We start from the raw sequence: 57,671 nt of genomic DNA, 5'->3' as shown, positions 1-57,671 counted from the left end.
TCATTCCAGAGATTGCGACCCAGTCTTCAAATCGTGAGCGCAGAGCTATTGAGGCAGAGCGTGAAGTTGAAGCCATGAAAAAAGCTGAATACATGGAAGAGTTTGTGGGTGAAGAGTATGATGCAGTCGTTTCAAGTATCGTCAAGTTTGGTCTTTTTGTTGAATTACCAAATACAGTCGAAGGCTTGATTCACATTACTAATTTACCTGAGTTCTATCATTTTAACGAACGTGATTTGACTCTTCGTGGGGAGAAATCAGGGATAACCTTCCGTGTGGGACAACAGATACGTATTCGTGTTGAAAGAGCCGATAAGATGACTGGTGAGATTGATTTCTCCTTTATTCCAAGTGAATTTGATGTCATTGAGAAAGGCTTGAAACATTCTGGCCGTAAGGATAGAGGTCGTCGTTCGGATAAGAAAGAAGACAAGAGAAAAGCTAGTCGCTCAAATGATAAGCGTAAGCATTCTTCAAAAGACAAGAAGAAAAAAAGTAAGAAACCTTTTTATAAGGAAGTAGCAAAGAAAGGAGCTAAGCATGGCAAAGGGCGAGGGAAAGGTCGTCGCGCAAAATAAAAAAGCGCACCACGACTATACTATCGTAGATACGCTAGAAGCAGGAATGGTCCTGACAGGAACTGAAATCAAGAGTGTTCGAGCAGCCCGCATCAATCTGAAAGATGGGTTTGCTCAGGTTAAGAATGGGGAAGTTTGGCTGAGCAATGTCCATATCGCTCCTTATGAGGAGGGCAACATCTGGAATCAGGAACCAGAACGTCGTCGTAAACTTCTCCTTCATAAAAAGCAAATCCAGAAATTGGAGCAAGAAACCAAAGGGACAGGGATGACTCTGGTTCCACTTAAAGTCTACATCAAAGACGGCTATGCCAAGCTTCTTTTAGGACTTGCTAAAGGAAAACATGACTACGATAAACGTGAGTCGATTAAACGTCGTGAGCAAGACCGAGACATTGCGCGTGTTATGAAAGCAGTTAACCATCGATAGAAAGAGTGAAGGAAATGGAAAAACTAGTTGCCTATAAACGAATGCCAGTATGGAATAAAGACACCATGCCTGAAGCTGTTCAAAGAAAACACAATACCAAGGTCGGAACCTGGGGCAAGATTACCGTATTAAAAGGGGCTCTTAAGTTTATTGAATTGACTGAGGAGGGAGAAGTTATAGCTGAGTACCTCTTTGAAGCGGGTGCTGATAATCCGATGGCGCAACCTCAAGCTTGGCACCGTGTAGAAGCTGCCACAGATGATGTGGAGTGGTATTTAGAATTTTATTGTAAGCCGGAAGATTATTTCCCTAAGAAATACAATACCAATCCAGTTCATTCGGAGGTTTTAGAAGCTATGCAGACGGTCAAGCCATGTAAGGCACTAGACCTAGGATGTGGTCAAGGAAGAAACGCCCTCTTTCTCGCTCAACATGGATTTGATGTCACAGCTGTAGATCAAAATGAGTTATCCCTTGAAATCTTGCAAAGTATCGTAGAGCAAGAAGATTTAGAGATGCCTGTCGGTCTCTACGATATCAATTCAGCTAGCATAGGACAAACTTACGATTTTATCGTATCGACAGTTGTACTCATGTTTTTACAAGCAGATCGTATTCCTGCTATAATTCAAAATATGCAAGAACAAACATCTATCGGTGGCTATAATTTGATCGTTTGTGCTATGGATACAGAGGATTATCCATGTTCTGTTAATTTCCCATTTACCTTCAAAGAGGGTGAGTTGGCAAATTACTACAAGGACTGGGAATTGATCAAGTATAATGAAAATCCTGGTCATTTGCACCGTCGTGACGAAAATGGCAATCGTATCCAACTACGCTTTGCGACCATGTTGGCAAGAAAAGTAAAATAAAAATCTTAAAACGAATAGCTATCCATTTCTATTCGTTTTTTCATATAAAGACTTGAGGGCCAATCAACTGAATTATGCTATACTAGATGTGTAGAAAATGCTTAAGACAATCTCTTAACCCATATTTCTATGAAGTTTATTCTAAGTAATTTTAAATTTTCCATACAACTAGTAAATTTTTAATAGGGAGGTAGCGATATGCCTAGTCTTTTAGTCGAACTTTTTGATCATCACACTATCGAGAAAAATGTTTATCAGACTTTTATTTGTGGTTGTGATGAGGTTTTATTTCTCTCCCTGAAAAAAATTGCAGAAGATGAAAGATTGGCCTTGAAACATTTTTTGCTGAATCAAGTTTCCCATGTAAAGCAAGTGCATTTTCGGCAAATAAGTCTAGATAAGATTACGGATGATTTGAATCTTTTCTTGACTAACTATGATTCAGTGACCTTAGATGTTTTTGGAGGAGATTCGATATTAGCTATTTTTCTGTATCAGTATGGTTTGGAAAAGCAATTACCGATTATTGCAATAGATATTGAGAAAGGAAAACAATTTAAATGGAAAATGGGTAAAGTGGAGAAGGAAGAGTTAGTGATTCCTAACCTAACCATTGAACAGTTGATGGCCTTAAGGGGTGGTAAACTCATCAAAGCGAAACAACCTAAATACAGTCCGAAACAAATTACTACCATCAAAAAACTAGCAAACTATGCAATTTTAAACCCAGAAGAATGGTATCTGATCACTCAATTCTTTGCATTAGCAAAAACAACTGATTTCCACGCTGAAACAGCAAGAGTTTTGGAAAGTAACGGTAAAAAGTACCCTTATCCAGAATCTATGATTCCTCTACTAACAGAAGCTAACTTGATTCATATTGATGAGGAAAGTTCCGATCATATTAGTTACACTTTTTCTAGCCCCGAGGCACAATTGCTCTGTCGCACTAAAGGTCATATTTTAGAATTATATCTCTATCTTTTAGCGATAGAGTCAGAGTATTTTGATGAATGTATGATAGGGGCAGAAATTGACTGGAATGGTATTTTCCCTGAAGTTGATAATGTACAAAATGAAATTGATGTTGTCCTCCGTAAAGGTCAATCTATTATTTTTATATCTTGTAAAATGACAGACTTGTCTGTGGAAGCTATTAATGAACTAGAGGTATATGCTAATCATTTTGCTGGTGAAACTTGTTTGAAATTAATTGTTTGCTCTGGCAAAATCAATCCCGTATATAACCATCGCTGTCAAGAGTACGGTGTGTTGGTGATTAAACAAGATCAAATTTCAAATTTGATTCCCATGTTACAAAAACAGATCAAAAAGCATAAAATATGAGCTGGGTTAAAGAATTATCCTCAAAATATAATGGAAAGGCTGGTTTTCTCAGCCTTTTTCTTATACTTTTCGAATAAAGTAGAAGAGGAGGTTTTATGTTCTTAGCTAGAGATGAAAATGGGAGGTTAGTCAATGCCTTGGAGGATGAACTAGTCAAACAAGCTTATTATTGTCCAGCTTGTGGAACAAGTGTTCGCATGAGAAAAGGGAAAAATGTGAGAAGGCATTTTGCGCATGAAAGTCTCAAAAAATGTGATTTTTTCCATGAAAATGAAGGACCAGAGCATCTGGAAAACAAGAAAAGACTGTTTTATTGGGCTAAGGAGAATGATGAGGTTGAAATGGAATATCCCATACCTGAACTGAAGCAGATTGCTGATATCTTTATCAACAAGCAACTAGCTCTAGAAATTCAGTGTAGTCCCATTTCTTGTGAACTTTTACGGGAGAGAAGCAATGGTTATCGAAGTTTGGGAATTCAAGTTCTTTGGCTACTAGGAGAAAAGCTCTGGCTAAAAGAACGACTAACTCAACTTCAGAGAGATTTTCTTTACTTTAGTAATAACATGGGCTTTCATATTTGGGAGTTAGACCATAAAAAACAAGTTTTGAGACTCAAGTACCTCCTCCATCAAGATTTGAAAGGGAAACTCCATTATCAGGTCAAGGAATTTCCTTATGGCAAAGGAAATCTTCTAGAAATATTACGGACTCCTTATCAGCAACAAAATATTATCACTTTTTCAGTGAAACAGGACAGGAACATTTGTCATTACATTCAAAAACAACTCTACTATCAAAATCCCTATTGGATGAAGCAACAAGCCAAGGCCTACTTGAGAGGGGAGAACCTTTTGAATCTGAAGAATCAAGACTGGTATCCTCAAGTAAGGCCGATAGAACATGATTCTTTTTGTCAAATTAAACAGGATATTAGTGATTATTATCGCAACTTTCGAATTTATTATCAAAAAAATCCTCAAACTGAGTTACAAAAGCTCTATCCACCTGCCTTTTATCAGCAATATTTCTTAAAAAATATGGTAAAATAGAAAGGATGGAGGAAACTTATGGTATTACAACGAAATGAAATCAATGAAAAAGATACATGGGATCTATCAACGATCTTTGAATCTGACCAGAAATGGGAAGAAGAACTCGCCCTTTTAACGGAAGATACAAAACAAGCAGCTAGTCTTGAAGGACATCTCTTGGATAGTGCAGAAAGCCTTCTTGACATTACAGAGCGTTATCTGGACTTGAGTCGTCGTCTTGAAAAACTTTATGTCTATGCACATATGAAAAACGACCAAGATACACGAGTAGCTAAATATCAAGAATACTATGCAAAAGCAATGACTCTTTATAGTCAACTTGATCAAGTCTTCTCTTTCTATGAACCAGAATTTATGGCTATTACAGAAGACCAGTATCAAAACTTTTTAGCAGAAGAACCAAAACTCCAGCCTTATAAACACTTCTTTGATAAACTATTGCAAAATAAGGACCATGTCCTTTCACAACGTGAAGAAGAGTTGCTTGCAGGTGCTGGGGAAATCTTCGGTGCTGCTAGTGAAACCTTTGCTATTTTAGATAATGCAGATATCGTCTTTCCATTTGTTAAAGATGAAGATGGAAATGAAGTTCAATTATCACACGGCGTTTATATGCGCTTGGTAGAATCTAAGAATCGTGAGGTTCGTCGTGGAGCTTATGAAGCCCTTTACTCTACCTATGAACAATACCAGCACACTTACGCTAAAACCTTGCAGACCAATGTTAAAGTGCAAAACTACCGTGCCAAAGTCCGTAACTACAAGAGTGCGCGTGAAGCAGCTCTTGCGGCAAACTTTGTGCCAGAAAGTGTTTATGACAATCTAGTATCTGCTGTTCGTAAGCATTTGCCACTCTTGCATCGTTATTTGGCTCTTCGTTCAAAAATCTTGGGTATTCCAGATCTCAAGATGTACGATGTTTATACCCCATTGTCTTCAGTGGAATACAGCTTTACTTATGAGGAGGCCTTGAAGAAGGCAGAAGAAGCTTTGGCAGTTCTTGGTGAGGATTACATGAGCCGAGTTAAACGTGCCTTCAGCGAACGTTGGATTGATGTGTATGAAAATCAAGGCAAGCGTTCAGGTGCATATTCAGGTGGATCATACGATACAAATGCCTTCATGCTTCTTAACTGGCAGAATAACCTAGATAATCTCTTTACTCTTGTACATGAGACAGGACATAGTATGCATTCTAGCTATACACGTGAAACCCAGCCTTATGTATACGGAGACTACTCAATCTTCTTGGCAGAAATTGCTTCGACTACTAATGAAAACATCCTAACAGAAAAATTATTGCAAGAAGTTCAAGATGATGCAACACGCTTTGCCATTCTCAACAACTTCTTGGATGGTTTCCGTGGAACAGTATTCCGCCAAACTCAATTTGCTGAATTTGAACATGCTATCCACCAAGCCGATCAAAATGGTGAAGTCTTGACAAGTGAGTTCCTCAACAACCTCTATGCTGACTTGAACCAAGAATATTATGGCTTGAGTAAGGAAGATAATCCTCAAATCCAGTATGAGTGGGCTCGAATTCCTCATTTCTACTATAACTATTATGTATATCAGTATTCAACAGGCTTTGCAGCTGCTTCAGCCTTGGCTGAAAAGATTGTTCACGGTAGCCAAGATGATCGTGACCACTATATCGACTACCTCAAGGCAGGGAAGTCAGACTATCCACTCAATATCATGCGTAAAGCGGGTGTTGATATGGAAAAAGAAGATTACCTCAACGATGCCTTTGCAGTCTTTGAACGCCGTTTGGATGAGTTTGAAGCCCTTGTTGAAAAATTAGGATTGGCATAAGGCAGATGGTAAAGTCTTATAGTAAAAATGCCAATCATAACATGCGACGTCCTGTTGTCAAGCATGAGATTGTCGAGTTCATGCGCCACAGACAAAAGCAGGTGACGGGTTCCCTAAAAGAACTAGAAAACTTTGCTCGCAAGGAGAATATTCCTATCATTCCTCATGAAACCGTCGCTTATTTTCGTTTCCTTATGGAAACCATTCAACCAAAAAACATTTTGGAAATCGGGACGGCTATTGGATTTTCAGCACTTTTAATGGCAGAGCATTCACCTAAGTCAAAAATTACAACTATTGACCGAAATCCTGAGATGATTGGTTTTGCCAAAGAAAATTTTGCAAAATTTGATAGCCGCAAACAAATCACTCTCTTAGAAGGTGATGCGGTAGATGTCCTGTCAACGTTGACAGAGACTTATGATTTTGTATTTATGGATTCTGCCAAGTCCAAATACATCGTCTTTCTACCAGAAATCCTCAAACACCTCGAAGTAGGTGGAGTCGTTGTCTTGGATGATATTTTCCAAGGAGGAGATATTGCGAGGGATATCATGGAAGTCCGACGTGGACAACGGACGATTTATCGTGGCTTGCAAAGACTATTTGATGCAACCTTAGAGAATCCTGGTTTAACCGCTAGCTTGATTCCACTTGGAGATGGGATTCTCATGCTAAGAAAGAATCAATCAGAAGTAGAACTGCCTGATATTGATTGATTTCAGATATTTTTAAGACAATTTGGTAAAATAGATAAGGTAAACCTTTATTTAGTGAACAAAAGGAGTAAACATGAAGAAAAAACTAATGGCGGGAGCCATCACATTGTTGTCAGTAGCTACTTTGGCTGCTTGTTCAAACAGTTCTGAAGGAACTGACTTGATTAGCATGAAAGGCGATGTTATCACTGAGCATCAATTCTTTGAAGAAGTCAAAAATAATGCGACTGCTCAACAAGTCTTGCTGAATATGACCATTCAAAAAGTTTTTGAAAAACAATATGGTTCAGAAGTAAGTGATAAAGAAGTAGATGATGCAGTTGCAGAAGAACAAAAGAAATACGGTGATAGCTATCAAACGATTCTCGCCCGTTCAGGTATGACTGCAGAAAGCCGTAAAGCTCAAATTCGTACAAGTAAATTAGTTGAGTATGCTGTTAAGAAAGCCGCTGAAGCTGAATTAACAGACGAAAACTATAAAAAAGCATTTGAAGAGTATACTCCAGAAGTAACGGCTCAAATTATTAAACTTGACAGTGAAGATAAGGCTAAGGAAGTTCTTGCCAAAGCAAAAGAGTCTGGAGCTGACTTTGCACAACTTGCAAAAGACAATTCTACAGACGAAAAGACAAAAGAAAATGGTGGAGAAATTACTTTTGACTCTGCATCAACAGAATTACCAGACGTAGTTAAGAAAGCAGCTTTTGCGCTTGATGTCAACGGAATTTCTGATGTAATCACTGCTCCAGGAACTCAAGCTTATACAAGTAGTTTCTACATTGTTAAGTTGACGAAGAAATCAGAAAAATCTTCTAACTTGGATGATTATAAAGAAAAACTTAAAACAATCATTTTGACTCAAAAACAAAATGATGCAACCTTTGTTCAAGGTGTTATTAGTAAAGAATTACAAGATGCCAACATTAAAGTTAAAGATCAGGCCTTCCAAAATATCTTTACACAATACATCAAAGGCGAAACAACTTCTGACAGCAGCAGTAGCGCCTCAAACTAAGATAGTAATGAACTACCTTCCTCTGTTTGGAAGGTAGTTTTTAAGTTTATAAAATATCAACATTATAGTTTTAAAAGTCCTAGTAACTTAAAACGCTCGATAGATCGGATAAGGGGAACACTCAAGACATTCTAGTCCAGAGTCTGTTTTGAGTAAAATTCGAATGTTTATACTGTAAGAGTTTTTTTCTAGCCTAAAAAATGGTATAATAGCATGTAAAACTAGAAATAATAAGGGAAAATAAAAATATTTTTCCGAAAGATAGGTGACATATGAAAATAAGTAAAAGGCACCTGCTGAATTATTCCATTTTGATTCCTTATCTACTGTTATCCGTTTTAGGATTGATAGTAGTTTATTCGACAACGAGTGCAACTCTTATCCAAGAGGGAAAAAGCACCTTACAACTGGTTCGAAACCAAGGAATTTTCTGGATAGCCAGTTTGTTTTTAATTGCCTTGATTTATAAATTGAAATTAGGATTTCTGCGAAATGAGCGATTACTCTTTATCGTCATGTTTGTTGAGCTGATACTGCTGGCACTAGCGCGTTTAATTGGGATTCCTGTCAACGGTGCCTATGGCTGGATTAAGGTTGGTCCCATCACGATTCAACCAGCAGAGTATTTGAAAATTATTATTGTCTGGTATCTAGCACAGCGTTTTTCGAAACAACAGGATGAGATAGCTGTTTACGACTTCCAAGTTTTAACCCTTAATCAGTGGCTTCCTCGAGCATTCAATGATTGGCGTTTTGTTCTACTGGTTATGATTGGTAGTTTGGCGATTTTCCCAGACCTTGGGAATGCTACCATCTTGATTTTGGTATCCTTGCTCATGTATACCATCAGTGGAATAGCTTATCGGTGGTTCACAACTATTCTGGGCTTACTAGCTGGTGTCTCTATGATTTCCTTAACAGCCATTCGGATAATCGGTGTTGAGAAATTCTCTAAAATTCCCGTATTTGGTTATGTTGCCAAGCGGTTCAGTGCTTTTTTCAACCCATTTAATGACTTGGCTGGAGCTGGACACCAGTTGGCCAATTCCTACTATGCCATGGTTAATGGAGGATGGTTCGGTCTGGGATTAGGAAATTCTATTGAAAAACGAGGGTATCTGCCAGAAGCCCATACAGACTTTGTCTTTTCGATTGTCATCGAAGAGTTTGGATTTGTAGGAGCAAGTCTTATTCTCGCTCTCCTATTCTTCTTAATTCTACGAATCATTTTGGTAGGTATTCGAGCAAGGGATCCTTTCAACTCAATGGTAGCAATCGGTATTGGTGGTATGATTCTGATACAGGTATTCGTTAACATTGGCGGTATATCAGGCTTGATCCCTTCAACAGGGGTAACCTTCCCCTTCCTATCGCAAGGGGGAAACAGTCTCTTGGTCCTATCAGTAGCCATAGCATTTGTATTAAATATTGATGCCAGTGAGAAGCGTGCGCGACTTTTTAGTGAATACGAAGCACAGCTTTAAGACATAGATAACAAGGAGAAAAAAATGTCTCTTCAAAAGTTAGAAAATTATAGTAACAAAACGGTCGTACAAGAAGAAGTTCAAATCTTGACAGATATGCTGGAAGATATCACAAAAAATATGCTTCCTGCTGAAACCTTTGATAAGATTATGCACTTGAAGGAACTTTCGTCAAAACTTGACTATCAAGGGCTAGATAAAGTAGTAACAAGTCTTTCAAATGATGAGATGGTCTACATTTCTAGATACTTCTCTATTTTGCCTCTTTTAATTAACATCTCAGAAGATGTTGACTTGGCTTATGAGATTAACCATCTAAATAATGTCGATCAAGACTATCTGGGTAAATTGTCAACAACGATCAAAATGGTGGCTGAAAAAGAAAACGCTGCTGAGATTCTTGAGCACTTGAACGTGGTACCAGTTTTGACGGCCCACCCAACTCAGGTTCAACGTAAGAGTATGTTAGATTTGACCACTCATATCCATACCCTTTTACGTAAATACCGTGACGTGAGAATGGGGCTCATTAACAAGGAAAAATGGCATAATGATCTTCGTCGCTATATTGAAATCATCATGCAGACAGATATGATTCGTGAGAAGAAACTAAAAGTAACCAACGAAATCACCAATGTGATGGAATACTATAATAGTTCCTTCCTACAGGCTGTTCCTAACTTGATGTTAGAGTACAAACGTCTAGCAAAAGAGCAAGGAATTGATCTTAAACAAGCCAAACCAATTACTATGGGAATGTGGATCGGCGGAGACCGTGATGGAAATCCATTTGTAACAGCTGAAACACTTATGCGTTCTGCTACTATCCAAAGTGAAGTGATCTTGAACTACTATATTAGCAAGATTTCTAGTCTCTATCGTACCTTCTCTCTCTCGACTAATTTATCAAAAACTAGTAAAGCTGTTGAAGAAATGGCTGCTCAGTCTGGAGATACATCAGTCTTTCGTGAGAAAGAACCCTATCGTCGTGCCTTTCATTTGATTCAGTCCAAATTGATTCAAACTCTCTTGAATTTAAAAGAATGGTCTGTTGTTGGCTCGTCAGCTGATGAACGTCATCCTGTTGAACGTCTTCTTGGTACTCAAGGGCATCAACAAGGAGTGATTACAGACTATATTAGTAATCGACTTTCAGGAGCTATTCAAGAACTGGCTGAAGATCGTCCACCATTTTACGAAACAGTTGAAGAGTTCAAAAAAGATCTATATACCATTAAGGATTCATTACTTGAAAACAAGGCAGAGTCCTTACTCACAGGTGAATTTGCAGAACTTTTAGAAGCTGTAGAAGTATTTGGTTTCTTCTTGGCTTCCATCGACATGCGTCAAGATTCAAGCGTCCACGAAGCCTGTGTAGCTGAATTGTTAGCATCTGCTGGAATCAATGACCACTATAGCGATTTGTCAGAAGATGAAAAGTGCGACTTGCTTTTGCATGAATTGTTAGAAGATCCTCGAATCTTGTCAGCGACTCATGCTGAGAAGTCTGAACTTCTCGAAAAGGAATTAGCCATTTTCCGAACTGCACGTGAATTAAAAGACCGTTTAGGAGAAGATGTCATTCGTCAAACGATTATCTCTCATGCAACCAGCGTGTCAGATATGCTTGAGTTGGCTATTATGCTAAAAGAAGTTGGCCTGGTAGATGCTGAAAAAGCGCGTGTTCAGATTGTTCCACTCTTTGAAACAATTGAGGACTTGGACCATTCTGAAGAAACAATGAGAAAGTATTTCTCTCTACCACTTGCTAAGAAATGGATTGCTTCTAAAAACAATTACCAAGAAATCATGCTTGGCTACTCTGATAGTAATAAGGATGGCGGTTATCTATCATCTTGTTGGACACTCTATAAGGCCCAACAACAATTGACTGCTATTGGTGATGAATTTGGAGTCAAAGTAACCTTCTTCCATGGTCGTGGTGGTACCGTTGGCCGTGGTGGTGGCCCTACTTATGATGCCATTGCTTCTCAACCACTCAAGTCTATCAAGGATCGTATCCGTTTGACAGAGCAAGGGGAAGTTATCGGAAACAAATACGGAAACAAGGATGCAGCCTACTATAACCTCGAAATGTTGGTTTCAGCAGCTATCAACCGTATGATTACCAAGAAGAAGAGTGATACCAATACGTCAAATCGCTATGAAGCCATCATGGATCAAGTGGTGGAACGCAGTTACGATATCTACCGTGAGCTAGTATTTGGAAATGACCATTTCTATGATTATTTCTTTGAATCTAGTCCAATCAAGGCTATTTCAAGTTTCAATATTGGTTCTCGTCCAGCAGCTCGTAAAACAATCACTGAAATTGGTGGTCTACGTGCTATTCCTTGGGTATTCTCATGGTCACAAAGTCGTGTTATGTTCCCGGGTTGGTATGGTGTTGGTTCAAGCTTCAAGGAATTTATTGACCAAGATCCAAAAAATATTGAATTCCTTCGTGAAATGTATCAAAACTGGCCATTCTTCCAGTCACTCCTATCTAACGTAGACATGGTATTATCTAAATCAAATATGAATATCGCCTTTGAGTACGCTAAACTTTGTGAAAGTGAAGAAGTACAAGCAATCTACTATACTATCTTGGATGAATGGCAGTTGACTAAGGACGTTATCTTGGCTATTGAAGGCCATGAGGAGCTCTTGGCAGAAAATACTTATTTGAAAGACAGTCTTAACTACCGCATGCCTTATTTCAATATCCTTAACTATATTCAGTTGGAATTGATTAAGCGTCAACGTCGTGGCGAGCTATCTTCAGATGAAGAAAGATTAATCCATACAACTATCAACGGAATTGCTACAGGATTACGTAATTCAGGTTGATACAAGTTAGATTTTATAAAAAACGTGGGGATTTTTGTTAATATTTAAAATATTTCATGAAAACCCTTGACAAGTTTTAGTAAAATGATATAATTTAAGCATTCAGAAAGTAATCATTGAAATTTTTTAGAGAGTCTGTGGTTGGTGGAAACAGATAGGTGGAAGTGATGAAAATTGGGCTGAATGTTATTAAGAATTTGAAATCATAAGAATTCGGTGAGCACACCTTACAGTGCAACTCGTTTTAGCGAGTAAGAGCGATAGGACTAGTTCCTATAATTGAGGTGGCACCGCGCATCGACGTCCTCACACAAGTTTTTTGTGTGAGGACTTTTTCTATGGGGAGGAAAAAATTATGGAAATCAAACGATGGCGTCGCTTGAATAAGTGATTGAATAAAAAAATAATAAGATAAGAAGAAATAAGGAGAAAATTATGAAAAACAAACGTCTACTCGGTATTATCGTAGCATTAGCACTCGTAGTTGGAGGAAGCTTGGTATATTCTAGCTTAACGAAACAAGAAACTAAAACTGAGACAGCTAATAAAACAGCTAAGGTTGGTGTTCTTCAGTTTGTAAGCCACCCATCGCTTGACTTAATCTACCAAGGTATCCAAGATGGACTTGCTGAAGAAGGCTATAAAGGTGACCAAGTCAAAATCGACTTTATGAACTCAGAAGGTGACCAAAGTAAGGTTGCGACAATGAGTAAACAATTGGTGGCAAATGGAAATGATGTCGTTGTCGGTATTGCAACACCAGCAGCTCAAGGTCTTGCAAGTGCAACAAAAGACCTTCCTGTTATCATGGCAGCTATTACAGACCCAATTGGTGCTAACCTTGTACAAAACTTGGAAAAACCAGGTGGGAACATCACAGGGGTATCTGACCACAACCCTGCTGAACAACAGGTTGAATTGATCAAAACATTGACTCCTGATGTGAAAACAGTTGGAGCTCTTTACTCAAGTAGTGAAGATAACTCAAAATCACAAGTTGAAGAATTCAAAGCATACGCTGAAAAAGCTGGTTTGAAAGTCGAAACATTTGCAGTTCCTTCAACGAACGAAATTGCTTCAACAGTGAACGTTATGACTGGTAAAGTAGATGCAATCTGGGTTCCAATCGATAACACAATCGCATCTGCATTCTCAACTGTCGTTTCAAGCAATCAAACAGCTAAAAAACCAATCTACCCAAGTGCGACTGCCATGGTAGAAGCTGGAGGTTTGGCATCAGTCGTTGTTGACCAACACGATCTTGGTGTTGCTACTGGTAAAATGATTGCCAAAGTCTTGAAGGGTGAAAAACCTGCAGATACACCAGTCAATGTCTTCTCAACTGGTAAATCAGTGATCAACAAAAAAGTTGCTCAAGAACTTGGAATCACAATTCCTGAATCAGTTCTCAAAGAAGCTGGTCAAGTAATCGAATAAGAATAAAGGAGGAGTTGGAGACATCTCCTCCAATTTTTAGAATAAAGGAAACGAATCAAACATGCTAATATCAATTATTTCACAGGGATTGGTCTGGGCTATCCTAGGTTTGGGAATCTTTATGACCTTTCGAATCTTGAACTTCCCAGATATGACAACTGAGGGTTCCTTCCCACTTGGAGGAGCAGTAGCAGTGACTTTAATTACCCAGGGAGTCAATCCTTTTCTTGCGACTTTAGCGGCTGTAGGAGCAGGTTGTCTTGCTGGTTTAGCAGCTGGACTATTGTATACCAAAGGAAAGATTCCAACACTCTTGTCTGGAATTCTGGTGATGACTTCTTGTCATTCTATCATGCTCATGATTATGGGACGAGCTAACCTTGGACTCTTAAATACCAAGCAAATCCAAGATGTTCTTCCATTTTCATCAGAGGTTAATCAATTACTGACAGGTTTAATCTTTGTGACTTTGGTTATCCTTCTCATGCTTTTCTTCCTAGATACCAAACTTGGACAGGCCTATATCGCTACAGGGGATAATCCAGACATGGCTCGTAGTTTTGGTATCAATACAGGACGTATGGAGCTTATGGGCTTGGTCTTGTCAAATGGTGTAATCGCACTTGCTGGCGCACTTATCGCTCAACAAGAAGGTTATGCGGATGTCTCTCGTGGTATCGGAGTTATCGTAGTTGGTCTTGCTAGCTTGATTATCGGTGAGGTTCTCTTTAAGAGTCTTACCATAGCAGAACGCTTGGTTACTATTGTAGTTGGTTCCATCAGCTATCAATTCTTGGTATGGGGAGTCATTGCTCTCGGCTTTAATACTAGCTACCTCCGTCTATATAGTGCCCTTATCCTAGCAACTTGCTTGGTAATTCCAACCCTTAAGGATAAATACTTGAAAGGAGTCAAGTTAAGCAAATGACAGCAATTGTAGAATTAAAAAATGCCACAAAAATTGTGAAAAATGGTTTCGACGAGGAAAAAATTATTCTAAACGATGTTTCACTTGAAATTTATGAACATGACTTCATCACAATCTTGGGTGGAAATGGTGCAGGGAAATCAACCCTCTTTAATAGCATTGCAGGAACGCTACCCTTGACTAGTGGTAGCATTCGTATAATGGGCGAGGATGTGACTCATTTCAGCCCTGAAAAACGTGCCAAGTACCTTTCTCGTGTCTTCCAAGATCCTAAGATGGGAACTGCACCTCGTATGACAGTTGCAGAAAATCTCTTGATTGCTAAGTTCCGTGGGGAAAAACGTGGTTTATTTCCAAGAAAACTCTCAGCCTATAAAGAAGAATTTCAAGCAACCATTGAGAAGGTTGGCAATGGTCTAGAAAAACACTTGGATACACCGATTGAATTCTTGTCAGGTGGACAAAGACAGGCCTTGAGCCTCTTGATGGCAACCTTGAAACGTCCAGAGCTCCTTTTACTGGATGAACACACAGCTGCTCTTGACCCTAAAACAAGTGTTGCCTTGATGGAATTGACAAATGACTTTATCAACAAGGACCATCTAACAGCTTTGATGATTACTCACCATATGGAAGATGCTCTCAAGTATGGAAATCGCTTGATTGTTATGAAAGATGGACAAATCATCCAAGATTTGAATAAGGATGAAAAAGCCAAGATGAAAATTTCCGATTACTATCAACTATTTGAGTAGATATTTTTTAAATCAAGTATCCTTAAAAACTTAGAAGTAGGCTTTTGCTTCTAAGTTTTTTTGGTGAATTTTAAATATTACTTTTTTTTCCTTTTCGTCAGTTTTACTTTAGAGTATAATCAGTATAAGAATATTTAACTTTGATAGAAGTAGGAGATAAAAAGATGGCTTACACACAAGAAGATTTTCAAGAATGGATTTTTCAAATTGGATTTAAGATGGACTATTTTACTAGGGAGTTTGCTGAGGAACAAGGCCTTCATTTAGACTATAGCTTGCATTCTTTGGATGATTTGGAGGCTTGGATCTTGGCTCACTACGATGACCACCATGCTTTGATAGCAGACCAAAAGATGTTGGATTATTTGACTGTTTATATCGGTGAAACCTTCCGTAAGCATCTAGGTGGTAAATGGTTTATTGATCTTAAAAATAAAAAGAATGCCTATTATTCTATGCCTGTATTGACCGACCCATCATATAGAGGAGAAGTTTATATAGCACCTATGACTTTTGCAACGGCTTGTATTAGTAGAAAAGATGGTCAGTATATTAGCAGAATATTGAAAAATAATCTCGAAGATCAAGTGAAATAGGATTTTATTTCTTTTGTTTTTCTTTCAAATATTAGAATGATTTGCTCAGAAAATTCAGTTTTTCATGATAGCTGGAAACTTATGAAATAGTCTCATGTAAAGTGTATGAAATGGTTTACTTTTTTTCAGAAATAAGCTATACTAGTTAGAGTAAACTGTGATAAAATGGAGGTATTGTCTATGGTTGACAAGAGACTCATCGAAGAGATCAAAAACAATACCAATATTGTCGAAATCATAGGAGAAGTGATTTCTTTACAAAAATCTGGACGGAACTTTTTAGGGCTCTGTCCTTTTCATGGTGAAAAGACCCCTTCCTTTAACGTGGTCGAAGATAAGCAGTTTTACCACTGTTTTGGTTGTGGTCGTTCTGGAGATGTTTTTAAGTTTATCGAGGAGTATCAGCAAGTAACTTTTGCGGATGCGGTGAGGATATTAGCTGAGAGACTTGGGATTCAGATGGCAGCGCCTGTTCAAGGTTCTGTACAGCCTAGGTCGCCCCATCAAAATCTCTACGATATGCATGAGAAAGCCGCTCGTTTTTATCATGCCATTCTCATGACGACTAAGATGGGTGAAGAGGCGAGAAACTATCTCTATAAACGTGGCTTAACAGATGATGTTCTCAAGCATTTTATGATTGGTTTGGCTCCAGCAGAACGCTCTTATCTATATCAGCGTTTAGCAGATGATTATAGTGAGAAGGACTTGCTGGATTCAGGTTTGTTTTATCTATCTGAGAGTAACCAATTCTTTGATACCTTTCATAATCGCATTATGTTTCCTCTTTCAAATGATCAAGGAAAGGTGATTGCCTTTTCTGGTCGTGTATGGCAAGAGACTGATTCTCAAACTGGAAAGTATAAAAATAGTCGAGCGACGGCAATTTTTAACAAAAGTTACGAATTATATCATTTGGAGAGGGTAAAAAAAGGATCGGGCAAGGCTCCTGAAATCTACCTGATGGAAGGGTTTATGGATGTCATTGCGGCTTATCGTGCTGGTATTGAAAATGCAGTTGCTTCTATGGGTACCGCACTGACGAGTGAACATGTGGAGCATCTGAAACGCTTTACCAAAAAAGTGATCGTCACCTATGACGGAGATAAGGCTGGGCAAGCTGCCACAGCTAAAGCCTTGGACGAGCTTAAAGATATACCTATCCAAGTAGTCCAGATTCCTGACGCAATGGATCCGGATGAATATTTGCAGAAAAACTCTCCTCAAGACTTGGCTTATCTCTTAACCAATACACGCATCAGTCCTGTTGAGTTTTACATCCATCATTTCAGACCGGAAAACAGTGAAAATCTACAAGCTCAAATTGAATTTATAGAGAAAATTGCTCCCTTAATCGCCAAGGAACCCTCTATCACAGCTCAGAATTCCTACATTCACATTTTGACGGATCACTTGCCATCTTTTGACTATCAGCAAGTCGAACATATTGTCAATGAAAGTCGAGTCAGACAGAGAAAGGAGAAGGTTAAGGAATCCTATAGTCCGAGTCCTATCACCATGTCTGTTACCAAGCAACTGACAGCAGTGATGAGAGCAGAGGCCCATATCCTCTACCGAATGATGGAACATCCCTTGGTGCTCAATGACTACCGCTTAAGAGATGACTTTATTTTTGAAACTCCAGAGTTTCAGACCTTGTATGGAATCTTGATTGATAATGGAAGTATCTCATCTGAGGATTTGGCTCATCAGACCAGAGAAGTGGAGAGTGCTTGGTATCAAGTCCTAGCCTTAGATTTGCCACCTGAGATGTCCCCTCACGAGTTAGCTGAAGTGGAAGAGTCTCGAAAAAGAGCTCTTTTGAATCAGGAAAATCTGCAAATTAAAAAGAAAGTTCAGGAAGCTAGCCATGTCGGTGATACAGACACTGCATTAGAAGAGCTAGAACGCTTAATTGCCCAAAAAAGAAGAATGGAGTAAGAATGGCAACAAAACAAAAAGAAGTAACAACCTTTGACGTCCAAGTAGCGGAATTTATTCGCAATCATAAAAAGACTGGTACGGCTACAGATGACGAAATCAATAACGCCCTCGTAATCCCCTTCACTTTAGATGTGGAAGGTATTGAGAATCTTTTGCAACGTATTCAAGATGCTGGTATCTCAATTACGGACAACGAAGGAAATCCAAGTGCGCGTGTTTTGAGCACTGAGGAAGAACCAGAGTTGACTGATGAAGATTTGATTGGTTCAACCTCTGCTAAGGTCAATGACCCTGTCCGTATGTATTTGAAAGAAATCGGGGTTGTTCCTCTGCTTACAAATGAAGAGGAAAAAGAATTAGCTCTTGCTGTTGAAGCGGGTGATATCGAAGCTAAACAACGCCTTGCAGAAGCGAACCTTCGTTTGGTAGTATCTATTGCTAAACGTTATGTTGGACGTGGAATGCAGTTCCTTGACTTGATCCAAGAAGGAAACATGGGCTTGATGAAGGCTGTTGATAAATTTGACTACTCTAAAGGGTTCAAATTCTCAACTTATGCGACTTGGTGGATTCGTCAAGCTATTACTCGTGCCATTGCTGACCAAGCTCGTACCATCCGTATCCCTGTACACATGGTGGAAACCATTAACAAGCTTGTTCGTGAACAACGTAATCTTCTTCAAGAGTTGGGACAAGATCCAACTCCTGAACAAATCGCTGAACGCATGGATATGACACCTGACAAAGTTCGTGAAATCCTCAAGATTGCCCAAGAACCTGTTTCTCTAGAAACACCTATCGGGGAAGAGGACGATAGCCATCTTGGTGACTTTATCGAGGACGAAGTGATTGAGAATCCAGTGGACTACACAACTCGCATCGTCTTGCGTGAGCAGTTGGATGAGGTCTTGGATACTCTTACAGATCGTGAAGAAAATGTTCTTCGACTTCGTTTTGGTCTTGATGATGGGAAAATGCGTACCTTGGAGGATGTTGGTAAAGTCTTTAACGTGACTCGTGAACGTATCCGTCAGATTGAGGCCAAAGCTTTGAGAAAACTTCGCCAGCCAAGTCGAAGCAAACCACTTCGTGATTTCATTGAAGATTAAGTTGAGGGAGAGTGAAGATGGCTTATACAGAAGAGCAAATTGAAAATATCAAAACACGTATTTTGACAGCCTTAGAAGAAGTGATTGACCCTGAATTGGGGATTGATATTGTCAATCTAGGCTTGATCTACGAGATTCGTTTTGATGGCGATACAGGTGAGACTGAAATTGATATGACCTTGACAACCATGGGTTGTCCCTTGGCAGATCTTTTAACTGACCAAATCTATGATGCTATGACAGATGTTCCAGAAGTTACTAACGTTGAAGTCAAATTAGTATGGTATCCAGCTTGGACAGTTGAGAAAATGAGCCGTTACGCTCGTATCGCTTTAGGTATCAAGTAAGTATATTATGAAAAGAGAAATAGTGTAGACGCCAGGAATTCCCAGCTTTTATGCTATCTCTCTTTTTATTTGCTGATTTTATTTGAAGAAAATGGTATAATGGTTACTATGGAAAAAGAGAAATTACGCATCAACATGCTAAGTTCAAGTGAAAAAGTGGCAGGCCAAGGTGTGTCTGGCGCTTATCGTGAACTGGTGCAGCTTTTAAAACGAGATGCGAAAGACCAACTGATCGTAACAGAAAATCTTCCAATCGAAGCGGATGTTACTCATTTTCATACGATTGATTTCCCTTATTATCTCTCGACCTTTCAGAAAAAACGTTCTGGTCGTAAGATTGGCTATGTTCACTTCTTACCGGATACCTTGGAAGGTAGTTTGAAGATTCCATTCTTCTTAAAGGGGATTGTCAAACGCTATGTGTTTTCTTTTTATGACCGTATGGAGCATCTGGTAGTGGTCAATCCTACCTTCATTGAGGATTTGGTTGCTGCTGGAATTCCACGTGAAAAAGTGACCTATATTCCTAATTTTGTCAACAAAGAAAAATGGCATCCACTTCCTATAGAGCAAATTGAACAACTTCGTAAAGATATGGGGATTGATGAGAATCAGTTTGTAGTCGTTGGTGCAGGTCAGGTTCAGAAGCGTAAAGGAATAGATGACTTTATCACTCTAGCTGAGGAATTACCTGATATCACTTTTATTTGGGCTGGTGGATTCTCTTTTGGGGGAATAACCGATGGTTATGAGCGCTATAAAAAAATTATGGATAATCCTCCTGAAAATCTAATTTTCCCAGGGATTGTTGATCCAGAACGGATGAGAGAACTCTATGCCTTGGCTGATCTTTTCTTGCTTCCAAGTTATAACGAGCTCTTTCCAATGACTATTTTAGAGGCTGCGAGTTGTGAAGCACCCATTATGCTTCGTGATCTAGATCTTTACAAGGTCATTCTTGAAGGAAATTACAGACCAACAAGTGATGTAGAAGAGATGAAAGAGGCTATCTTGGAATATCGAGAGCATCCAGAAACACTAAAAGAATTAAAAGAAAAGGCTAAGGCCATTTCAAGAGAATATTCAGAAGAGCATCTTCTTGAAATCTGGCTAAAATTCTATCGGGAGCAAGCAGCTTTAGGAAAAAAATGAGGTAGTATATGCGAATTGGATTATTTACAGATACTTATTTCCCGCAGGTCTCGGGTGTTGCGACCAGTATTCGAACCTTAAAAACAGAACTTGAAAAGCAAGGACATGCCGTCTTTATCTTTACAACAACAGACAAGGACGTTAATCGTTATGAAGACTGGCAGATTATCCGTATCCCTAGTGTTCCTTTCTTTGCCTTTAAGGATCGTCGTTTCGCCTATCGTGGATTTACAAAAGCTCTTGAGATTGCCAAGCAATACAAGCTGGATATTATCCATACGCAGACTGAGTTTTCTCTTGGTTTATTAGGGATTTGGATAGCGCGTGAATTGAAAATTCCAGTCATTCATACCTATCATACCCAGTACGAAGATTATGTCCACTATATCGCTAAGGGGATGTTGATTCGTCCAGGTATGGTTAAGTACCTTGTGAGAGGCTTCCTTCATGATGTTGATGGAGTGATTTGTCCAAGTGAAATTGTGCGAGACCTTCTATCAGATTATAAGGTCAAAGTAGAAAAACGAGTTATTCCTACAGGGATTGAGCTAGCCAAGTTTGAACGACCTGAGATTGGACCAGAACATATCGCAGACTTACGTGATAAATTAGGCATTAAGAAAGATGAAAAGATGCTTCTTAGCCTTTCACGTGTTTCTTACGAGAAGAACATTCAAGCTGTTCTGGCAGCACTTCCAGATGTTCTAAAAGAAGAGCAAAATGTTAAATTAGTCGTAGCTGGAGATGGTCCTTATCTGGAAAATCTCAAGGAACAAGCGTCAGATTTACAGATTCAAGATTCTGTTATTTTTACAGGGATGATTGCCCCAAGTGAAACCGCACTTTACTATAAGGCTGCTGACTTCTTCATTTCAGCTTCAACTAGTGAGACGCAAGGCTTGACCTATCTTGAAAGTCTTGCAAGTAAGACTCCGGTAATAGCTCATGGAAATCCCTATCTTGATAACCTCGTCAATCATAAAATGTTTGGAACTCTTTATTATGAAGAGAGAGATCTAGCAGGGGCTATTTTAGAAGCTTTAATTGCAACTCCAAAGATGGATGAAAAACTTTTGGCTGAAAAATTGTATGAAATTTCAGCTGAGAATTTTGCTAAGAGAGTGCATGAATTCTATCTAGATGTTATTATTTCAAATAATTTTGAAAAAGAATTGACTGCAGATGAACCTGTTACGAAACGCATTTTAAAGACAGTATTCTATATACCACAACAAGCAGTGTCTATGCCGGTCAAGGGTTCAAGACGTATGTTGAAAGCTTCTAGAAAACAGTTGAGTCATTTAAGAAAATATTTGAACGATTAATCGAATCAAAGAAAGGAAATAAAAAAATGAAAAAGAAATTTATGAGAAGTAGTAGAGATCAAAAAATCGGTGGTGTATGCGCTGGTTTAGCTAATTATTTTGATATTGACCCTACAATTGTACGTGTGATTTGGGGAGTTCTAGCTTTCTGTTATGGTGCTGGACTTATTGCTTACTTGATCTTGTGGGCAATCGCTCCTGTATCAGATGAATTTTAAGATTAGAGTATTATAGTAAAGGAGAAAAAATGGCATTTGGTGATAATGGGAAACGTAAAAAAACTTTCTTTGAAAAACTAACAATGTTTGTCGTTTTGATTATGTTATTTGTAACCCTAGCAGGTATCTTTGCTACAGCCATCGGTGTATTTAGCAGATTTTAAAATGCTAGATTTCTAGCAAGTTGTAATAGTTGGTGACTGGGATTTCCCAGCCCTTTTTAGAGTGAGAAAAGAATATGAGTATGTTTTTAGATACAGCCAAGATCAAGGTCAAGGCTGGAAATGGTGGCGATGGGATGGTTGCCTTTCGTCGTGAAAAATACGTCCCTAATGGCGGTCCATGGGGAGGTGATGGAGGCCGTGGTGGTAACGTTGTCTTTGTTGTAGATGAAGGTTTACGTACCCTGATGGACTTCCGTTACAATCGTCATTTCAAGGCCCAATCGGGTGAAAAAGGGATGACCAAAGGAATGCATGGTAGAGGAGCAGAGGACTTGATTGTTCGAGTGCCTCAAGGTACAACTGTACGTGATGCAGAAACTGGAAAAGTTATCACTGACTTGATTGAGCACGGCCAAGAGTTTATCGTTGCTCACGGTGGTCGAGGTGGCCGTGGAAATATCCGTTTTGCGACACCAAAAAATCCTGCTCCAGAGATCTCTGAGAATGGAGAACCTGGTCAGGAGCGCGAATTACAGTTAGAACTTAAAATTCTTGCGGATGTTGGTTTGGTTGGCTTCCCTTCAGTTGGAAAATCAACCTTGTTAAGTGTTATTACTTCTGCGAAACCAAAAATTGGTGCCTACCACTTTACAACAATCGTTCCAAATCTTGGTATGGTCCGTACCCAATCAGGTGAGTCCTTTGCAGTGGCAGACCTTCCTGGTTTGATTGAAGGAGCAAGTCAAGGTGTGGGCTTGGGAACTCAGTTCCTTCGCCATATTGAGCGTACTCGCGTTATTCTTCACATCATCGATATGTCAGCCAGTGAAGGTCGCGATCCTTACGAAGATTATCTAGCTATTAACAAAGAGTTGGAATCTTACAACCTTCGTCTGATGGAGCGTCCACAAATTATTGTTGCTAATAAGATGGATATGCCAGAAAGTCAGGAAAATCTTGAAGAATTCAAGAAAAAATTGGCAACAAACTTTGATGAGTTCGAGGAATTACCAGCAATCTTCCCAATATCAGGTTTGACAAAACAAGGTTTAGCACCTTTATTGGACGCAACGGCTGAACTTCTTGATAAGACCCCAGAATTCCTTCTTTATGATGAGTCAGAAATGGAAGAAGAAGTTTATTATGGCTTTGATGAAGAAGAAAAACCATTTGAAATTAGTCGTGATGATGATGCAACTTGGGTACTTTCAGGTGAAAAACTCATCAAACTCTTTAACATGACTAACTTTGACCGCGATGAGTCTGTTATGAAATTTGCACGTCAGTTGCGCGGAATGGGAGTCGATGAAGCTCTCCGCGCCCGTGGTGCCAAGGATGGAGATTTGGTTCGTATCGGTAAGTTTGAGTTTGAATTTGTAGACTAGGAGATAGCGATGGGAGATAAACCGATATCTTTCCGAGATGCTGATGGAAATTTTGTTTCTGCAGCAGACGTCTGGAATGAGAAGAAGTTAGAAGAACTGTTTAATCGCCTCAATCCAAATCGTGCTTTGAGACTAGCAAGAACTAAAAAGCAAGCTGAAAATAACAAATCATAAAATAAACCCGTGATGATAGGTATCACGGGTTTTCTAGTTTACTGACTACTTTTGGAATGGAATTTCAAGACTAGATTGCGCAAGGTCGACAGTCAAGTGATAGTCTGTATTGTCACGTACAGTAATCTCAAAGTCTGTAGTATAAAGAACAAGACGTACTGTATCGCCTTCTTTTAGTTTGTAAATAGTTGGTTGGAGTTCAACTTGGAATTCCATCCATTCATCTGGCTTGACTTCTTCAATTTTCAATAAATCATGACGATTTTGAAGATTGAGGTAGCCTTTGGTAATAACACGCTGTGCATTTGGACTAAATGGTAGTTCGCAAAGGTTTTCCAGCATGTGGTAACGACCATTATCAATCGTATGAGCAGCCAAAACTCCTGGATATGGTTGTAGGTATTTCTTTTGACCAAGTTCGAGAAGTTGGGCAGAAAGTAAGCCTTTGTTTGTACTTGACTTGAGACGAAGGTTTAGTTTAACACGACCATTGATATGAAGATCTTCAGTCACTGGAAGATCAATGGTAATCTGATTCACCTTACCTTGATAAAGTTCATTATTAAAGGTTTGGTAAGTTTTTGCAAAACGTTCGAAGTCAGAATCTTGGTAATGATTTTCAATGACAGCTTCTTCAGTACCTAAAGAGAAAGTTTTATGGTCAGTTTGATTTCCAAAATCTTCAAGTGACAGCCAGGTTTGAGGAGCAGTATTGTCTTGCCAAACGACTCTTGGAAGTTGGTAGTCAGTTTCTTGGTCCAATAATTTCTGCGTCAAAAGAGCATTCATGGATTCACGGAAATCAATAGATTGCCAATTGTTCATATAAACATGGGCGCCGTTATGGTAAAAGAGATGTTTCTTAATATTGCTTGGAAGAGCATTGAACATTTGATAGACATGAAGTGGTTTTACATTCCAGTCTTGCGAACCGTGGGTAAAGACAACTTCAGCCTTAACTTTGTGAGCATTAAGAAGGTAGTTTCTGTCATGCCAAAATTGGTTATAATCCCCAGTTTTACGGTCTAGATTTTTCTTCAGTTCTTCTATAGAATCTTTATGAGCCTCGTTTCCACGAATATAGTCACCAGCTAAGAGATTACGAGAATAAGTTAATTCATCTAATGAATCGAAGTCCTCCCCTGGATAGCCACCAGGGCTTGTTACCAGACCATTTTCTCGGTAATAGTTGTACCAAGAAGAAATACCGGCTTCAGCAATGATGACCTCTAAACCATCAACTCCTGTAGTAGCAAGACCATTTGACATTGTTCCTAGATAAGAAAGACCAGTAGTGGCGACTTTACCATTGGACCAGTCAGCCTTGACTTGACGTTTACGACTATGGTCTGTAAAGGCGCGACAACGGCCATTGAGCCAATCAATGACATTTTTATAGGCTTCAACTTGTCGATAGTCACCATTAGTCATCTGACCTTGAGAATCCTTTGTACCAAGACCAGATACGTAGATATTTGCAAATCCTCTTGGAAGGAAGTAGTCGTTAAGTGTGTAGCTGCTATTGATATGAGTCAGTTTTTCTTCAGCTTCTGAAACGAGGTCTGCTTGGCCAACTGGCTCAACCAAGTCTAATGTTGGATTTGGTTGAGAAATTTCATGTGGTTCCTTGACTTCTAGCTCAGCTTCCATTTTGTAAAGAGCTTTATCGCTTGCTTTATCATTGGTTCCTTGATGGTAAGGACTTGCCGTCATAACTGCTGGAATTTTGCCATTGTAAGTCGGACGGATGATGCTAACCTTGACTAAATCAGGTAGACCATCATTATCAGAATCAATACGAGTTTCCACATAAACAACTTCACGAATAACATTGTTAGTTGAGAAAGTAGCCAAACTCTTTCCATTGAAGTAGTGGTAACCATTGTCCTCAGGGATAAGACCATCACTAACTAGCTGATCAATCAAGGTATTTCCCTTTTTAGTGCGCGTGTTAAGGAGTTGATAGAGATTGTCAATCAAATCTCCGTATACAATAGGAAATGCCGTTTCTTTATGAAAAGCTAGACCATCTTCAAAGTCTATTAAGTAGTTGAAACCAAGTAACTGAAAGGCAACAGTATAGAAAATTTCTGCAGTTAATTCACGATCAGAATTGAAGAAAGTGAGCAGATCAGTTTCTTTATCAACAGCTAAAGTTGAGAGGGGATAATCCGTATTTTTGTAATTGAAAAAACAAGTTCTAACAAAAGCTTCAAACAGTTCTTTATCAGAATTTGATTGGTCAAGCTTGAATCCAAGGCTGGATAATTCCTGTAAAGCTTCTTTCTGGCTTACAGGATAGTAACTGAATTGATTAAAACGCATAGATGCCTCCTTTGAAGAATCATTAAATTTATTATATCAAAAAAGTAGGGAAAATGATAGAAGCAGCTGGTTTGTAAAGGCTAAATTGCTAATTTTCTAATAGAGTTTAAGAGAGTGTTTTAACAAGCCCTATCTTGATTTTTTGAGTATCCTAAAAGGTTATGCTATACTAGAAATATGTTAGATTTGGAGAAATATGGTGTGACCATGTGGGAAGAGGACAAGATTCTCTCTTTCCGTCAAAAACTATTAGCCTGGTATGACGAAAATAAGCGGGATTTACCTTGGAGACGGAGTAAGAATCCTTACCATATCTGGGTATCTGAAATTATGTTGCAGCAGACTCGAGTTGATACCGTCATTCCCTATTATGAACGTTTTTTAGACTGGTTTTCGACTGTAGAGAGTTTAGCAAATGCTCCTGAGGAACGCTTATTAAAAGCCTGGGAAGGACTTGGCTATTATTCTCGTGTTCGCAATATGCAAACAGCTGCTCAACAGATTATGAATGAATTTGAAGGCAAGTTTCCGTCAACTTATGAAGGTATTTCAAGCTTAAAAGGGATTGGTCCTTATACAGCTGGTGCAATCTCTAGTATTGCCTTTAACCTTCCGCAGCCTGCAGTAGATGGCAATGTCATGCGTGTTTTGGCACGTTTATTTGAAGTCAATCATGATATTGGAAATCCTAGCAATCGCAAGATTTTTCAAGCAATGATGGAAATCTTGATTGACCCAAATCGTCCAGGTGATTTCAATCAGGCTTTGATGGATTTAGGTTCAGATATTGAGGCTCCTGTTAATCCAAGACCGGAGGAGAGTCCTGTTAAGGAGTTCAGTGCTGCTTACCAACATGGGACCATGGATCGCTATCCCATTAAGGCTCCCAAGAAAAAGCCAATCCCTATTTATCTAAAGGCTCTTGTAGTGCAAAATAATCAGGGGCGGTTTCTATTAGAGAAGAATGAGAGTGAAAAACTCTTGGCTGGATTTTGGCATTTTCCCTTGATTGAAGTTGATGAATTCTCAGACCAGACTCAGGACTTGGACCTTTTTAGTCAAGTAGCGGATCCAATTCTAGAACTGGGACCATCTCCACAGGAGAGTTTTGAACAGGACTATGATCTTGAAGTTGATTGGCAAGATCTACGATTTGAAGAGGTCAAGCACATTTTTAGCCATCGTAAATGGCATATCCAGATAATTGCAGGCCGAGTTACTGAAACACAGGAATATGCAGATAGAGAAGTCCTTTGGTTAAGTCCGGAAGAATTTATCAATTATCCCCTAGCTAAACCTCAGCAAAAGATTTGGCAAGCCTACTTGAAAAGAAGCTGCTAGTATCGGTCTTTCGTGTCTTCTTTACATTTTTTTGGTATAATGAGATAAGGAAAAAGGTGACTAAATGAAAAAAATACTAATTGTAGATGATGAAAAACCCATCTCAGATATTATAAAATTTAATATGACCAAGGAAGGTTATGAAGTTGTAACTGCTTTTAATGGTCGTGAAGCTCTTGAACAATTTGAAGCTGAGCAACCAGATATTATTATCTTGGATTTGATGCTTCCAGAGATTGATGGACTTGAGGTCGCAAAAACTATTCGTAAGACAAGTAGTGTTCCAATTATCATGCTTTCAGCAAAGGATAGTGAATTTGATAAGGTTATCGGGCTTGAGCTTGGGGCGGATGACTATGTGACCAAGCCATTTTCAAATCGTGAACTACAGGCCCGTGTTAAAGCTCTTCTCCGTCGTACAGATCTTGTTTCAGTCGATAACCAAGAACCTGAAACGAAATTACAAAGTCTGCAGATTGGCGATTTGGAGATTTTACCAGATGCCTACGTGGCTAAGAAATATGGTGAAGAGTTAGACCTAACCCACCGCGAATTCGAACTCTTACATCATTTAGCTTCTCATCTTGGTCAAGTGATTACCCGAGAACATCTTCTTGAAACTGTTTGGGGATATGACTATTTTGGAGATGTCCGTACAGTAGACGTAACCATTAGGCGTTTGCGCGAGAAAATTGAAGATACGCCAAGTAGACCTGAATACATCCTAACTCGTCGTGGAGTGGGATATTACATGAGAAATAATGATTGAAGTAATTAAACAAACAATTTTGACGAGTGACTTTATCTTTATCCTCATCCTAATTGGCTTTATTATGCTGGTGACTTTTCTCTTACTGGAAAGTCGTCGCGATAATATTCGCCTGAGACAGCTGAATCAGAAGGTCAAGGATTTGATTGCTGGTGATTATTCTCAGGTTTTGGATATGCAGGGAAGTTCAGAGATTACTAATATCACAAACAATCTTAATGATTTGTCAGAAGTAATTCGTCTGACTCAGGAAAATCTCGAACAAGAGAGTAAGAGGTTGCATAGTATCCTAGCCTATATGACAGACGGAGTACTTGCGACCAATCGTCGTGGCCAGATTATCATGATTAATGACATGGCTAAGAGACAACTTGGAGTTGAAAGGGATGATGCTCTTAATCAAAATATCTTAGAGTTACTCAAAATTGAAGAAGAGTATGAGCTGAGAGATCTCATTACCCAAAGTCCTGAATTGATGATTTATTCCCAAAATGTGAATGGCGAGTATATCAGCTTGCGCGTGCGTTTTGCCTTGATTCGGAGAGAGTCTGGTTTTATCTCTGGTTTAGTAGCAGTCCTACATGATACGACTGAACAAGAGAAGGAAGAACGTGAGAGAAGGCTTTTCGTTTCGAACGTTAGTCATGAGTTGCGTACACCTTTGACAAGTGTAAAATCTTATCTTGAGGCCTTGGACGAAGGAGCCCTGACAGAACCAGTTGCTCCAGATTTTATCAAGGTGTCTCTTGATGAAACCAACCGTATGATGCGGATGGTGACAGACCTCTTGCACCTCTCACGGATTGATAATGAGACCAGTCACTTGGATGTTGAGTTGATTAACTTTACTGCCTTTATCACTTTTATTCTCAATCGTTTTGATAAGATGAGAAGTCAGGATGATGAGAAGAAATACGAGTTGGTGAGAGATTATCCGATTAACTCTGTTTGGATTGAGATTGATACAGATAAGATGACTCAGGTGATTGATAATATCCTAAATAACGCCATCAAATATTCACCAGATGGTGGAAAAATCACTGTAAGCATGAAGACTACAGATGATCAGATGATTTTGTCTATCTCTGACCAAGGTTTAGGAATTCCAAAGCAAGATTTGCCGAAGATTTTTGACCGTTTCTATCGAGTAGACAGAGCAAGAAGTCGTGCCCAAGGTGGTACTGGTCTAGGACTTGCTATTGCTAAAGAAATCGTCAAACAACATAAGGGCTTTATCTGGGCTAAGAGTGAATACGGTAAGGGTTCAACCTTTACTATCGTACTTCCATACGATAAGGACGCCGTGAAAGAAGAGATTTGGGAGGATGAACTAGAAGACTAGAATGAGTGATATCGGTTTTAAATACAGTATTTTAGCATCGGGTTCCAGTGGAAATTCATTTTACTTGGAAACGCCAAAAAAGAAAATTTTAGTAGATGCGGGACTCTCTGGCAAAAAAATTACAAGCCTTTTGAGTGAAATCAATCGTAAACCAGAGGATTTGGATGCTATCTTGATAACGCATGAGCATTCAGACCATATCCACGGCGTGGGAGTTCTGGCTCGCAAGTACGGCATGGATCTTTATGCCAATGAGAAAACCTGGCAGGCTATGGAAAATAGTAAGTATCTCGGTAAGGTTGACTCATCTCAAAAGCATATTTTTGAGATGGGAAAAACCAAAATCTTTGGTGACATCGATATCGAGAGTTTCGGTGTGAGTCATGATGCAGTCGCGCCCCAGTTTTATCGTTTTATGAAGGATGATAAGAGCTTTGTTATGCTGACGGATACGGGCTATGTTAGTGACCGTATGGCTGGCATTGTCGAGAATGCAGATGGCTATCTGATCGAGTCAAATCATGATGTGGAAATCCTGCGAGCAGGATCTTACGCATGGCGACTCAAACAACGCATCCTGTCTGACCTTGGTCACCTCTCAAACGAGGATGGAGCAGACGCCATGATTCGCACACTAGGTAATCGTACCAAGAAGATTTACCTAGGCCATTTGTCAAAGGAAAATAATATCAAAGAGCTGGCCCACATGACCATGGTTAATCAGTTAGCTCAAGCAGATCTTGGAGTTGGAGTAGACTTTCAAGTTTACGATACTTCACCAGACACTGCAACACCATTGACGGAGATATAAAAAAGAAGGCTCGTGCCTTCTTTTTTATAGACTTTTTACAACCCAGCAAATTCTTTGATTTCTTGAGCTGACATTGAAGAGTCGCAACGGACATTGATTTGACCATTTGCTACATGTACGAATCCTGGTACAGTCGGGATTTCGTAGCGTGAACGGAAGTCTTGCAAAGCTTCAAGTTGGCTTGGTTCCTCACTATTAATGAAATAAATGTGAGCTTTAGTTTCAGCTACAACACCAGCCAATGTACCAGCAAATTTACGGCAGTAAGGACAAGTTTTGCGTCCGATAAAGAAAGTAGCTGTTTCTTGCTTGTCGAGCGCTTCTTGAGCACGCGCAACTGTTGTCACTTCAAGATCTTTGATGTTTTCTAAAAATTGTTCCATGAGATTACCTCGCTTTCATTGATATGTCTAGTATGCCATAAAGTTTCTAAAATTGCTCAGTTTTGATACGCAAATAGATGGTCGGGTAGAAATCAGTAGTCTAAGTTTGATTTTCTAGTCCGATATCCCTGTGTCTTTAAAGATATCGAAACTGAAGTTTTGGTCAAAAGAGTTAAAAGAAGACATAAATTACAGTCAAATTTTACTTTATCATCAAAAATAAAGGTCAGGATTTTTCCCGACCTTTATTATATAGTTGCTTATTTTACAAAGGCATTGATTTCAGCTTCGATGTTAGCAATCTTAGCTTGTGAATCTTCGTTGCTTTCACCTACAACTGCAATGTAGAACTTGATTTTTGGTTCTGTACCTGAAGGACGAACTGCGATCCATGATCCATCAGCAAGTGTGTATTTCAATACATCACTTGGAGGAGTAGTCAAGGCTGTTACAGTGCCATCAGTGGCAGTAGAAGTTTGTGCTTTGAAGTCCTCAGTGATTGAAACTTCTGTTGCATTCCATTCTTTTGGAGCATTGTTACGGAATTTAGCCATAATTGCTTTGATTTGCTCGGCACCGTCAACACCAGAAAGAGTAACAGAGATTGTCTTTTCAGCATAGTAGCCGTACTCTTTGTAGATTTCTTCGATACCGTCAGCTAAAGTCAAACCACGAGAGCGGTAGTAGGCAGCAAGTTCAGCAACGACAAGAACGGCTTGGATAGCGTCTTTATCACGTACGAATGGTTTAATCAAGTAACCGAAGCTTTCTTCAAATCCCATCATGTAAGTGTGATTGTGTTTTTCTTCGAATTCTTGGATTTTTTCAGCGATGAATTTGAAACCTGTCAAAACGTTGAACATGGTTGCGCCGTAGCTTTCAGCAATCTTGGTTACCAAGTCAGTTGATACGATAGATTTGCAGAGGGCTGCGTTTTCTGGAAGTGTTCCAGCATTTTTGTGGGCTTCCAAGATGTATTTTGCCATGATAGCACCGATTTGGTTACCTGAAAGGTTAAGGTAGCTACCATCTTTTTGAAGAACTTCAACACCGACACGGTCAGCATCAGGGTCAGTTGCAACAAGAACATCAGCGCCCACTTGGCGACCAAGTTCTTCTGCAAGTGCAAAGGCTGCTTGGCTTTCTGGGTTTGGAGATTTAACAGTAGAGAAGTCTGGGTCTGGAGTTGCTTGAGCTTCAACGACTTGAACAGAATCAAATCCTGCTTGGGCAAGAGCACGACGAGCCAACATTTCACCAGTACCATGAAGAGGTGTGTAGACAATCTTCATATCTTTACCAAATTCTTCAATCAAGGCTGGGTTGATGTTAACGTCCTTAACTTCTTTGAGGTATTCCACATCGACAGCTTCGCCGATAACTTCAATCAAGCCAGATGCTTTTTCAGCTTCCACATCAGCAACTTCAACTGCAAAAGGATTTTCAATCGCACGGATGTAAGTTGTTAAAGCGTCTGCATCGTGTGGAGGCATTTGGCCACCATCTTCACCATAAACCTTATAACCATTGAATGGAGCAGGGTTGTGGCTAGCAGTAATCATGATACCTGCAAAGCAGTTGAGGTGACGAACGGCAAATGAAAGTTCAGGAGTTGGACGGAGACTTTCAAAAACATAAGATTTAATACCGTGTTTAGCAAGAACTGCTGCAGATTCAAAGGCAAATTCTGGAGAGAAGTGACGGCTATCGTAAGCGATGGCAACACCACGTTCCTTTTCATTTCCACCTTTTGATTCAATCAAACGAGCCAAACCTTCAGTTGCTTGACGAACAACGTAGATGTTAATGCGGTTAGTACCAGCACCAATCAATCCACGCATACCAGCAGTACCAAACTCAAGATTGGTATAGAATGCGTCTTCCTTAGTTTTTTCGTCCATGTTTTCCAAATCTTGACGAAGATAGTTTGGAAGTTCTGCGAAATCAACCCATTTTTGGTAGTTTTCTTGGTAAGCCATAGGAAATCTCCTTTAATATATAATCTAATCGCATACATTATACCACGATTTGAAGTTTTAGTAAAACGTTAGCATAAGTTTCTGAAAAAGTTATGAAATGGGAAACTTCTTAGAGTAACTTCCACTTGAATTAGCGGTGGAGCTTAGTTTGGGAAATTAGCAAGTTATGAAATATAGCTAAACCACAAGTCTTGAACGGCTCACCGAAACATGCTATACTAACTGTATGATTATTTTACAAGCTAATAAAATTGAACGTTCTTTTGCAGGAGAGGTTCTTTTTGATAATATAAACCTACAAGTGGATGAAAGAGACCGCATTGCCCTCGTTGGGAAAAATGGTGCAGGAAAGTCTACATTACTCAAGATATTGGTTGGAGAAGAGGAGCCAACCACTGGTGAAATCAATAAGAAAAAAGATATTTCCCTCTCTTATCTAGCTCAGGATAGTCGTTTTGAGTCTGAGAACACCATCTATGATGAAATGCTTCATGTATTTGATGACTTGCGTCGTACCGAAAGACAACTTCGTCAGATGGAGTTGGAGATGGGGGAAAAGACTGGCGCAGAACTAGATAAGCTCATGTCTGACTATGATCGCCTATCAGAAAATTTCCGTCAGGCTGGAGGCTTTACCTATGAAGCTGATATTCGCTCTATCTTAAATGGTTTCAAGTTTGACGAGTCCATGTGGCAGATGCGCATCGCTGAGCTTTCTGGAGGGCAAAATACCCGTTTAGCCCTTGCCAAAATGCTCCTTGAAAAGCCTAATCTTTTAGTCTTGGACGAGCCGACTAACCACTTGGATATTGAAACCATTGCCTGGTTAGAAAACTATCTAGTTAATTATAGCGGTGCTTTAATTATCGTCAGCCACGACCGTTATTTCCTCGATAAGGTTGCAACCATAACACTCGACTTAACCAAACATTCTTTAGATAGATATGTAGGAAACTACTCAAGTTTTGTGGAGCAGAAGGAGCAGAAGCTAGCAACTGAAGCTAAAAACTACGAAAAGCAACAGAAGGAAATTGCTGCATTAGAAGACTTTGTTAACCGAAATCTTGTTCGCGCATCGACAACCAAACGTGCTCAATCTCGGCGCAAACAACTGGAGAAAATGGAACGATTGGACAAGCCTGAAGCTGGTAAAAAATCAGCTAATATGACTTTTCACTCTGATAGAGTATCTGGTAATGTTGTTTTGACGGTGGAGAATGCTGCTATTGGCTATGATGGTGAAATCTTATCTGAACCTATCAACCTTGATCTTCGTAAGATGAACGCTATTGCCATTGTTGGTCCTAACGGTATTGGTAAGTCAACCTTTATCAAGTCTATTGTGGACCAAATTCCCTTTATCAAGGGTGAGAAGCGCTTTGGTGCCAATGTTGACCTTGGTTACTATGACCAGACTCAGAGCAAACTGACACCGAGTAATACAGTCTTAGACGAACTCTGGAATGATTTCAAGTTGACTCCTGAACTGGAAATCCGTAATCGCCTAGGTGCCTTTCTTTTCTCTGGTGATGATGTTAAGAAATCAGTTGGCATGCTTTCAGGTGGAGAGAAAGCTCGATTGCTTCTGGCTAAACTTTCCATGGAAAACAACAATTTCTTGATTCTCGATGAGCCGACTAACCACTTGGACATTGATAGCAAGGAAGTTCTGGAAAATGCACTGATTGACTTTGATGGAACTCTTCTCTTTGTCAGCCACGACCGTTACTTTATCAACCGTGTAGCCACTCATGTGCTGGAATTATCTGAAAATGGCTCAACTCTTTATCTAGGTGATTATGACTATTATGTTGATAAAAAAGCAGAGCTAGTAGCTAGTCAAGCGGAAGAAGCGGCAGCTGTTAACCAAGAAAAAGAAGTTTCTCCAGTTAATGACTACCAAGCGCAAAAAGAGAGTCAAAAAGAACTTCGTAAGTTAATGAGACAAATTGAAAGTCTTGAGACAGAAATCGAAGAACTGGAAACTCAAGCCCAAGCTATCTCTGAACAAATGCATACCACCAATGATGCAGATGAACTCATGCAATTACAAGCAGAACTGGATAAAATTAGCCATCGTCAAGAAGAAGCTATGCTGGAGTGGGAAGAATTGTCGGAGCAGGTGTAAGATGGAAAATCTTGGAAAAGTCTTTCGTGAATTTCGAATCAGTAAAAATTACTCTCTAAAAGAAGCTGCAGGAGAGGCCTGTTCGACCTCCCAATTATCCCGCTTTGAATTGGGGGAGTCGGATCTGGCTGCATCTCGTTTCTTTGAAATATTAGATAATATTCACGTGACGATTGAGAATTTTATGGATAAGACTAGAAATTTTCAACATCATGAGCATGTGAGCTTGATGGCTCAGATTATTCCGCTTTACTACTCAAATGATATTGCAGGTTTTCAAAAACTTCAAGAAGAACAACTTGAAAAAGCTAAGAGTTCAACAAATCCCCTCTATTTTGAGCTGAACTGGATTTTGTTACAAGGTCTGATTTGTCAAAGAGATGCTAGCTTCACTATGAAGCAAGCTGATCTGGATAAGGTGGCGGATTATCTTTTTCAAACAGACGAATGGACCATGTATGAGTTGATTCTGTTTGGCAATCTCTACAGCTTTTATGATGTGGACTATGTTACTCGCCTTGGTAGAGAAGTGATGGAGAGGGAAAATTTCTATAAAGAAATTGGTCGCCATCGAAAATTGGTCTTGATTTTAGCTCTTAATTGTTACCAGCATTGTTTAGAACATCTTGCTTTTGAAAATGCCAGCTACTTTGAAGCTTATATAGGGAAGATTATAGGCAAGAGCATCAAACTCTATGAGCGTAATGTATTCCACTTTCTTAAAGGATTTGCTCTTTATCAGAAGGGGCAAAAAGAAGAAGGTTGTAAACAAATGCAGGAAGCCATGCATATTTTTGATGTGCTAGGTCTTCCGGAGCAGGTAGCTTACTATCAGGAACATTACGATAAATTTGTAAAAGATTAATTTCCCAAATAAGGGAAAAATGAGAAACTCCTTCAAGTTTTGATACAATAGTTTCAAAATTTGAGAGGAGTTTTTATGAATCGATATGCAGTACAGTTGATTAGTCGTGGAGCTATTAACAAACTAGGAAATATGCTCTATGATTATGGAAATAGTGTTTGGTTGGCATCGATGGGAACGATTGGGCAAACCGTTCTAGGGATTTATCAGATCTCTGAACTCGTTACATCCATACTAGTTAATCCCTTTGGAGGCGTGATTTCAGACCGTTTTTCGCGTCGCAAGATTTTGATGACAACAGACTTGGTTTGTGGGATTCTCTGTCTGACCATTTCCTTTATCAGAAATGATAACTGGATGATTGGAGCTTTGATCTTTGCTAATATTGTTCAAGCGATTGCCTTTGCATTTTCTCGAACTGCCAATAAAGCTATTATAACTGAAGTTGTAGCAAAGGACGAGATAGTGATATATAACTCTCGCTTGGAGTTAGTTTTACAGGTTGTAGGAGTCAGTTCTCCAGTGCTTTCTTTCCTTGTTTTACAATTTGCTAGTCTCCATCTGACGCTCTTATTAGATGCTTTGACCTTTTTCATCGCTTTTGTTCTGGTTGCTTTACTTCCAAAAGAAGAACCAAAGGTTCAAGAGCAGAAACCTTTTACTGGAAAAGATATTTTTGCGGATATCAAAGATGGCTTGCACTATATCAGGCATCAAAAGGAAATTTTCTTTCTCTTGTTAGTGGCTTCAAGTGTGAATTTCTTTTTTGCAGCTTTTGAGTTTTTGCTTCCTTTTTCAAATAAACTCTATGGTGTAGAGGGAGCCTATGCGACTATCTTAACCATGGGTGCGATTGGCTCAATCATCGGAGCACTGATAGCAAATAAATTTAAATCTAGTATGAATACACTTTTATTCTTATTGATTTTAACAGGAGTAGGAGTTTTCATGATGGGCTTACCATTGCCTAATCTTCTTACTTTTTCAGGAAACCTAGTTTGTGAATTATTTATGACAATTTTTAATATTCACTTCTTTACTCAGGTACAAACCAAGGTTGATGGAGACTATCTGGGAAGGGTATTGAGTACCATTTTTACACTGGCAATTCTCTTTATGCCAATTGCGAAAGGTTTGATGACCTTTCTACCAAGTGTGCAATTAGTTTCCTTTTTAATCATCGGACTTGGAGTTATTTTACTTTCGTTGGTATCAATGATCTATATTCAAAGACAAGATTAATACAGAAAAAAACAGCGACTTCGCTGTTTTTCGTTTAAATCTATCCACCCTGAGGGAATCGAACCCCCATCTCAAGAACCGGAATCTTACGTGATATCCATTACACTAAGGGTGGAAACTTTAATTATTATATCAAAAAAGAGAGCTGAACTCAAGTTTTTTCTAAACTCAGCAAAAGGAGAATAAAAAAGGATTCAGTATTGAACCGAATCCTCTATATGATTAGTTTTTCTCAAGAAGAGCTTTGATTTCTTGAAGAACTTCCAACTCAGTTGGACCAGCAGGTGCTTCTTCAACAACCTCTTCTTTTTTAGTAAGGCTTTGAGCTTTTTCCATTGCTTTAATCACAAAGAATAGAACAGTACCAACTACAAGGAAGTTGATAACAGCACTCAAGAATTTACCATATGTAACACCATTCCATGCAAGCTCAGCGATGTTTTGTACTTTCGCAGCTTCCAAGGCTGGGTTCAATAGGAGTGGAGTGATGATATCATTAACAAATGAAGTAACGATAGCACCAAAAGCAGAAGCGATGATCACACCGACAGCAAGGTCTACAACGTTACCGCGGAGCAAAAATTCTTTAAGATCTTTTAACATTTTCTTTTTCCTTTCGAAATTTTTACAATCTAAATTATAACTTAATCATCTGTTGAATGCAAGAAATATGCTTAGTGTTTTTTAAAAACAAAAACTTTACTGAAAATATAGTTGAGGACTATGATAGTAACTTGTGCAAAAATAGTCTCAATTGTATTGATAGTATTGAGATTATCACCTACAAATTGACCGATAATATGGGGGAAACTTGTCACAAAAATAAAGGTCAGAAGCAGGTCTAAGAGGAAGGTAATGAATCTTGCAGTCGTAAATTTTATCAGACGCTTGAACCAATTTTTTCGTTTCTGTTTAAAAACAATGGTATCATTGGTGAAAAAAGCAAAGAGAATTCCAGCTATATTTCCCAGAGCAGTCGCCCATAATTCTTGTTGGAAAAAGTAAAAATTGGTGATACGAACAATGATAGAAACAAGAGTGGTTGCAACCCCGAAAAATAAGTAGGAGAGGATTTCATTGTCGAAAAAATTTTTTATACATGTTTTCATAAAAATAGTATAGCATAAAGGACATAAATGTGCTATACTTGAAAGGTTGACTTGTTCAACCCTTGGTGCTTAGCTTCTTTCACCAAGCATATTATACGCGGGTTAATCGCTAAAGGAGAATAATAGATGAAAAAACTTACTGTCCGTGATTTGGCAGACATTGCCATTGTCGCAGCAATTTATGTGGTTTTGACAATCACACCACCCCTTAATGCTATCAGTTACGGTGCTTATCAGTTCCGTATCTCTGAAATGATGAATTTTCTTGCCTTTTACAATCCTAAGTACATTATCGGTGTTACTCTTGGCTGTATGATTGCTAATTTCTTCAGTTTTGGAATCATCGATGTCGCGGTTGGTGGAGGATCAACTCTTGTCTTCCTAAGTTTAGGCGTATGGTTGTTTAGCAAATATAAAAAAGACTATCTTTTTAATGGATTGATCCGAAAAGATCATTTCTTCTTTTCAATTCTTTTTTCGATTTCAATGATCACCATTGCTGCTGAATTGAACATCGTAGCAGAAGCACCTTTCTTCTTAACTTGGTTTACAACTGCTATCGGAGAATTCGCTTCACTCATTGTTGGTGCTATTCTTATCGGAAAAATCGGTAAACGTCTTGATTTGACTAGATAAAGATATCACATGAAATATTATTGAAAATGGCTGAACTTTGTTCAGTTTTTTTCTTTATCCATGAACCTAGAAGCTCAACAAAAGTGGTATAATAAAGAAAAAAGGGATTATTTTAATATGTATGGTTATCGTATTTCAGTTTTTGAAGTCCTTTGGAAAAATCAGGTCATTAGATTTTTGTTTATTTTTTTAGCACTATTTTATTTCTATCTTTTTTTCCAAAGAGTTAAGACATCTTTAAAAAGTGGTGGGAGTATGTTGGATCCTTTTCATATTGCAAAGGGAAGATTATACATTCACACGATTATTCTTTTTAGAAAAAGGATTGTTCCTCTAGCTGAAATTAGACAGATTGATATTGATTACGTTCGAGGGAGAAGAATGAATGGGGACAGGTATCATCTGTACTTTACAAGGAAAGATGGAAAATCTTTTACTTTTCATTTTGGAAAAAGCAAAAGAAACGAGGAGTTATTGAAAAATCTTGCCAATGTGGCCAAGAAGTGCCATATTAAAATCTATTATTATTAAGAGTCGATTACTAAAATTGAATTGTTGTCACTTGTAACAATTATCAAAGCCAGGAGAGTAGCTAATATGAATCAACTACAAGTAATAAGAGAAGATAAACAACTAAGAATTTTATTGATGCAAGAATGCGATATTCTCTTTTATGACCAGTTGAAAGAGGTTGAATTTTCTCAGTACAATGAAGTTTATTCTCTTTCGCCCATAGCCTTTGCTAAAGACGGTAGCGGGGGAGAATATGTAATTCTTGAAGATGATAGTATCGGCTTTATAGGGAGTGAAGGCCAAGTTGGTCGGGTAGCAGAAAGCCTTGATGACTTGCTTACCTTCTTACTTCATGCTGGTTCTATCTCTGATTTTTCTTGTCGTTTGCTCTATCAAAACAAGCATTTGTTGGAAAAATTCAGTCAGGGATTTATCGACAAAGCACGAGAAAATTATCAGTCAAAAGGTGAAGATTGGGATAAAGTGAGAACTGGACTTGCACAAAAGTTGGGACTCGAATTTCACCCTGAGAAACTGCAAGAGTTAGCCTTAAAATTTTATCAATCAGCCATAAGAACCCCTCTTTTCACTTGTAAATATGGTCATGCTGAGGATGAATATGTTTGTGATTCTATTTTGTCCGATATTATCGGCTTGTGGGTTTCAGAGCTGGTAGGATTGACTGCAGAAGAAATTGAAGCTTTTGCTAACATTCAAATGTAAAGAAAAAAATTTATTCCACTTAAAATATTTTATGTTATAATATTAATGATTATATTTTAAGGGGTTTATATGAGTTCGTCAGAATTTATTTCAAAGATTGATTATTATTGTCATAAGAAAGAAAGTTTATTTGACCAAAGTAAGTTTAAATATGCCATTCGCTCGATGTTTGCAGGTGCTTTCTTAACCTTTAGTACAGCCGCTGGGGCCATAGGTGCTGATCTACTCAATAGCATCGTTCCAAGTGCTGGTTATTTCCTATTTCCCTTTGTATTTGCATGGGGACTTGCCTATATCGTTTTCTTGAATGCCGAGTTGGTCACCTCAAATATGATGTACTTGACAGCTGGAACATTTTTGAAGAAGATTGATTGGAAAAAAGCCTTTATCATTTTACTTTATTGTGCCTTTTTCAACTTAGTTGGTGCTCTGTTAGCAGGTTGGTGCTTTGCTAATTCATCGGCTTTTTCACACCTGACACACGACAGTTATCTTCCAAAGATTGTAGCTAAGAAGTTGGCACGACCTAGTGAGTTGGTCTTGTTGGAGGGGATTTTGGCAAATATGTTCGTAAATATTGCCATTCTTTCTTCAATTTTGATCAAGGATAGCAATGCCAAACTCTGGATTATCTTGTCAGCTATTTCTATGTTTGTTTTCTTATCAAACGAGCATATTGCAGCTAATTTTTCGTCTTTTAGTATTATTAAATTCAGTATTGTTTCTGACCAAATTGCTAACTTTGATATTCCAAATATCCTCCGTCATTGGAGTGTTACCTTCATTGCTAATTTGATAGGTGGAGGATTCCTGATAGGTTTACCATACGCTTATCTTAATAGAAATGAAGAGACCTATGTTGATTAGGACAAGCTTTTGAAAATAAAATGAATATTAATAATTGAGGAGGTCGGGACTAAAAATCCAGACCTCGATTTTTTTGTCCAAAGAACCTTTTGATAAAAACGTTATTTTCACTGTCTATAAATTCAAACATATTATTAGTACATGGACTTTAGCTGAAAACTAAAGAGACTCTTTTGTAAATTCAGTATAAAACAAAACGAAAACATATATTAAATATATAGAGTGGAGAATTTGAAAATAAAGAGTTGAAAACATTAAAGATGCTGATACAAAGCAAATGGAAACGATTGCTAAAAGTGATAAAAATTTTGTAAATAGAATTAAGAAAGCCTTCCCATAATTTCGATTTTATGTTATAATATTCACAAATAAAAGTTTTAGGAGTTTATATGGTTTCTTCAGAATTTATCTCAAAAATTGAGTTTGCTTGTAAGAAAAAGGAAAGTCTTTACAGTCAAAGTAAATTCAAGTACGCTATCCGTTCAATGTTTGCTGGTGCATTCTTAACATTTAGTACAGCAGCTGGTGCAGTTGGAGCTGACTTGATTAATAAGATTGCTCCAGGTAGTGGACGTTTCCTCTTCCCATTTGTTTTCGCTTGGGGATTGGCTTACATTGTCTTCTTGAATGCTGAATTGGTAACATCTAACATGATGTTCTTGACAGCTGGTAGCTTTTTGAAAAAGATTAGCTGGAGAAAAACAGCTGAAATCCTTCTATATTGTACACTCTTTAATTTGATCGGTGCTCTTATAGCAGGATGGGGCTTCGCCCATTCAGCAGCTTATGCAAACCTAACACATGATAGCTTTATTTCTGGAGTTGTGGAAATGAAGTTGGGCCGTTCAAATGAACTAGTCTTACTTGAAGCTATCTTGGCTAATGTCTTTGTAAATATCGCGATTCTTTCATTTGTTTTAGTCAAAGATGGTGGTGCCAAACTTTGGTTGGTTCTATCTGCGATTTACATGTTTGTATTCTTAACAAACGAGCACATTGCCGCAAACTTTGCATCATTTGCTATCGTGAAATTCAGTGTTGCTGCTGATTCAATTGCAAACTTCGGTATTGGAAATATTCTTCGTCACTGGGGTGTAACCTTTATTGGTAACTTTATTGGTGGTGGTCTACTGATGGGATTACCTTACGCCTTCTTAAATAAAAACGAAGATACATACGTAGATTAAAAGTTGGATTCATTCCAACTTTTTCTTTTTGTTTATCCATGCTATAATGAATGTAGAATAGATAAATATAGAGGAATAACATGAACGAGATTAAATGTCCCAATTGTGGCGAAGTATTTACAGTCAATGAAAGCCAATATGCAGAATTGATTTCTCAAGTTCGAACTGTAGAGTTTGATAAGGAATTGCATGAGCGAATCAAGCAAGAATTGACATTAGTAGAACAAAAAGCCTTAAATGAACAACAGGCAAAACTGGCTCAAAAAGATCAAGAAATTGCCCAGCTACAAACTCAAATCCAAAATTTCGATACTGAAAAAGAATTGGCTAAGAAGGAAGTAGAGCAAAGTGCTAGCCAAAGTCTGTTAGAAAAAGAAAAAGAGGTCCAAGCTCTTGAGAATCAATTGGCTACCTTGCGCTTAGAGCATGAAAATCAATTACAAAAAACTCTTTCTGATCTTGAAAAAGAACGCGATCAGGTTAAAAATCAGCTCCTTCTACAAGAAAAAGAAAACGAACTTTCTCTTGCTTCTGTAAAACAAAATTATGAAGCCCAGCTAAAGGCAGCCAGTGAGCAGGTTGAATTTTACAAGAATTTCAAGGCGCAACAATCAACCAAGGCAATCGGTGAAAGTTTGGAACACTATGCAGAAAGTGAATTCAACAAGGTTCGAAGCTTTGCCTTTCCAAATGCCTACTTTGAAAAAGACAACAAGGTTTCAGCACGTGGTTCTAAGGGTGATTTTATCTTCCGTGATTTTGATGAAAATGGACTAGAATTCATTTCCATCATGTTTGAGATGAAAAATGAAGCAGACGGGACAGAGAAGAAACACAAGAATGCTGATTTCTACAAGGAGTTGGATAAGGATCGTCGTGAGAAAAACTGTGAGTATGCAGTTTTGGTAAGTATGCTTGAGGCTGACAATGATTACTTCAATACTGGGATTGTCGATGTCAGCCACGAATATGAGAAGATGTATGTCATTCGTCCCCAGTTCTTTATTCAGTTGATTGGACTTTTGCGCAACGCTGCCCTTAATTCTCTTAAATACAAGCAGGAATTAGCACTTGTTCGTGAACAAAATATTGACATTACGCATTTCGAGGAAGACTTGGATGCTTTCAAGGTAGCCTTTGCTAAGAACTACAATTCAGCTTCGGTCAACTTCGGCAAGGCCATCGATGAAATTGACAAGGCCATTAAACGGATGGAAGAAGTCAAGAAATTCCTGACCACATCAGAAAACCAACTGCGCCTTGCTAACAACAAATTGGATGATGTTTCCGTTAAAAAATTGACAAGAAAAAATCCAACTATGAAAGCGAAATTTGATGCCTTGAAGGAAGACTAGGAGGATCCTATGCAGATACGAAAAGCAACCATGAAAGATGCTGAAGCCCTACTGTCTTTATACGAAGACTTGGGCTATCCAACGACCGCTTCTAATCTGTCTCGACGTTTAGAAATGATTCTTTCTCAATCACATTATGGCTGTCTTCTAGCTGAAAGAAACGGAGAAATTTTAGGTTTCTTAGGTTATGCAAAGCTCTTCTTTTTTGAAGAAGATGGATCTTACTATCGTATTTTAGCTTTGTCAGTTGCAAAAGAAACAAGACGACAAGGAATTGCTAGTAGGCTAATCGATGAATTGAAAAAACAAGCTGTAAAAGAAGGAGTTAAGGCACTGGCTCTAAATAGTGGATTAACCGCTGAACGAAATGCTGCACATCAGTTTTATCAGGCAGTTGGATTTGAAAAAGTGACTGCCGGCTTTGCCTTGCATTTAAAAACTCAGCATAGATAAATCGTGAAAAAATAGTAGAGGGAACGAAGTAATGTCTTCAACAAAAGGGAAAACCTTATATTTTAACGATAAGAGCATGGACTATGTGACCTTTGGTAAAGGAAAGAAGTCTCTCGTTATCATACCAGGGTTGGGGGATGGGATTCAGACGGTTAAAGGTATGGATATGTCTTTTTCAATCACATACCGTATACTTGCCAAACGTTACAAAATTTATGTTTTTTCTCGAATCAATGAGCTGAGACAGGGCTATACGACGCGAGATATGGCAGCAGATGTAGCAGAAGCAATGGAGGTATTGAATATTACCAGTGCCTATGTTATGGGGATTTCGCAAGGTGGAATGATTGCCCAATGGCTAGCTGTAAACTTTCCAGAAAAGGTTGAAAAGTTAGTTTTGGCTGTTACAACTGCAAAACTAAGTAATCTAGGTAGGGATAGAATTAGTTGTTGGCTGAACCTGAGTCAAACAGGAACTTATAAAGATCTGATGATTGATATCGCTCGTCATTCTTACACGACTAAATCCTTTGGAAAATTTAAATACCTTTATCGAATAATGGGAATTTTTGGTCATATTAAAGATAAACAACGTATTGATATTCAGTCTGTATCTTGTTTGAAACATGATAGTCTAGATTTTTTGGAAAAAATCAACTGCCCTACGTTAATCATTGGAACAGAAAAAGATGATGTTCTTGGCGTAGATGGTTCGTTTGGATTGCATCATCATATCAGAGGTAGCCAACTGATTATTTTACCAGGGTGTGGACATGCACTCTATGAACAGAATAAGGATTTCCAAAAAAGAGTTTTAGTATTTTTAGAAAGTTAATCAATGAACGGTATTATCAACTTAAAAAAAGAGGCGGGGATGACCTCTCATGATGCGGTTTTTAAATTGCGTAAGATTTTGGGAACCAAGAAGATTGGTCATGGTGGGACGCTAGATCCTGATGTGGTGGGTGTTTTGCCGATTGCCGTTGGTAAGGCAACTCGCATGGTCGAGTTTATGCAGGACGAAGGTAAGATTTACGAGGGTGAAATTACTCTGGGATATTCTACAACAACCGAGGATGCTAGTGGTGAGGTGGTTGCTGAGACACCAGTATTGTCTCCCTTAGATGAAAAACTTGTTGATGAAGCGATTGCAAGTCTGACTGGACCTATTATTCAGATTCCCCCAATGTATTCCGCTGTCAAGGTCAATGGGCGCAAACTTTATGAATATGCGCGTGCTGGTCAGGAAGTGGAACGTCCAGAACGTCAGGTAACCATTTATCAATTTGAACGGACAAGTCCGATTTCTTATGAGAGCGAACTTGCACGATTTACTTTTCGTGTAAAATGCAGTAAGGGAACCTATATTCGTACCTTGTCGGTTGACTTAGGAGAAAAACTTGGCTATGCAGCTCATATGTCACATCTGACTCGAACTAGTGCAGCGGGTTTACAATTAGAAGACGCTCTTACCTTGGAAGAAATTGCTGAAAAAGTAGAGGCTGGTCAACTGGACTTTCTTCATCCCTTAGAGATTGGGACAGGTGACTTGGTCAAGGTATATTTGACTCCAGAGCAGGCAGAAGAAGTGCGTTTTGGTCGCTTTATTGAATTGGAACAAACTGAGAAGGAATTGGCTGGTTTTGAAGGTGATAAGTTATTAGCCATTTTAGAGAAACGGGATACTCTTTATAAACCAAGAAAGGTTTTCATTTGATTAGAGCTGGTGGTAAAATCGCAAACTGATTTTTAGTTTTAAAAAATGCTAAAAGACAGTTCAGTTTAGACCCGAAAAACTTATGAAAAAGGGTTGAAAACACGGTGATATTTGACAGTTTTGCTTGCTTATGATAATATTTAAATAAAGAAAAGCTAGAAAACTTTCAGAGGATATTATGAGTATTGAGATGACTGTAAGTGAGATTGCTGAGGTCTTGGGCTTGTCCCGCCAAGCAATCAATAACCGTGTCAAGGAATTACCTGAAGAAGATACGACTAAAAATGATAAAGGAGTCACTGTGGTAACTCGCAGTGGCTTGATTAAGCTTGAAGAAATCTACAAAAAAACCATTTTTGAAGATGAACCTGTTAGTGATGATGTGAAGCAACGTGAATTAATGGAGATTCTTGTTGATGAAAAGAATGCAGAAATCATCCGTCTTTATGAGCAATTAAAGGCCAAAGACAAACAGTTGGCTGAAAAAGATGAACAGATGCGTGTCAAAGACCGTCAAATCGCAGAAAAAGATAAGCAATTGGATCAACAACAACAGTTAACCCTACAAGCCATGAAGGATCAAGAAAACCTTCAGTTGGAGTTGGATCAGGCTAAGCAAGAAGTACAAGCAACGAAGAAAGGCTTCTTTGCTCGCTTATTTGGAGGATAAGAAAAAACTGCTTGGTTTCTAGGTATAACCAAGTAGTTTCTTTTTCAAATACAGTAAGGAATGGATAAGATGGAAAAATTAAGAGATTACATTTCATTTGATTTGGAATTTAATAAACACCAAGATAAAACTCACTTGATTCAGGTATCTGCAGTCCGTTTTAAAGATGGTGAAGAAGTAGGAGCATTTGACTCATATGTTCATACGGATGTACCATTGAAAAGTTTTATAAACGGTTTAACGGGTATCACATCTGAAACCTTGAAGGATGCTCCGAAGGTGGAAGATGTTCTCAAAGCTTTTCAAGCCTTTATTGGTCAATTACCTATCGTTGGCTATAATGCAACTAAGAGTGATTTACCGATTCTATTGGAACATGGTTTGGATTATAGTAGCCAATATCAAGTGGATCTCTATGATGAAGCTTTTAAACGACGTAGTTCTGATCTTCATGGTATTGCCAATCTCAAGTTACAAACTGTTGCAAGTTTTCTAGGATTTAAGGGACAATCTCATAACAGTTTAGAGGATGCTCGTATGACTGCGCGTGTTTATGAAGCTTTTTTAGAATCTGATGAAAGTAAAATCTTACTGGACGTCAAGAGTAGTCTTAACTCTAATCCTTTTGGTGGACTAGATTTATCACAATTATTTGATTAGGAGGTTTTATGAAACCTGAAAAGCCTAAAAAATTGGGTTTTAAAAAGATTTACCTCAATCTTGATAAAATCCTCTTTCTATTTTTTCTAATCTTCATGCTGGTAGATTATATTTGGTTGCCATTGAACTCATTGATAGCAGGCTTTTTACTAAGTCAGACGGGCTATTTGTTTATTTCCTATAACAATGTTTTTGAAATTTTAAAACATGCGCCTTTAGTCAGCTTTGGTTTTTTAATCTTAATAGCCCTTAACCTTTTAGTAGCCTATTTTCAAATTAGTCTTCTCTTCATTGGGGCTCGACACCTTCTCTATCATGAAAAACGAACCTTGATTGAGTATAGTCGCAAGGTCTTTCGTGAGAGTATAGCCTTCATGAAACGTCTGACTCTTTCCAAGGCCTTGTTTATCTTCGTATATATTGCTATGATTTTTCCGTTTATCAGGAAGATTTTTAAAATTTATTATTTTAATAAAATAGTGATACCTGAGTTTATTCAAACTTATATGGAAGACAAGTACTGGATGTGGTGGTTATCTATTTTTATCTTAACCATCCTATTTCTCTACATCTCAGTAAGAGTGATGTTTGCCCTTCCTAAAATTTTTTATGACAAGATGACAGTTAAGGATGCTGTAGTCTACAGTCTAGAAAAAACCAGGAATCATTTTTGGTTTTACGCTTGGCATCTCTTTCTAATCCTTGTCAAAACGAATCTTTTCTTTTACTTACTTCTAATCCCACTATTGGTTGGCCAGTTTTTAGTAGATGGTCTCACACATCGAGAATCATTGGTTCTTGCTATTTCAAACTATATTTTGATTAAAAATATCCACTATATGGCTTTGACTTACTTCTTGGTTAAGTTTACCTCCTTTTTAACTGGTGAGGAGTTGGATATTATGCCAAGACGAAAGAAAGATCATATCATGAGATGGGGTGTAATGGGGTGTGCAAGTATCTTTTTTGCGATTGAAGGCTATATTTATCTCGAAGCACCCGTAGTCAATCCTCCACTTGTCATCTCTCACAGAGGAGTTTCTAATGGGAATGGTGTCCAAAATACAGTTGAATCCTTAGAAAAAACAGCTCAGTTAAAACCAGATTTAGTTGAGATGGATGTGCAAGAAACAAAGGATGGTCAGTTTGTCATGATGCATGATGCGAATCTAAAAAGTTTAGCGGGATTAAATGTAACACCACAAGACTTAACTTTAGATGAATTGAAGCAATTAGATATTTATGAAAATGGTTATCAGACTAAAATATCTAGCTTTGACGATTATATAAATCGTGCCAATGACCTTCATCAGAAATTGTTGATCGAAATTAAAACGAGTCGAAAAGATAGTGCTCAGATGATGGATCGTTTTCTAGATAAATATGGAGCAAAAATTAAAATCTATGGGCATCAGATGCAATCTTTGGATTATCATGTTATTGAAAAAGTTACCCAGTATGATAAAGAGATTCCAGTCTATTTCATACTGCCCTATAATTCCGTTTTTCCAAGAACAAATGCTACAGGTTATACCATGGAATATTCTACCTTAGATGAATATTTTGTAACCAAGCTTTGGAATACAAAACAAAAACTCTATGTATGGACAATCAATGGTTCGGAATCCTTTGATAAGTCCCTACGTTTGGGAGTTGATGGTATGATAACAGATGATTTGGAAAGAATTAAAGAAGAGCTTGAGACCGCTCAGGAGGATCCTGAATATACGGACTTGCTTCTCAAGAAAGCAACAGAAATATTTACTTTCTAGGTAAGACAAAAGAGGCTGAATTGAACATCAGCCTCTTTTTATGCTATTAGAATGGTAATTTACCAGCAAAAGCCCCTAGTTTCTTTTTAGTTGCTTCATCAATTTGTTCAAGAGCAGCATTGACTGCTTGAACTGTCATATCTGATAGAGTTTCAATATCTTCTGGGTCAACAACTGCTGGATTGAAGTCAATCCTAACAATTTTCTTGTCTCCTGTTAGTGTAGCAGTTACAAGGTTTTGGGCAGAAGTTCCAACAAATTCTGTAGCAGCAAGTTCAGCCTGACTTTGCTCCATTTGTTTTTGAAGTTTTTGAGCTTGACGCATCATGTTTTGCATATTCATCATGGTGGTATATAGCTTCCTTTTCTTTTATTTTCCCTATTATTTTAACAATTTTAACTAGAAAAGTCTATTTTTAATTTTAGTACTCTTTTTCTATCTTAATTCATTTTAAGATTTCTTTAAGTTTTCTATACTATTCTAAAGAACTCTATATTAATCGAGACCTAGAAATGTCAGATTAGAACTCAATTTTTCTAAATCCATGCTCTTGATACTAGTTTCTAGCTAGAGTGACCTAGTATTTTTTTAAGATAGTGCTAGATTATGATATAATAGAAAAGAATGAGTTTTTTAAAACAAACTAAAGGAGTATCAATATGATTTATGCTGGAATTTTAGCAGGTGGAACTGGCACGCGTATGGGAATTAGTAATTTACCCAAACAATTTCTTGAGTTGGGAGATCGCCCAATTTTAATTCATACTATTGAAAAATTTGTCTTGGAACCAAGTATTGAAAAGATTGTAGTTGGAGTTCATGGTGACTGGGTTACACACGCAGAAGATTTAGTTGAAAAATTCCTACCACTCCACAAGTATCGTATTATCATCACAAAAGGTGGTGCGGATCGTAATTCTAGTATTGAAAAAATTATTGAAGCTATTGATGCTTACCGTCCACTGACAGCAGATGATATTGTGGTGACGCATGATTCAGTTCGTCCTTTCATCACTCTTCGAATGATTCAAGACAATATTGAACTCGCTAAAAACCATGATGCTGTCGATACCGTGGTTGAAGCGGTGGATACCATTGTTGAAAGTACAAATGGTCAGTTTATCACAGATATTCCAAATCGCGCTCATCTATACCAAGGACAGACTCCACAAACCTTCCGTTGTAAAGACTTTATTGAATTGTATGGTTCTTTATCAGCAGAAGAAAAAGAAATTTTGACAGATGCATGTAAAATCTTTGTCATTAAGGGTAAAGATGTTGCCTTGGCAAAAGGTGAATACTCAAATCTAAAAATCACAACAGTTACAGACTTGAAGATTGCTAAAAGCATGATTGAGAAAGACTAAAAACATGATTAATCAAATTTATCAACTGACGAAACCAAAGTTTATCAATATCAAATATCAAGAAGAGGAGATTGATCAAGAGAATCATATCCTTATTCGATCAAACTTTATGGCGGTTTGTCATGCGGATCAACGTTACTATCAAGGAAAACGTGATCCCAAAATATTATCTAAAAAGCTTCCAATGGCTATGATTCACGAGTCTTGTGGGACTGTTATTTCTGATCCCACAGGTACCTACAAAGTTGGCCAGAAGGTCGTCATGATTCCCAATCAACCACCTATGCAGAGTGATGAGGAATTTTATGAAAACTATATGACTGGAACCTATTTCTTGTCTAGTGGTTATGATGGCTTTATGCGAGAATTTGTTTCTCTACCTAAGGATCGTGTGGTAGCTTACGAGGACATAGAAGATACAGTAGCTGCCATTACTGAGTTTGTCAGTGTGGGTATGCACGCCATGAATCGTTTCTTGACAGTTTCTCACAGCAGACGTCAGCGTATTGCAGTTATTGGAGATGGTAGTCTAGCCTTTGTAATGGCAAATATTATCAACTATACCTTGCCTGAAGCAGAGATTATTGTCATTGGCCGTCATTGGGAGAAACTTGAACTCTTCTCATTTGCGAATGAACGTTATATCACTGACAGTATTCCAGAAGACCTTAGTTTTGATCATGGTTTTGAATGTTGTGGTGGTGATGGTTGTGGACCTGCTATTAATGATCTCATTCGTTACATCAAACCACAGGGAACAATTTTGATGATGGGTGTTAGTGAGTACAAGGTAAATATCAATACTCGAGATTCCCTCGAAAAAGGTTTATTATTAGTAGGTTCTTCGCGTTCAGGACGAATTGACTTCGAAAAAGCTATCCAAATGATTGAGATTAAGAGATTTGCCAATCGTTTGAAAAATATCATTTATTTAGAAGAACCAGTCAGAGAAATCAAAGATATTCACCGAGTTTTTGCAACTGACTTAAATACCGCATTTAAGACAGTCTTTAAGTGGGAAGTCTAATGGAGGACGATTGTGGAAAAAAATATTAAGGAAAAACTTACCTCTTTACTATCAACTGATGAAGATATTCTGAGCGTTGAACAATTAGGTGGTATGACCAATCAAAACTACTTGGTCAAAACAAGCTCAAATCAGTATATCGTTAAGTTTTTCGGAAAAGGTACAGATAAATTAATCAACCGCCAGAATGAAAAGTTCAATCTTGAATTGTTGAAGGATTTGAAATTAGATGTAGAAAATTATCTTTTTGATATCGAAGCAGGTATCAAGGTCAATCAATACATCGAAAATGCAGAGACACTTGATTCAACTACCATTAAAACTAAATTTGAGAAGATAGCTCCAATTTTACAAACGATTCATGCTTCGGGTAAAGAATTAAAAGGAGAGTTTGCTCCTTTTGAGGAAATTAAAAAATATGAATCATTGATTCAAGGGGAGATTTCCTATCCGAACTATGAAGTTGTCAGAAAATCTGTATTTTCTCTGAAAGACCAACTTGAAGAAATTGGAATGGATAAGAAATCGTGTCATATTGATTTGGTCCCTGAAAACTTTATTGAAGGATCAGATGGACATCTTTATCTCATTGATTGGGAATATTCATCTATGAATGATCCTATGTGGGATTTGGCAGCCCTCTTCCTAGAATCTGAATTTACAAGTGCAGAGGAAGAAGACTTCCTAAGTCATTATGAGAGTGATAAGACTCCCGTTTCTAGAGAGAAAATTCGTATCTACAAAATATTGCAAGATATTATTTGGAGTCTCTGGACTATCTACAAAGAAGAAAATGGTGCAGATTTCGGAGATTATGGAATCTCTCGTTACAATAGAGCTGTGAAGGAATTGGATTATATGGGAGGTTCTAATGAAGGCTAAAAATGGAGTTTCTTTTGGGCTACTATCAGGTGTGTTCTGGGGATTAGGATTAACTATTAGTGCTTATATCTTTTCAATATTCACGGATTTATCGCCCTTTGTAGTAGCAGCAGCACACGATTTCCTAAGTATTTTTATCTTGCTAGGATATCTTCTAGTTAAGGAAGGCAGAGTTCGTTTTTCAATCTTCTTGAACATTCGAAATGTCAGTGTTATCATCGGAGCTTTACTAGCCGGTCCGATTGGTATGCAGGCCAATCTCTATGCGGTTAAGTATATTGGAAGTTCATTAGCTTCGTCAGTCTCAGCTATTTATCCGGCAGTCTCAGTCTTGCTTGCCTTCTTCTTTTTGAAGCACAAGATTTCCAAAAATACAATTTTTGGTATCTTTCTAATCATTGCTGGGATTATTGCTCAGACCTATAAAGCAGAGCAGGTTAATTCTTTCTACATAGGTATTCTATGTGCTTTGATTTGTGCTTTTGCTTGGGGAAGTGAAAGTGTTCTGAGCTCATTTGCTATGGAAAGTGAACTCAGTGAACTCGAAGCACTCTTGATACGACAAGTCACATCCTTCTTGTCCTATCTTGTCATTGTTCTCTTCTCGCATCATTCATTTGCAGAAGTGGCAAATGGCCAATTGTTTGGTCTATTAATTGTCTTTGCAGCATTTAATATGATTTCTTATCTTGCCTACTATATGGCTATCAATCGATTGCAACCAGCAAAAGCAACTGGTTTAAATGTCAGTTATGTAGTTTGGACTGTCCTGTTTGCAGCAATGTTCTTGGGGACACCTCTGACTGTCTTGACCATTATAACTTCATTTGTTGTAATGGCTGGTGTTTATATTATCATTAAAGAATAAAGGAGAAAACGCGTGAAAGCGATCATCTTAGCAGCGGGATTGGGAACTCGTTTAAGACCTATGACAGAAAACACTCCCAAAGCCTTGGTACAAGTTAATCAAAAACCTTTGGTTGAATATCAAATTGAATTTTTAAAAGAACGTGGAATTGATGATATTATCATCGTTGTAGGTTATTTGAAAGAACAATTCGACTACCTTAAAGAGAAGTATGGCGTTCGTTTGGTCTTCAACGACAAGTACGCTGATTACAATAATTTTTACTCACTTTACTTGGTAAAAGAAGAGTTGGCTAACAGCTACGTTATCGATGCGGATAACTATCTTTTCAAAAATATGTTCCGCAATGACATCGAGCGTTCAACATACTTCAGCGTTTATCGTGAAGACTGTGACAATGAATGGTTCCTAGTTTACGGAGAAGATTATAAAGTTCAAGATATCATCGTTGATAGTAAGAATGGTCGCATCCTGAGTGGTGTGTCATTCTGGGATGCTCCAACAGCGGAGAAAATTGTTGGATTTATCGACAAAGCCTATGCAAGCGGCGAATTTGTAGATCTCTACTGGGACAACATGGTTAAAGATAATATCAAAGAACTGGATGTTTACGTAGAGGAATTGGAAGAAAACTCTATCTATGAAATCGATAGTGTAAAAGATTATCAAAAATTGGAGCAGATTCTTTCTTCACAAAAATAAGTAAACTAAAATACGTCTGACACCTTACCTATTTTTGCTTGACTTTTTAGGGTTGATACAGTATACTAGTAAAAATTTAACCTTTAAGGGAAGTCCAGAGAGGCTCACAAGGTGTCAGATAGAAAATAGATTACACAAACTTCGAATAAACAAAGTTTATTTGATTCTTTTCTGTAAGTATCTTACTGAAACCTTGCGATTGCAAGGTTTTTCTTTTTCTGAACCCCTTGAAATTTAAGGAGGAAAAGTTATGAATCCAAATTGTAAAAAACGCATGGGTGCCATTCGCTTGGAAACCATGAAAGTAGTATCTCAACAGGAAATCGCACCAGCGATCTTTGAACTCCTACTTCAAGGAGAAATGGTTGAAGCTATGAAAGCAGGCCAATTTCTTCATTTACGAGTTCCTGATGATGCTCATCTCTTGCGGCGTCCGATTTCAATCTCGTCTATAGATAAGGCTAATAAACAATGCCGTCTTATCTATCGTATCGAAGGTTCTGGCACGGCAATTTTTTCAACCTTAAAAACAGGTGATAGCTTAGATGTTATGGGACCTCAGGGGAATGGTTTTGATTTATCTGATTTAGAGCAGCATAGTCGTGTTCTCTTAGTTGGTGGCGGAATTGGTGTGCCTCCTTTATTTGAAGTAGCTAAGCAACTGCATGAGCGTGGTGTAGATGTCACAACGGTTCTAGGATTTGCGACCAAAGATGCAGTTATTTTGGAAGATGAATTATCCCAATACAGCAAAGTCTTTGTAACGACTGATGATGGCTCTTATGGCTTCAAGGGTAATGTCTCAGTTGTGATTAAGAAATTTGATAACGAATTCGATGCAATTTACTCATGCGGTGCACCTGGTATGATGAAATATATCAATCAAACCTTTTCCGAACATCCAAGAGCTTATCTATCTCTTGAATCCCGTATGGCCTGTGGTATGGGGGCTTGCTACGCTTGCGTCTTGAAAGTACCAGATAGTGAAACAGTTAGTCAACGTGTGTGTGAAGATGGGCCTGTATTTAAAACAGGAACAGTAGTTTTATAAGGAGCGTGTCATGACTGCAAATCGATTACAAGTTTCTCTACCGGGTTTAGAATTAAAGAACCCTATCATTCCTGCTTCAGGTTGTTTTGGTTTTGGTCAAGAGTATGCCAAATACTATGATTTAGACCTCTTAGGATCCATCATGATAAAGGCTACTACGCTTGAACCAAGGTTTGGAAATCCAACTCCACGAGTGGCAGAAACACCTGCAGGTATGCTCAACGCTATTGGTTTACAAAATCCAGGTTTAGAGGTCGTTCTCTCTGAGAAACTACCATGGCTTGAAAGAGAATATCCAAATCTCCCTATTATCGCCAATGTTGCTGGCTTTTCAAAACAAGAATACGCAGCAGTTTCTCATGGTATTTCAAAAGTAACTAACGTGAAAGCCATCGAGCTCAATATCTCTTGTCCTAACGTTGATCACGGTAATCATGGACTATTAATTGGACAAGATCCTGAGTTAGCCTATGATGTGGTGAAGGCTGCCGTAGAAGCATCAGATGTGCCCGTTTACGTCAAATTGACTCCAAGCGTTACTGACATCGTAACCATTGCTAAGGCTGCAGAAGATGCCGGTGCTAGTGGTTTGACCATGATTAATACACTTGTAGGGATGCGTTTTAATCTCAAGACTAGAAAACCAATCCTCGCCAATGGAACAGGTGGCATGTCTGGACCTGCAGTATTTCCTGTAGCCCTAAAACTAATCCGTCAAGTAGCTCAAACAACTAAGCTTCCAATCATTGGGATGGGAGGAGTTGATTCAGCTGAAGCTGCCTTAGAAATGTATCTGGCAGGAGCCTCAGCAATCGGTGTCGGAACAGCCAACTTTACCAATCCCTATGCTTGTCCAGATATTATCGAAAATCTACCAAAAGTCATGGATAAGTACGGGATCCAAAGTCTAGAAATGTTGCGAAAAGAAGTCAGAGAAAGTTTGCTCTAAGTTTTATGTCCTGAATTCAGTCTAAATTGTTTTGAAAGCGCCATTTTTCTGGTATAATAAATACTATGATTATTACAGTACCTATTAAAACAGAAAAAGATATTGCAACACCAGGACCAAACGTCCTTGTACTTGGTTATTTTGATGGAGTTCACCTTGGACATCAAAAATTATTTGATATAGCTTCTAACATTGCTGCTGAAAAGCGCCAAGGAGTAGCTTTAGTAACTTTTAACGAATCACCAAAGCTAACTCTGAATCAATACTCACCTGAACACTTATTGCATATTTTGAATGCTAGTGAACGTGAACGTCGATTGAAGCGAGCTGGAGTTGAGAGCTTGTATTTGATGGATTTCACTAGTCGAGTAGCAAATATGACTGCAAAAGAATTCATTGATACCTACGTCAAGGAAGCAAAGGCAGATACGATTGTAGTTGGTTTTGACTATACTCTTGGTTCAGATAGAAAAACAGCTGAGGATTTAAAAGAACTCTTCCATGGAGAAGTAGTTATTGTTCCACCAGTTGAGGACGAAAAGGGGAAAATTAGTTCAACGCGCATTCGCCAAGCCATTCTAGAAGGAGATGTAAAAGAAGCAGGCAAACTTTTGGGATTCCCTTTACCAACGAGAGGTGTAGTGGTTCACGGAAATGCTCGAGGTCGAACTATTGGCTTCCCAACAGCTAATCTAGTCAACTTGGATCGGACATATATGCCAGCTGATGGTGTTTATGCTGTTGACGTTGAAATTCAAAGAAAAGTCTATCGTGGTATGGCGAGTCTAGGTAAAAATGAAACCTTTGATGGCGAAGAAGAGCGTTTTGAAGTTCATATCTTTGATTTTTCCGACGATATCTATGGCGAAACTGTCATCGTTTCCTGGTTGGACCGTATCCGGGATATGGTAAAATTTGATAGCGTTGATCAATTAGTTAAGCAATTAGAAGAAGATGAAAAGATAGCTAGAAAATAAAATCAAAAAATAGTAGAGTTTGGGATTTTCTCAAACTCTTTTTAGATAGGAAATTAACAATCTAAAAATGTATTTTAAAAACTGATCAATTTTGATACAATTTAATTATCAAACTAAAGGAGACACTTATGTTTAAGGAAAAAAGAAATAAAGGATTTATTTCTGCCCTAGTCATTGCGCTGATTTTTTTGGCTTTGGCAGGATTGATGGGATTTTTGGGGAGTAAGCATAAAAATCCCACAAAAGAATTTGCCAGTAATAGTTATTCAGGAGTTGAAGTACGAATGCCGGTTTATGATATCTATCCAGAAGTGGTAGGGGAAGTTGAAGGCGGAAGTGTACTTTATCTTGTCCAATATAGTAAAGACGGAGATGGGAAATATGCAGTGATTGAAGCTAGTGAGAATGATGCCACAATTAAGAGTATCATGGAGCAAGCAGAGGCTGGAACGCTTTACGATCATCCAGCAACCATAATTGGAACTCAACTACAACCACTTGCTACCAAAAAGAATAAGTCGAGAAATAATCGTATTGTTGATTTATCAGGCTTTTTAAAGTCTATCCTTGAACCATCATCGGTTGTTTATCAAAATATGAATAGCAATCTTTATTTAAGTACGACCGAACATGCCAATGATGGCTGGATATTTATCATTGGGGTGATTTTCTTTGGAGGAACAGGAGTGTTTTTAGTAGTAAGTGCCTTTCTTATTCGGAAAAAAACGATTGCTTCTCTGGAAGAAATTTATCAAGCCTATCCTGAATTGCAAGGAAACGTTGAAAATATGGCTGGTTTAGCAGAATTTTATGATGAAAATCTAAAAGTAATTCTCTATAAAAACCACCTCATCACCTACTATAAAGGAACGCAAGCTTTAGATCTAAGAGATGTAGACCATCTTTATCTTGTAGAAACGAAGATTAATAAATCATTGTTTTCGAAAAAAATTTATCAATTTTGTTATATCCGTAAGAATGGCAAGAAAAAACAAGATATGGTTTTGAAATCAACAAAAACAGTTCAAGAAGACCTTGAAGAACTTTGGAGTCTTATCTCAAAAAATTATCCTGATATTCAACTTGGAGTGTAAAACTAAGGCATCGAATTTTCGATGCTTTTTTTAGTATTAATCTAATGAATTCCTATAAAATATCTTTTCTTTTTTCTTTTATTATTTTATGAAAACTGGTATAATAAGAAGCGGGATAAGAGTTTTATTTTCCTAAAATCCGAACATAAGGAGATAAAAAAATGTTTTTTAGACGTCAGGAAGGACGATATAGAGAAACAG

Annotated in this window: 57 protein-coding genes, 1 tRNA gene, 1 riboswitch and 1 other annotated feature (1 of these 60 running past the window's edge); of the genes, 51 read left to right on the top strand and 7 right to left on the bottom strand. The window is 38.2% G+C overall.

Annotated elements, in window-relative coordinates:
* From rnr to ADH31_RS10080, 23 genes are all read left to right on the top strand, one after another.
* Positions 1-578, top strand: partial view of a ribonuclease R gene (gene rnr, locus ADH31_RS01510; RefSeq protein ID WP_049508515.1) — the 3' end only. 1,765 nt of this gene lie to the left of the window's left edge; 578 of the gene's 2,343 nt are visible here — the last part of the coding sequence; its start codon lies beyond the left edge, outside the window; its stop codon occupies positions 576-578.
* Positions 541-1,008 carry an SsrA-binding protein SmpB gene (gene smpB / locus ADH31_RS01505; protein WP_001051741.1) on the top strand — a complete coding sequence of 156 codons (468 nt, stop codon included), beginning with the start codon at positions 541-543 and terminating at the stop codon, positions 1,006-1,008. The genes rnr and smpB overlap by 38 nt, the downstream gene beginning before the upstream one ends.
* Positions 1,009-1,022: 14 nt before the next feature.
* Entirely contained in the window at positions 1,023-1,883 is an 861-nt protein-coding gene (gene tehB / locus ADH31_RS01500; RefSeq protein ID WP_000413783.1) for an SAM-dependent methyltransferase TehB, read from the top strand.
* A 198-nt stretch (positions 1,884-2,081) separates the two neighbouring features.
* A complete protein-coding gene (locus ADH31_RS01495; protein ID WP_001139564.1) occupies positions 2,082-3,230 on the top strand; it encodes a DUF1887 family protein in 1,149 nt (382 codons plus the stop codon).
* A 95-nt stretch (positions 3,231-3,325) separates the two neighbouring features.
* Positions 3,326-4,282, top strand: a complete 957-nt coding sequence (locus tag ADH31_RS01490; protein WP_049503537.1) for a competence protein CoiA — start codon at positions 3,326-3,328, stop codon at positions 4,280-4,282.
* Between the two features lie 18 nt (positions 4,283-4,300).
* Complete coding sequence (gene pepF / locus ADH31_RS01485) at positions 4,301-6,103, top strand: oligoendopeptidase F (protein ID WP_049508509.1); 1,803 nt, start codon at positions 4,301-4,303, stop codon at positions 6,101-6,103.
* 5 nt (positions 6,104-6,108) lie between these two features.
* A complete protein-coding gene (locus ADH31_RS01480) occupies positions 6,109-6,822 on the top strand; it encodes an O-methyltransferase (protein ID WP_000241074.1) in 714 nt (237 codons plus the stop codon).
* Positions 6,823-6,895: 73 nt separating this feature from the next.
* Entirely contained in the window at positions 6,896-7,837 is a 942-nt protein-coding gene (prsA, locus tag ADH31_RS01475) for a peptidylprolyl isomerase PrsA (protein WP_000728085.1), read from the top strand.
* Between the two features lie 272 nt (positions 7,838-8,109).
* On the top strand, positions 8,110-9,321 hold the full coding sequence (gene ftsW, locus ADH31_RS01470; protein ID WP_000703366.1) for a cell division peptidoglycan polymerase FtsW: 1,212 nt from the start codon (positions 8,110-8,112) through the stop codon (positions 9,319-9,321).
* A 24-nt stretch (positions 9,322-9,345) separates the two neighbouring features.
* Positions 9,346-12,171, top strand: a complete 2,826-nt coding sequence (gene ppc / locus ADH31_RS01465) for a phosphoenolpyruvate carboxylase (protein WP_049508506.1) — start codon at positions 9,346-9,348, stop codon at positions 12,169-12,171.
* 94 nt (positions 12,172-12,265) lie between these two features.
* Positions 12,266-12,482: a binding site (T-box leader), on the top strand.
* 124 nt (positions 12,483-12,606) lie between these two features.
* The gene (trpX, locus tag ADH31_RS01460) at positions 12,607-13,608 is read left to right on the top strand and encodes a tryptophan ABC transporter substrate-binding protein (RefSeq protein WP_000792189.1); all 1,002 of its coding nucleotides are present in this window, start codon (positions 12,607-12,609) and stop codon (positions 13,606-13,608) included.
* Positions 13,609-13,669: 61 nt separating this feature from the next.
* The gene (locus ADH31_RS01455; protein WP_049503533.1) at positions 13,670-14,536 is read left to right on the top strand and encodes an ABC transporter permease; all 867 of its coding nucleotides are present in this window, start codon (positions 13,670-13,672) and stop codon (positions 14,534-14,536) included.
* Positions 14,533-15,291 (top strand): ABC transporter ATP-binding protein, encoded by a 759-nt coding sequence (locus tag ADH31_RS01450; RefSeq protein ID WP_049503531.1) that lies wholly within the window; start codon positions 14,533-14,535, stop codon positions 15,289-15,291. Before ADH31_RS01455 ends, ADH31_RS01450 begins: the two co-directional genes overlap by 4 nt.
* Before the next feature lie 164 nt (positions 15,292-15,455).
* A complete protein-coding gene (locus ADH31_RS01445; protein ID WP_049508503.1) occupies positions 15,456-15,887 on the top strand; it encodes a hypothetical protein in 432 nt (143 codons plus the stop codon).
* 180 nt (positions 15,888-16,067) lie between these two features.
* Positions 16,068-17,828, top strand: a complete 1,761-nt coding sequence (gene dnaG / locus ADH31_RS01440) for a DNA primase (protein WP_049508501.1) — start codon at positions 16,068-16,070, stop codon at positions 17,826-17,828.
* Positions 17,829-17,830: 2 nt separating this feature from the next.
* Entirely contained in the window at positions 17,831-18,940 is a 1,110-nt protein-coding gene (gene rpoD / locus ADH31_RS01435) for an RNA polymerase sigma factor RpoD (protein WP_000201894.1), read from the top strand.
* 17 nt (positions 18,941-18,957) lie between these two features.
* Positions 18,958-19,287, top strand: coding sequence for a metal-sulfur cluster assembly factor (locus tag ADH31_RS01430; RefSeq protein ID WP_000331926.1), 330 nt, complete (start codon positions 18,958-18,960; stop codon positions 19,285-19,287).
* Between the two features lie 99 nt (positions 19,288-19,386).
* Positions 19,387-20,439 (top strand): glycosyltransferase family 4 protein, encoded by a 1,053-nt coding sequence (locus tag ADH31_RS01425; protein ID WP_080980050.1) that lies wholly within the window; start codon positions 19,387-19,389, stop codon positions 20,437-20,439.
* 8 nt (positions 20,440-20,447) lie between these two features.
* Positions 20,448-21,764, top strand: coding sequence for a glycosyltransferase family 4 protein (locus ADH31_RS01420; protein WP_049508499.1), 1,317 nt, complete (start codon positions 20,448-20,450; stop codon positions 21,762-21,764).
* A gap of 26 nt (positions 21,765-21,790) precedes the next feature.
* Positions 21,791-21,982 carry a PspC domain-containing protein gene (locus ADH31_RS01415; RefSeq protein ID WP_080980049.1) on the top strand — a complete coding sequence of 64 codons (192 nt, stop codon included), beginning with the start codon at positions 21,791-21,793 and terminating at the stop codon, positions 21,980-21,982.
* Between the two features lie 29 nt (positions 21,983-22,011).
* Complete coding sequence (locus ADH31_RS01410; protein WP_000863850.1) at positions 22,012-22,146, top strand: DUF4044 domain-containing protein; 135 nt, start codon at positions 22,012-22,014, stop codon at positions 22,144-22,146.
* A 74-nt stretch (positions 22,147-22,220) separates the two neighbouring features.
* Positions 22,221-23,531, top strand: a complete 1,311-nt coding sequence (gene obgE / locus ADH31_RS01405) for a GTPase ObgE (RefSeq protein ID WP_045763293.1) — start codon at positions 22,221-22,223, stop codon at positions 23,529-23,531.
* Between the two features lie 9 nt (positions 23,532-23,540).
* Positions 23,541-23,705: a hypothetical protein gene (locus ADH31_RS10080; RefSeq protein WP_049502767.1), complete on the top strand. Its 165-nt coding sequence runs from the start codon at positions 23,541-23,543 to the stop codon at positions 23,703-23,705.
* A gap of 45 nt (positions 23,706-23,750) precedes the next feature.
* Here ADH31_RS10080 and ADH31_RS01395 read toward each other — a convergent pair whose 3' ends face one another.
* Entirely contained in the window at positions 23,751-26,030 is a 2,280-nt protein-coding gene (locus ADH31_RS01395) for a Xaa-Pro dipeptidyl-peptidase (protein ID WP_049508497.1), read from the bottom strand.
* A 177-nt stretch (positions 26,031-26,207) separates the two neighbouring features.
* On the opposite strand from ADH31_RS01395, the gene mutY reads away from it, so the two are divergent.
* From mutY to ADH31_RS01375, 4 genes are all read left to right on the top strand, one after another.
* Positions 26,208-27,371, top strand: a complete 1,164-nt coding sequence (gene mutY / locus ADH31_RS01390) for an A/G-specific adenine glycosylase (RefSeq protein ID WP_049508495.1) — start codon at positions 26,208-26,210, stop codon at positions 27,369-27,371.
* A gap of 64 nt (positions 27,372-27,435) precedes the next feature.
* Positions 27,436-28,140, top strand: a complete 705-nt coding sequence (gene yycF, locus ADH31_RS01385) for a response regulator YycF (protein ID WP_049508493.1) — start codon at positions 27,436-27,438, stop codon at positions 28,138-28,140.
* Positions 28,133-29,482: a cell wall metabolism sensor histidine kinase VicK gene (vicK, locus tag ADH31_RS01380; RefSeq protein ID WP_049508491.1), complete on the top strand. Its 1,350-nt coding sequence runs from the start codon at positions 28,133-28,135 to the stop codon at positions 29,480-29,482. The genes yycF and vicK overlap by 8 nt, the downstream gene beginning before the upstream one ends.
* 1 nt (position 29,483) lies before the next feature.
* The gene (locus ADH31_RS01375) at positions 29,484-30,293 is read left to right on the top strand and encodes an MBL fold metallo-hydrolase (protein ID WP_049508489.1); all 810 of its coding nucleotides are present in this window, start codon (positions 29,484-29,486) and stop codon (positions 30,291-30,293) included.
* 35 nt (positions 30,294-30,328) lie between these two features.
* Here ADH31_RS01375 and ADH31_RS01370 read toward each other — a convergent pair whose 3' ends face one another.
* A complete protein-coding gene (locus tag ADH31_RS01370; protein WP_049508487.1) occupies positions 30,329-30,676 on the bottom strand; it encodes a thiol reductase thioredoxin in 348 nt (115 codons plus the stop codon).
* Between the two features lie 260 nt (positions 30,677-30,936).
* Positions 30,937-32,655, bottom strand: a complete 1,719-nt coding sequence (locus tag ADH31_RS01365; RefSeq protein WP_049508484.1) for a phospho-sugar mutase — start codon at positions 32,653-32,655, stop codon at positions 30,937-30,939.
* Positions 32,656-32,881: 226 nt separating this feature from the next.
* Here ADH31_RS01365 and ADH31_RS01360 point away from each other — a divergent pair, with 226 nt between their 5' ends.
* The 3 genes from ADH31_RS01360 (at position 32,882) to ADH31_RS01350 (ending at position 36,890) form a co-directional block, all read left to right on the top strand.
* Entirely contained in the window at positions 32,882-34,783 is a 1,902-nt protein-coding gene (locus ADH31_RS01360) for an ABC-F family ATP-binding cassette domain-containing protein (RefSeq protein WP_049508481.1), read from the top strand.
* Position 34,784: 1 nt separating this feature from the next.
* Entirely contained in the window at positions 34,785-35,648 is an 864-nt protein-coding gene (locus ADH31_RS01355) for an XRE/MutR family transcriptional regulator (protein WP_049508480.1), read from the top strand.
* Between the two features lie 75 nt (positions 35,649-35,723).
* Positions 35,724-36,890: an MFS transporter gene (locus tag ADH31_RS01350; RefSeq protein WP_049508478.1), complete on the top strand. Its 1,167-nt coding sequence runs from the start codon at positions 35,724-35,726 to the stop codon at positions 36,888-36,890.
* Between the two features lie 43 nt (positions 36,891-36,933).
* Here the strand turns inward: ADH31_RS01350 and ADH31_RS01345 are convergent.
* From ADH31_RS01345 to ADH31_RS01335, 3 genes are all read right to left on the bottom strand, one after another.
* Positions 36,934-37,005 (bottom strand) — tRNA-Arg (locus tag ADH31_RS01345).
* Positions 37,006-37,112: 107 nt separating this feature from the next.
* Positions 37,113-37,493: a large conductance mechanosensitive channel protein MscL gene (mscL, locus tag ADH31_RS01340; protein WP_049508475.1), complete on the bottom strand. Its 381-nt coding sequence runs from the start codon at positions 37,491-37,493 to the stop codon at positions 37,113-37,115.
* A gap of 71 nt (positions 37,494-37,564) precedes the next feature.
* Positions 37,565-37,999, bottom strand: a complete 435-nt coding sequence (locus ADH31_RS01335) for a GtrA family protein (RefSeq protein ID WP_049508472.1) — start codon at positions 37,997-37,999, stop codon at positions 37,565-37,567.
* 28 nt (positions 38,000-38,027) lie between these two features.
* Positions 38,028-38,125: riboswitch (PreQ1 riboswitch) on the top strand.
* Here ADH31_RS01335 and ADH31_RS01330 point away from each other — a divergent pair.
* The 12 genes from ADH31_RS01330 (at position 38,126) to ADH31_RS01275 (ending at position 48,552) form a co-directional block, all read left to right on the top strand.
* The gene (locus ADH31_RS01330) at positions 38,126-38,635 is read left to right on the top strand and encodes a QueT transporter family protein (RefSeq protein WP_045763277.1); all 510 of its coding nucleotides are present in this window, start codon (positions 38,126-38,128) and stop codon (positions 38,633-38,635) included.
* Positions 38,636-38,695: 60 nt separating this feature from the next.
* Positions 38,696-39,166, top strand: coding sequence for a hypothetical protein (locus ADH31_RS01325; RefSeq protein WP_152904317.1), 471 nt, complete (start codon positions 38,696-38,698; stop codon positions 39,164-39,166).
* A gap of 66 nt (positions 39,167-39,232) precedes the next feature.
* A complete protein-coding gene (locus ADH31_RS01320) occupies positions 39,233-39,871 on the top strand; it encodes a hypothetical protein (RefSeq protein WP_049508468.1) in 639 nt (212 codons plus the stop codon).
* A 69-nt stretch (positions 39,872-39,940) separates the two neighbouring features.
* Positions 39,941-40,738, top strand: a complete 798-nt coding sequence (locus ADH31_RS01315; RefSeq protein ID WP_049508466.1) for a formate/nitrite transporter family protein — start codon at positions 39,941-39,943, stop codon at positions 40,736-40,738.
* A 389-nt stretch (positions 40,739-41,127) separates the two neighbouring features.
* Positions 41,128-41,925: a formate/nitrite transporter family protein gene (locus ADH31_RS01310; protein WP_000254784.1), complete on the top strand. Its 798-nt coding sequence runs from the start codon at positions 41,128-41,130 to the stop codon at positions 41,923-41,925.
* A gap of 80 nt (positions 41,926-42,005) precedes the next feature.
* Complete coding sequence (locus tag ADH31_RS01305) at positions 42,006-43,280, top strand: DUF2130 domain-containing protein (protein ID WP_049508463.1); 1,275 nt, start codon at positions 42,006-42,008, stop codon at positions 43,278-43,280.
* Between the two features lie 9 nt (positions 43,281-43,289).
* Positions 43,290-43,733, top strand: coding sequence for a GNAT family N-acetyltransferase (locus ADH31_RS01300; RefSeq protein WP_049504971.1), 444 nt, complete (start codon positions 43,290-43,292; stop codon positions 43,731-43,733).
* A gap of 31 nt (positions 43,734-43,764) precedes the next feature.
* On the top strand, positions 43,765-44,568 hold the full coding sequence (locus ADH31_RS01295) for an alpha/beta fold hydrolase (protein WP_049504972.1): 804 nt from the start codon (positions 43,765-43,767) through the stop codon (positions 44,566-44,568).
* 3 nt (positions 44,569-44,571) lie between these two features.
* Positions 44,572-45,450, top strand: coding sequence for a tRNA pseudouridine(55) synthase TruB (truB, locus tag ADH31_RS01290; protein WP_049508461.1), 879 nt, complete (start codon positions 44,572-44,574; stop codon positions 45,448-45,450).
* A gap of 178 nt (positions 45,451-45,628) precedes the next feature.
* Complete coding sequence (rocS, locus tag ADH31_RS01285; protein ID WP_000021254.1) at positions 45,629-46,120, top strand: chromosome segregation protein RocS; 492 nt, start codon at positions 45,629-45,631, stop codon at positions 46,118-46,120.
* Positions 46,121-46,189: 69 nt separating this feature from the next.
* The gene (locus ADH31_RS01280; protein WP_049508458.1) at positions 46,190-46,780 is read left to right on the top strand and encodes a 3'-5' exonuclease; all 591 of its coding nucleotides are present in this window, start codon (positions 46,190-46,192) and stop codon (positions 46,778-46,780) included.
* 8 nt (positions 46,781-46,788) lie between these two features.
* Positions 46,789-48,552: a glycerophosphoryl diester phosphodiesterase membrane domain-containing protein gene (locus tag ADH31_RS01275; protein ID WP_049508455.1), complete on the top strand. Its 1,764-nt coding sequence runs from the start codon at positions 46,789-46,791 to the stop codon at positions 48,550-48,552.
* Between the two features lie 46 nt (positions 48,553-48,598).
* Here the strand turns inward: ADH31_RS01275 and ADH31_RS01270 are convergent, their stop codons facing one another.
* Entirely contained in the window at positions 48,599-48,898 is a 300-nt protein-coding gene (locus tag ADH31_RS01270) for a YbaB/EbfC family nucleoid-associated protein (RefSeq protein ID WP_049504982.1), read from the bottom strand.
* Positions 48,899-49,212: 314 nt separating this feature from the next.
* On the opposite strand from ADH31_RS01270, the gene ADH31_RS01265 reads away from it, so the two are divergent.
* The 9 genes from ADH31_RS01265 (at position 49,213) to ADH31_RS01225 (ending at position 57,470) form a co-directional block, all read left to right on the top strand.
* A complete protein-coding gene (locus ADH31_RS01265) occupies positions 49,213-49,920 on the top strand; it encodes an IspD/TarI family cytidylyltransferase (protein WP_049508452.1) in 708 nt (235 codons plus the stop codon).
* Positions 49,921-49,924: 4 nt separating this feature from the next.
* Entirely contained in the window at positions 49,925-50,947 is a 1,023-nt protein-coding gene (locus ADH31_RS01260) for a ribitol-5-phosphate dehydrogenase (protein WP_049508450.1), read from the top strand.
* A 12-nt stretch (positions 50,948-50,959) separates the two neighbouring features.
* Positions 50,960-51,829 (top strand): phosphotransferase family protein, encoded by an 870-nt coding sequence (locus tag ADH31_RS01255; protein WP_049508449.1) that lies wholly within the window; start codon positions 50,960-50,962, stop codon positions 51,827-51,829.
* The gene (locus tag ADH31_RS01250; RefSeq protein WP_049508446.1) at positions 51,819-52,697 is read left to right on the top strand and encodes a DMT family transporter; all 879 of its coding nucleotides are present in this window, start codon (positions 51,819-51,821) and stop codon (positions 52,695-52,697) included. Before ADH31_RS01255 ends, ADH31_RS01250 begins: the two co-directional genes overlap by 11 nt.
* 12 nt (positions 52,698-52,709) lie before the next feature.
* On the top strand, positions 52,710-53,399 hold the full coding sequence (locus ADH31_RS01245) for a CTP--phosphocholine cytidylyltransferase (RefSeq protein ID WP_049508445.1): 690 nt from the start codon (positions 52,710-52,712) through the stop codon (positions 53,397-53,399).
* Positions 53,400-53,649: 250 nt separating this feature from the next.
* Entirely contained in the window at positions 53,650-54,450 is an 801-nt protein-coding gene (locus ADH31_RS01240) for a dihydroorotate dehydrogenase electron transfer subunit (protein ID WP_049508443.1), read from the top strand.
* A 10-nt stretch (positions 54,451-54,460) separates the two neighbouring features.
* A complete protein-coding gene (locus ADH31_RS01235; protein ID WP_049508440.1) occupies positions 54,461-55,399 on the top strand; it encodes a dihydroorotate dehydrogenase in 939 nt (312 codons plus the stop codon).
* Positions 55,400-55,464: 65 nt separating this feature from the next.
* Positions 55,465-56,376, top strand: coding sequence for a bifunctional riboflavin kinase/FAD synthetase (locus ADH31_RS01230; protein WP_045763473.1), 912 nt, complete (start codon positions 55,465-55,467; stop codon positions 56,374-56,376).
* Between the two features lie 128 nt (positions 56,377-56,504).
* A complete protein-coding gene (locus ADH31_RS01225) occupies positions 56,505-57,470 on the top strand; it encodes a hypothetical protein (protein WP_049508438.1) in 966 nt (321 codons plus the stop codon).
* Positions 57,471-57,671: the final 201 nt, after the last annotated feature.

This window comes from Streptococcus pseudopneumoniae (assembly GCF_001072375.1).
GTDB lineage: Bacteria > Bacillota > Bacilli > Lactobacillales > Streptococcaceae > Streptococcus > Streptococcus pseudopneumoniae_L.
The sequence above is the reverse complement of the archived record's forward strand: the minus strand, read 5'-3'. Positions and strand labels throughout refer to the sequence as shown.

What these genes read in the sequence shown, in the direction of transcription:
- smpB (WP_001051741.1), top strand. Translation starts at nt 541, where the DNA reads ATGGCAAAGGGCGAGGGAAAGGTCGTCGCGCAAAATAAAAAAGCGCAC.
- tehB (WP_000413783.1), top strand. Translation starts at nt 1,023, where the DNA reads ATGGAAAAACTAGTTGCCTATAAACGAATGCCAGTATGGAATAAAGAC.
- ADH31_RS01495 (WP_001139564.1), top strand. Translation starts at nt 2,082, where the DNA reads ATGCCTAGTCTTTTAGTCGAACTTTTTGATCATCACACTATCGAGAAA.
- ADH31_RS01490 (WP_049503537.1), top strand. Translation starts at nt 3,326, where the DNA reads ATGTTCTTAGCTAGAGATGAAAATGGGAGGTTAGTCAATGCCTTGGAG.
- pepF (WP_049508509.1), top strand. Translation starts at nt 4,301, where the DNA reads ATGGTATTACAACGAAATGAAATCAATGAAAAAGATACATGGGATCTA.
- ADH31_RS01480 (WP_000241074.1), top strand. Translation starts at nt 6,109, where the DNA reads ATGGTAAAGTCTTATAGTAAAAATGCCAATCATAACATGCGACGTCCT.
- prsA (WP_000728085.1), top strand. Translation starts at nt 6,896, where the DNA reads ATGAAGAAAAAACTAATGGCGGGAGCCATCACATTGTTGTCAGTAGCT.
- ftsW (WP_000703366.1), top strand. Translation starts at nt 8,110, where the DNA reads ATGAAAATAAGTAAAAGGCACCTGCTGAATTATTCCATTTTGATTCCT.
- ppc (WP_049508506.1), top strand. Translation starts at nt 9,346, where the DNA reads ATGTCTCTTCAAAAGTTAGAAAATTATAGTAACAAAACGGTCGTACAA.
- trpX (WP_000792189.1), top strand. Translation starts at nt 12,607, where the DNA reads ATGAAAAACAAACGTCTACTCGGTATTATCGTAGCATTAGCACTCGTA.
- ADH31_RS01455 (WP_049503533.1), top strand. Translation starts at nt 13,670, where the DNA reads ATGCTAATATCAATTATTTCACAGGGATTGGTCTGGGCTATCCTAGGT.
- ADH31_RS01450 (WP_049503531.1), top strand. Translation starts at nt 14,533, where the DNA reads ATGACAGCAATTGTAGAATTAAAAAATGCCACAAAAATTGTGAAAAAT.
- ADH31_RS01445 (WP_049508503.1), top strand. Translation starts at nt 15,456, where the DNA reads ATGGCTTACACACAAGAAGATTTTCAAGAATGGATTTTTCAAATTGGA.
- dnaG (WP_049508501.1), top strand. Translation starts at nt 16,068, where the DNA reads ATGGTTGACAAGAGACTCATCGAAGAGATCAAAAACAATACCAATATT.
- rpoD (WP_000201894.1), top strand. Translation starts at nt 17,831, where the DNA reads ATGGCAACAAAACAAAAAGAAGTAACAACCTTTGACGTCCAAGTAGCG.
- ADH31_RS01430 (WP_000331926.1), top strand. Translation starts at nt 18,958, where the DNA reads ATGGCTTATACAGAAGAGCAAATTGAAAATATCAAAACACGTATTTTG.
- ADH31_RS01425 (WP_080980050.1), top strand. Translation starts at nt 19,387, where the DNA reads ATGGTTACTATGGAAAAAGAGAAATTACGCATCAACATGCTAAGTTCA.
- ADH31_RS01420 (WP_049508499.1), top strand. Translation starts at nt 20,448, where the DNA reads ATGCGAATTGGATTATTTACAGATACTTATTTCCCGCAGGTCTCGGGT.
- ADH31_RS01415 (WP_080980049.1), top strand. Translation starts at nt 21,791, where the DNA reads ATGAAAAAGAAATTTATGAGAAGTAGTAGAGATCAAAAAATCGGTGGT.
- ADH31_RS01410 (WP_000863850.1), top strand. Translation starts at nt 22,012, where the DNA reads ATGGCATTTGGTGATAATGGGAAACGTAAAAAAACTTTCTTTGAAAAA.
- obgE (WP_045763293.1), top strand. Translation starts at nt 22,221, where the DNA reads ATGAGTATGTTTTTAGATACAGCCAAGATCAAGGTCAAGGCTGGAAAT.
- ADH31_RS10080 (WP_049502767.1), top strand. Translation starts at nt 23,541, where the DNA reads ATGGGAGATAAACCGATATCTTTCCGAGATGCTGATGGAAATTTTGTT.
- ADH31_RS01395 (WP_049508497.1), bottom strand. Translation starts at nt 26,030, where the DNA reads ATGCGTTTTAATCAATTCAGTTACTATCCTGTAAGCCAGAAAGAAGCT.
- mutY (WP_049508495.1), top strand. Translation starts at nt 26,208, where the DNA reads ATGTTAGATTTGGAGAAATATGGTGTGACCATGTGGGAAGAGGACAAG.
- yycF (WP_049508493.1), top strand. Translation starts at nt 27,436, where the DNA reads ATGAAAAAAATACTAATTGTAGATGATGAAAAACCCATCTCAGATATT.
- vicK (WP_049508491.1), top strand. Translation starts at nt 28,133, where the DNA reads ATGATTGAAGTAATTAAACAAACAATTTTGACGAGTGACTTTATCTTT.
- ADH31_RS01375 (WP_049508489.1), top strand. Translation starts at nt 29,484, where the DNA reads ATGAGTGATATCGGTTTTAAATACAGTATTTTAGCATCGGGTTCCAGT.
- ADH31_RS01370 (WP_049508487.1), bottom strand. Translation starts at nt 30,676, where the DNA reads ATGGAACAATTTTTAGAAAACATCAAAGATCTTGAAGTGACAACAGTT.
- ADH31_RS01365 (WP_049508484.1), bottom strand. Translation starts at nt 32,655, where the DNA reads ATGGCTTACCAAGAAAACTACCAAAAATGGGTTGATTTCGCAGAACTT.
- ADH31_RS01360 (WP_049508481.1), top strand. Translation starts at nt 32,882, where the DNA reads ATGATTATTTTACAAGCTAATAAAATTGAACGTTCTTTTGCAGGAGAG.
- ADH31_RS01355 (WP_049508480.1), top strand. Translation starts at nt 34,785, where the DNA reads ATGGAAAATCTTGGAAAAGTCTTTCGTGAATTTCGAATCAGTAAAAAT.
- ADH31_RS01350 (WP_049508478.1), top strand. Translation starts at nt 35,724, where the DNA reads ATGAATCGATATGCAGTACAGTTGATTAGTCGTGGAGCTATTAACAAA.
- mscL (WP_049508475.1), bottom strand. Translation starts at nt 37,493, where the DNA reads ATGTTAAAAGATCTTAAAGAATTTTTGCTCCGCGGTAACGTTGTAGAC.
- ADH31_RS01335 (WP_049508472.1), bottom strand. Translation starts at nt 37,999, where the DNA reads ATGAAAACATGTATAAAAAATTTTTTCGACAATGAAATCCTCTCCTAC.
- ADH31_RS01330 (WP_045763277.1), top strand. Translation starts at nt 38,126, where the DNA reads ATGAAAAAACTTACTGTCCGTGATTTGGCAGACATTGCCATTGTCGCA.
- ADH31_RS01325 (WP_152904317.1), top strand. Translation starts at nt 38,696, where the DNA reads ATGAACCTAGAAGCTCAACAAAAGTGGTATAATAAAGAAAAAAGGGAT.
- ADH31_RS01320 (WP_049508468.1), top strand. Translation starts at nt 39,233, where the DNA reads ATGAATCAACTACAAGTAATAAGAGAAGATAAACAACTAAGAATTTTA.
- ADH31_RS01315 (WP_049508466.1), top strand. Translation starts at nt 39,941, where the DNA reads ATGAGTTCGTCAGAATTTATTTCAAAGATTGATTATTATTGTCATAAG.
- ADH31_RS01310 (WP_000254784.1), top strand. Translation starts at nt 41,128, where the DNA reads ATGGTTTCTTCAGAATTTATCTCAAAAATTGAGTTTGCTTGTAAGAAA.
- ADH31_RS01305 (WP_049508463.1), top strand. Translation starts at nt 42,006, where the DNA reads ATGAACGAGATTAAATGTCCCAATTGTGGCGAAGTATTTACAGTCAAT.
- ADH31_RS01300 (WP_049504971.1), top strand. Translation starts at nt 43,290, where the DNA reads ATGCAGATACGAAAAGCAACCATGAAAGATGCTGAAGCCCTACTGTCT.
- ADH31_RS01295 (WP_049504972.1), top strand. Translation starts at nt 43,765, where the DNA reads ATGTCTTCAACAAAAGGGAAAACCTTATATTTTAACGATAAGAGCATG.
- truB (WP_049508461.1), top strand. Translation starts at nt 44,572, where the DNA reads ATGAACGGTATTATCAACTTAAAAAAAGAGGCGGGGATGACCTCTCAT.
- rocS (WP_000021254.1), top strand. Translation starts at nt 45,629, where the DNA reads ATGAGTATTGAGATGACTGTAAGTGAGATTGCTGAGGTCTTGGGCTTG.
- ADH31_RS01280 (WP_049508458.1), top strand. Translation starts at nt 46,190, where the DNA reads ATGGAAAAATTAAGAGATTACATTTCATTTGATTTGGAATTTAATAAA.
- ADH31_RS01275 (WP_049508455.1), top strand. Translation starts at nt 46,789, where the DNA reads ATGAAACCTGAAAAGCCTAAAAAATTGGGTTTTAAAAAGATTTACCTC.
- ADH31_RS01270 (WP_049504982.1), bottom strand. Translation starts at nt 48,898, where the DNA reads ATGATGAATATGCAAAACATGATGCGTCAAGCTCAAAAACTTCAAAAA.
- ADH31_RS01265 (WP_049508452.1), top strand. Translation starts at nt 49,213, where the DNA reads ATGATTTATGCTGGAATTTTAGCAGGTGGAACTGGCACGCGTATGGGA.
- ADH31_RS01260 (WP_049508450.1), top strand. Translation starts at nt 49,925, where the DNA reads ATGATTAATCAAATTTATCAACTGACGAAACCAAAGTTTATCAATATC.
- ADH31_RS01250 (WP_049508446.1), top strand. Translation starts at nt 51,819, where the DNA reads ATGAAGGCTAAAAATGGAGTTTCTTTTGGGCTACTATCAGGTGTGTTC.
- ADH31_RS01240 (WP_049508443.1), top strand. Translation starts at nt 53,650, where the DNA reads ATGAATCCAAATTGTAAAAAACGCATGGGTGCCATTCGCTTGGAAACC.
- ADH31_RS01235 (WP_049508440.1), top strand. Translation starts at nt 54,461, where the DNA reads ATGACTGCAAATCGATTACAAGTTTCTCTACCGGGTTTAGAATTAAAG.
- ADH31_RS01230 (WP_045763473.1), top strand. Translation starts at nt 55,465, where the DNA reads ATGATTATTACAGTACCTATTAAAACAGAAAAAGATATTGCAACACCA.
- ADH31_RS01225 (WP_049508438.1), top strand. Translation starts at nt 56,505, where the DNA reads ATGTTTAAGGAAAAAAGAAATAAAGGATTTATTTCTGCCCTAGTCATT.